We start from the raw sequence: 55631 nt of genomic DNA, 5'->3' as shown, positions 1-55631 counted from the left end.
CGTCACGAGCAGCCCGCCGGTAGTCGTAGCCGACCGGGTCGACCGGCGTCCCGTCCTCCCGCACCCGCCCGTAGGTGTCGCAGGTGAGCGTGACGAACATCGACGGCCGGAACTTGCCCGCGAACTCCCGCCCGAGGGTGGTCTTGGCGACTTTCTGCCGGGGCAGGTTCGGCGCGTCCTGCCGCCGCTTGGTGGACCGCTTCACCGGCTTGTTCTCCGGCAGGTCCGGCGAGGGCAGACGGCCGCGCATGCCGAGTTGCCGAAGTTCGTCGTCGACGGAGCGGATCTCTTCGCGCAGTTCCTCGGCTTCTGCTTCCTCTCCTTCGGCCATGGTCTTGCGGTACTCCTGCACGAGGTCCGCGCGGAGTTCCATGAGTTCGGTCTGTTCCTTGCTCGGCGGGGCCGGGGTGAAGTCCGGTTCCTCGGTGAGGTGCCAGCCTTCGCGGCACTGGGCCATCCGCAGCGCTTTGGCCTTCTTGGCGCAGGGAGCGCAGACGGATTCCACGGTGGACCCGCAGGGCACGGCGACGTACCGGAGTTCCCCGGTGTCCAAGTCGCCGGCTTCCATGGTGAACGGCCGGACGCACACGCCGTGCTTCTCGGCGGTGGCCTTCATGACCTCGGTGGACAGCGGTAGCCGCATCCGTTCGGCACGGGTGCTCATCAAGCGGCCACCTCCTCACCGCGTGCCCACCTGCGCAGCAGCGACACGGCGAGGTCCTGCCGGGTGTTCGTCGGCAGGTCCGGGAAGGTCACCGGGTCGAAGGTCACCGCGTCATAGACCCGGATCGGGACGCCCGCAGGCACGCGGCCGGTCACTTCGAGGTGCACCGAGTCGCCCGCCGGGGTGCGCCACAAGGACGCGGAGACCTCGGTGAGCGTGTCAGCCCAGGCAACGAGCGCTGCACAGCTCTGCGTCAACCCGGTTGCCCAGAGCTGCACGGTCACCGGCCGGGCCCACGCGTCCACCGCGACCATGCACGGAGACGGCAGGTCATGACGCCCGAGGTGGTCTCGGATGACATCGAGGAAAGGCAGCACGCTCACGCCACCGCACCCCCATCCGAGTCGTTCCGGGCCGGGAAGGGCAGCACGTCAGCGCGACGCACGGGCACACCGGTGACGTACTCGACCAATTCGATCAAGTCGTGGTCGGTGATGTGGAAGGCCCGAGCGCGGAACGGTTCGCGCTTGCCGTCCTCCTTGCCCCAGGCGACGCCGGGGGTGTGCTCGGAGATCTCGTGAGCCGCCGCGCCACGTTCGCGCACACCGTCGCCAAGGACCATGTCGACCTGCGCTTTCTCGTCCAGGCGCATCGCGATCCGGGTCGAGAACAGGTGGCGGAAGGCGACGATTTCCTTGCGCGGGTCCTGGACCAGACCGAGCACGCAGACACCGGGCGCGCGGCCCTGACTGGTGATCGTCTGGACTGCCCGGTTCGCGCGTTCCCGCAGGTTCTTGTCCGCCTGGTAGGCGAGCAGGTCCGCCAACTCGTCGATGACCACCAGGAGGAAGGGATCACCGGTGTTCGGGTTCCACGAGCGCAGGAAGCCCCGGTACCGCTCGGCACGTTGCTTGACCTCGGCCGCGATCTCTTCGAGCAGGGTCACGGCTTCTTCGCCGTTGTTGAACACGACCGAGTGGAAGACCTCGGGCGCCTGGCCGAGTTCCATCCCGCCCTTGGGGTCGATGCCGTACATGCGGACCGCACCCGACCGCAGCGCGGGAGCCAACGCCCACGCGACGGCCCAGGCGAGCGAGCCCTTGCCCGCACCGGTGACGCCGACGCCGAGCACGTGAGTCCCCTGGAGCGGCAGGCGCCAGGGCTTGCCGTTCTCCTGCCGTCCGACGGTCACGCGCTTGAGGTCAACCGCGGAATCCTCCGCCGCCAACGGCGGGGCCGGGATGGCACGGGCGAGCGGGTCACGGTGCACGAAGTCCAGTTCGAGCCGACCAGGCTTGCGAACACGCACCCGGCACGAGGTGGCGCGGAAGGAGTGCGCCAGGCCGGACGCGCGAAGCTCCCACTGCTCCGGAGCTTGGCCCTTGACCATGCGAACCCGGACGCGATCCCGCCAGCCCTCGGAGCGGACCAAGCCGAGCTTGGGCCGGTACTCGCGGCCACGGCTGGTCTTCACCAGGTCGGACAGCCGCATGACGGTTCGCCAGTGGCCGGCATAAATGGCGACCCGCCGGTACTCGGTCCGGGCCTGCGGCAGGGCGAAGCGCTGGAAGGAGGGGCGAGCCCGCCACCACCACAGCACCAGCACGGCCGCAGTCCCGGTAAGGACCCAGAGCAGGCCGAGGTGACCGAGTTCGGCGTCCAGCCATCCGGCGAGCAGGGCGACGCCCATGGTCAGCGGATAGCGCCACAGGATGCGGCTGACCTGGTAGGTGGTCCAGCAGACCAGCCACGTGAGGATGACCGGCGACAGCACGACCTTGACCCAGCGAGGCAGCAGGGTCCACCAGGGCAGCCGGGGCCGGGCGACTTCCAGCGGAGCCGGGTCGATCCATCGGGAACCGTTGTGGTTCATCGGGAATCACCGCCCACCACGGCAATTCGGGTGAGATGGGTAATCCCCTCTGGTGCGCGACAGTTGTCGTCGTATAGCGTTGTCATTGTTCACTTCCGTGAGGTTGTGAGCAGCGCAGGACCGGCGAAGGTTGGTAGCCAGAGTTCCGGTTCTGCGCGCTAGGTAAGGGAATTCCGCATCTGGGCGTGCTTGTACGCCACACGACCAGCGCGCGTTACTCGTCCTATTCGGATTTACTCGTCGTCGAAGCTGGGCACTCCCGTCCGGTCGAGGTGATCAGCCAGCTCCGCCGCTCCCTTTTGGATACGGCGTAGGAGCCCGATGAACTCGGGCCACTCCGCCGGATCGCTCGGGGGCATGATCACCAAGCTGTCGGGGTCGAGATAGATCACCAGGGCCGCCAGTTCCCGTGCTGAACCAAGCTGTTCCATGCCCGCGATCGCTCCCGGCCCCGGGAACCACGTCACGTTCAACGCCATGACTGGCTACGCCTTTCTGTGCTGCTCGTTCGCAGTCCACGGCCTGTGCCTCGAACGCCTGCACCGCCGACTCCAGCGCGGCCGAGAGCCACCACGGGAAGCGGTGTTCACCGCGGATGTCCCGCCAGGCCGACGCGACCGACGCCGAGGCGGCGGCCAGGTCCATCAACGCCTGTCCGTTCTGGTTGCCGGTACGGGCCGCGACCCCAGACGCCACCGTGAACTCGTGATACGCCCGTTCCCAGGCGGCAATCCGTTCGTGCGACACCATCCGCCTTGCTTCCTAGTTCTGAGCTGAGTCGGCGCGCAGGTTCTCGACCCGCGCGCGCCGGTCGAATTCCTCAGCGGCAACGGATGCCGCGTGACGAGCCCACAGCGGTGCTGCCAGGTCGGCTGACAGCACACGCCAGGACTCCGCCACCGAGTGGTACGCCAGGGCCAGCCGCCGCACCGCCGCCACGTCGCCCACCTCGGAGCGCATCGCGGCGAACAGTGCGGCGGTCTGCTCGGCATACGCGGTGTTCCACCGAGCGACCGCCTCACGCGACGGCCGCTTGACCATCACGCAGCCGTCTTCTGCTCGTTCGGACCGCCGGTCTTCGCCGTCGAGGACTTCGGCGGCGTGGCCGACTTGGGCTCTCGCATGCCGGTGGCGCGCAGGACCCAGCCCTGGTACTTGAACTTCTCGCCCATGACGCGGGCCTCGACGGTCAGGCCCTCGAACACGACCGGCCGGAAGTCGAAGCCCGCGATCGCCGCCGCAGGCGGAACCGGCTGCACCCGGTCGAGCAGGGTGACCGTCGCGGACTTGTCGCGGTCTTTCTCCGCCGACGGGTCGGTCACCGTGACCTTCCACTGCGGAAGTCCGGTCTGCTCGTCGATCTTCTGCTTGGGCTGCTTGCCCCTGGCCTTGTCCTCGTTGGAGACGTACTCCATGTCCGGAGTCACCGGGCCGACGATCGCCGCGCCGTCGGGAAACACCTGGTCGTGGTCGATTTCGAAACGCGTTCCGCGTGCTACTGCCATCTGGGTTGCTCCTAGGCCGGGCACCTCGTGCGGTGCTGTCTAACGTGGCTGACTCAGCCAGGCTACCTAGCCTGGCTAGACAAGTCAACCAAGGGGCCATCGGCCTAGCTCGCTAGCTGGCCTAGACAGCCTTGAGCGCCGCTGCGACCATGGAAATACGCAGATTGCGCAAGTACAGACGCAAGCTGGACGCAAAAAACGCAAGGAGACAGCAGTCATGGCCTTGGATCCGGACGACCCACGTCCGCCATATGTGCAGGTCGCCAACGCCCTGCGCGCGGCCATCCTCACCCGCAAGTTCACCGCCGGGGACAAGCTGCCGTCGCGCAGCGAGCTGGCCAAGACCTACAACGTCGCCCCGATGACCGTGCAAAACGCCCTGCGCGAGCTGCGAGAAGAAGGACTCATCGTCTCCCGGCAGGGCAGCGGCGTCTTCGTCCGAGAGCGCACCGAACGCCCAGTCGGCCTGCGCCCGCACATCGAACGCGCCTTCGAGGCCCAGCACGTCACCATCGACTTCGCCGGGTTCTCCGGCGAGACCCTGCACGGCGTGATGGCCGAACCCCTGGACAAGATCCGAATCGGCCGGCTGCGGCCCGAGTCGATCCATGTGCGCCTACTGCTGCCCGACCCCGGCCAGCCCTGGAGCCTGCCCGTTACCGTCGAGGACAAGGCCGACAGTCCCGGCTTCCGCCAGCGCGCCGAAGAGATCATGCGCCGCCACACCCTGGCCATCGTCGATTCCGTGACCGAGCTGGCTCAACTCGGCCTGGTCAACGAAGCCACCGCCGAGATCCGGGTCCATCCCGCGGCTCCCTTGTTCAAGCTCTACCTGATCAACGAGGAAGAAGCCTTCTTCGGCTTCTACCCCGTCCGGGAGCACGTCATCACCTTCGGCGGCGAGACCCAGGCCATGTACGACCTCATGGGCAAAGACGCCATCCTGTTCCACCACTCCGCCAACGACGACGACACCTCCACCGGGAGTCAGTACGTAGACCAGGCCAAAACCTGGTTCACCAGCATGTGGACCACCGTGGCCAAGGAGTACACCCGGTGACCACCGGCGACGAGGCCAAGGCACGGGAACTCCTGGCCAACGCCAAGGCCCTGCTCCTGGACTTCGACGGCCCGATCTGCTCGGTTTTCGCGGGCCTGCCCGCCCCCGCCGTCGCCGAACAACTCCGCGTAGTCCTGGCCGATGGCGGTCACACCGAGTTGCCGGAACCCGTCGCCACCACCGGTGACCCGTTCGACGTCTTCCGCTACGCCGCCACCCTCGGCGACGATGAAGCCCGCTACGTCGAAGCCGCCTTCACCGCCCTCGAAGTCGAAGCTATCGCCACCGCCGAACCCGCCCCAGGCGCCCACGACCTCATCCACGCTTGGCATGAGACCGGCCGCCCAATCGCCATCGTCAGCAACAACAGTGCTGCGGCGATCAAGGTCTATCTGACTTTGTATCAGCTTGATAGTCTCGTGCGTTATGTATCCGCGCGAAGCGATTCAGACTTTCGCCTCCTGAAGCCTAGTCCAGCAATGTTGTTGTCTGCGGTAGGTCGTTTGAGGGTCAATCTTTCGGAAGCGGTGCTCATTGGTGACTCGTTCACTGATCAAGCTGCGGCTCGGGCAGCCGAAATCAATTTCGTATTCTATGCAAACAAGCCCGATAAGGTTGATCTATTTCGATGTGGCCACGGTGATGGCATGGTGCTTGATCTTGCAAATCTAATGTTCATTAGATGAATCTTTGAGTCTGGCTTGTGTGCAACCTTTCCATTACACACCTATCGGAATGGTGCGACTATATGAAGTCGATCTCTTGGTCGTTGTCATCCCGTGGCCTCGTTAACATCCTGTGCAACGACTCAACCTTAAGCATTTCCTTTCCGTCTCTACGTCTTAGCGGTATTGAGATGGCGGTTCCAAATACTTTCTCAACACCGTCTATGAGGCCGCCCTTCACGAGAAATGGTTTGTGCCTTGACTTCTGTTTCGGGATGACAATCGCAACCAAGCTGCAGTCATCGAACTCAAAGACGTCAATGATCAGGCCGGTGATCGCGGGATAAACATACTCTCGCAAGATTGAAGAGTACCTGTCGAGAATGCCCGGGCTATCGTTGCACCCGGTGATGCTTATTGCAATATCTCGACCATATGGATCCCTGCGAGTATCTACTCCAATAATCACCACTCCGCCGTATTCGGAGTTTGCAAACGATGCTACGTCTAAAGAGTATTCGTAACGGGCGCGATTGTTCTCGATGCCGTAATGCTTACTCTTAAACTCTAGGGTGTCGGTCTCCGGCTGGCCTAGAAGGAATTTTCTGTGGCCTCGGGTGAGGGTTGAGTAGATTCCTAGCGGTGTGCCGAGGTTGGCGTCATGACTAGAAAGAATTACTTGGATTTCGCTTGATATCTCGACGACGTACTCGAGGAGGAGTGTCTTGGATAAAGAAAAAAGTAGCTCTGCCCAATCTGGATTTTTGCCCATTCGCTCGATCTTCTCGAACTGTAAGCCGCATGATTCGGCCAGTGGGCCGATTGACTTCCGTATCCAATCTTCGTTCAGGTGAAGCGGGTTGTCTATGCACAAATTAAGTATTAGTGAGCCATTCGAGTCAAGTGAAAAACATAAACAACTTAAGTGCTCATTCAGTGACCCTGAGTGGTCGGATCCGAATTCTGAAGTCAAATCACTATCGTGCACTGAAATGTCGAAAGTTATCTTATGATATTCTTCAAATGGCAAAGACTCGGTAATTGCGATTTCCCGTAGTGCCTTTTCGATCATTTCTGTGGACGCTATTGGGATTATGGTAGATCTGCAGTCGTAGTCGTACTTATTTCGAGATGGAAGACAGTAAATGTTGCCATTGGTGTCAATCAGCGCCTTGTCATTTCGCCAAAAAATCTGGCCCGCGTCTGAGTCATCTGCATGTTGCACGACTACATTATCGCTGAGGGGGCAACTGGCTTCCTCAGCGCGCTTGGGTCAGGTAGCAACTCGCTAGTAGGTTAGTTGTCTGCCGAATTTGGCTCTATGGGATCAAGGCGCGCCGCCTGCGGCGGCGCGCGCGGGGCCCGTCACCTTGGCGGCCGGGCCGGATCCATCGCGGCACACGCCGGGCTCCCGCTCCGCTCCGCCCGGCGGGCCGCGCGGCACGGCCCCCGCAGGTGGGGCGCCAGCGCGCCGCCGCAGGCAGCGCGACAGAACCCCACCGCCCCGGACGCCGGATCGTCCAACGGCCGCCGCACCGCGTCAAGGCGGGAAAGCGTGCCTTGACCCGGCACAGCGACCGCTGAGCAGGCTGCGTATCGGGACGATGGGGGAGGGGTGGTCGAGGGCCGCCAGGCCGTGCCCAGGCCGTCAGAGGTCGGGCGGCAGCGAGAACCCGCGAGAAATGTCGAGAGACAATGCGCAGGTCAGAGGCCGTAGGCCGAAGCACGCCGGAGGTCGACGCGACCAGGCCGTCAGAACTGGTAGTACAGGAACGGGCTGAACGTGCCCGTCGCCACCAGGATGGAGGCGTACACCAGGCCCACCGTCATCACCGCGATCCGCAACCCCGTGGCCGGCTTGCTCCGCGAGGACTCCAGCAGCGGCCCGGTGACCGGGTGCGCCGGCAGGAAGACCACCACCAGCGCGACCAGCAGCAGCACCAGCCGCTGGTTGGTCAGCGCCGACGAGACCACGTCCGTGAGGCCCTCGAAGTCGGGCAGGAGCATGTGGCCGATCATGTTCAGCGCCCGCGGCAGGTCCGCCGACTTGAAGAAGACCCAGCCGAACACCACCAGCACGAAGGTCAGCGCCCGGCGCGCGATCGTGGCGACGCGGTCCGCGGGCGCGGAAGCCCAGCCGAAGGCGCGTTCGATGATCAGCAGCGCGCCGTGGAACATGCCCCACACCAGGAAGGTCCAGTCCGCGCCGTGCCAGAAACCGGTCAGCACGAAGACGATGCACAGGTTGCGGTAGGTCTTCCCGGCGCCACCGCGGTTGCCGCCGAGCGGGATGTAGACGTAGTCCCGGAACCACCGCGACAGCGACATGTGCCACCGCCGCCAGAACTCGGTGATGGTGACCGACGAGTACGGCCGCGCGAAGTTCTCCGGCAGCCGGAAGCCGAGCATCCGCCCCAGCCCGATCGCCATGTCCGAGTACCCCGAGAAGTCGAAGAACAGCTGCAGCGTGTACCCCAGCGCCCCCAGCCACGCCACGGCGAAGGTCATGTCACCCGGTGGGGTGGAAAAGCAGGCGTCCACCATCGGGCTGATCGAGTCGGCGATGATCGTCTTCTTGCACAGCCCCAGCGCGAACCGCGGGAAGCCGGCGGCGATGTCGTCGAGCCGGTGCGACCGGTGCTGCGGCAGCTGGTCGGCGATCTCCCGGTACCGCACGATCGGCCCGGCGACCAGCTGCGGGAACATCGAGATGTAGGTGGCGAACGACACCGGGTTCCGCAGCGCCTGCCGCTCACCGCGGTAGATGTCGACCACGTACGAGACGTGGTGGAAGGTGTAGAACGAGATGCCGATCGGCAGCGCCAGCTGCACGATCGGGAAGTCACCGCCGAGCGCCTGGGCGAACCAGGCGATCTGCTCGGTGGCGAACCCGGCGTACTTCCAGACCACCAGCATGCCGACGTTGAAGCCGATCACGCACAGCAGCAGCACCCGCCGCCGCGCGTCCCGGCCGCGGTCCCACCCGTTCGGCTCCAGGTGCGGCCCGGCCAGGAAGTTCAGCACCATGCACGCCAGCAGCAGCAGGGTGAACACCCCGGCGCCGCTGGCGTAGAAGATCAGGCTGCCGACCGCGATGATGCCGTTTCGCCAGCTCCGCGGGCACACCAGCACGGCGACCAGCACCGCCGGCATGAAGTACCACAGGAACAGCGGCGAAACGAACGACATGGCCGAGCGGCTCCCCCTGGCGACGTAGCAGTTCTGTGACCTTAGCCGAGGGGAGCCGGCCGCAGCCGTCAGATCCTACCGGTGACCCGGCGCAATCGCGCGACTTCGGCCAGCAACACGCCGGCCGCCACAGAGGCGTTGAGCGACTCGACGCCCGCCGCCATCGGAATGGACACCGTCGCGTCGCAGGTTTCCCGCACCAGCCGGGACAACCCGCGCCCCTCCGAGCCGAGCACGATCACCAGGGGCTCGGTGGCCAGGTGCAGTTCGTCGATGTCCATCGAGCCGTCGGCGTCCAGGCCGACGATCATCAGGCCCTCCTGGGCCCACGACTTCAGCTGGCGGGTCAGGTTCGTCGCCATCGCCACCGGCAGCTTCGCCGCCGTGCCCGCGCTGGTCCGCCACGCCACCGCGGTCATGCCCGCGCTGCGACGGCCGGGCAGTACCACGCCGTGCGCCCCGAACGCGGCCGCCGAGCGGATCACCGCGCCGAGGTTGCGCGGGTCGGTCACCCCGTCCAGCGCCACGAACAGCGGCGGCTCGCCGGAGTCGCGTGCGGCGGTGAGCAGGTCGTCCGGGTGGGCGTACTCGAACGGCGGCACCTGCAGGCCGAGACCCTGGTGCACGGCGCGGTTGGTCTTGCGGTCGAGTTCCTCGCGCGGGATCTCCAGGATCGAGATGCCCTTGTCACCGGCCAGCCGCACGGCTTCGGTGACGCGGTCGTCGGCGTCGATGTTGAGCGCCACGTACAACGCGGTCGCCGGCACGTTCGCCCGCAGCGCCTCGACCACCGGGTTGCGCCCGGCGATCAGCTCCGGCGCCTCCGCCTTGTCGCGCTGCTTGGCCGCGCGGGCGGCGGCCGCCGCGGCCCGCCGCTGCGCCGGGTGACCCGGCCGCATCTCGGCCTTCGGGGTCGGGCCCTTGCCTTCGAGCCCCTTGCGCCGCTGACCGCCCGATCCGACGACGGCACCCTTCTTGGTGCCCTCCTTGCGAATCGCACCGCGACGACGGGAGTTGCCTGCCATTGCTACGAGTCCTTAAGGGTCCACTGTGGACCGTTGGGGGTGTCCTCCACCGCGACACCCGCGTTGTGCAACCACGCGCGAACGGAGTCCGCGAGGGTGAAGTCCCGCTCCTTGCGGGCCTGTTGCCTGGTCTCGAGCAGCCCCGAGACGAGCTCGGCCAGCGCCTGGTTCGCCGGACTCTCCTGACCGGCCGCCCAGCGCGGGTCGAGCGGGTCGAGCCCGAGCACCGCGGTCATCGCGCGGACCGAGGCGCCGAGTTCGAGCGCCCGCTGGTTATCGCCGGAGTCCAGCGCCGCGTTGCCGTCGCGCACGGTGTTGTGCATCACGGCGAACGCCTGCGGGGTGGACAGGTCGTCGTCGAGCGCCGCGGTGAACCCCGCGGGCAGCTCGCCGGGTTCGACCGCACCGGCTGCGCCCGCCACCCGCCGGAGGAACTGCTCGATCCGGCGGTACCCCTGCGCCGCCTCGGAAAGCGCGGCGTCGGAGTACTCGATGGTGGACCGGTAGTGCGGCTGGACCAGGTAGTAGCGCAGCTCGACGGCCCGGTGGCTCCGCAGCATCTCCGGAATGGCCACCACGTTGCCCAGCGACTTCGACATCTTCTCGCCGGACATGGTCACCCAGGCGTTGTGCAGCCAGAACCGGGCGAACCCGTCGCCCGCCGCGTGGGACTGCGCGCGCTCGTTCTCGTGGTGCGGGAAAACCAGGTCGACCCCACCACCGTGGATGTCGAACTCACCGCCGAGGTACGTGGTGGCCATCGCCGAGCACTCCAGGTGCCAGCCGGGCCGCCCGTCACCCCACGGAGTGGGCCAAGACGGCTCGCCCGGCTTGGCGCGCTTCCACAGCGTGAAGTCGCGGGGGTCGCGCTTGCCCTCGGCGAGCGTCTCGCCCTGCTGGACCTCTTCGAGCTGCTGCCCGGAAAGCGCGCCGTAGTCGTCGAAGGACTTCACCGAGAAGTACACGTCACCGCCGGCCGCGTAGGCGTGCCCGCGGTCGATCAGCCGCTGCATCAGCTCGACCATCTGCGTGACGTGACCGGTGGCCCGCGGCGCGATCGACGGCGGGAGGCAGCCCAGCGCGGTGTAGGCGTCCTCGAAGGCGCGCTCGTGCGTGGCCGCCCACTCCCACCACGGCCTGCCGTTGGCCGCCGCCTTGGTGAGGATCTTGTCGTCGATGTCGGTGACGTTGCGCACGAACAGCACGTCGAGTCCACTGTGGACGAGCCAGCGGCGCAGCACGTCGTAGTTCAGCGCGCCCCGGACGTGCCCGATGTGCGGCACCCCCTGCACGGTGGCACCACACACGTACATCGAAGCCGTTCCGCTGCGGGCGGGGTGGAACTCCCGCACACTCCTGGACGCCGTGTCGTATAGGTGTAGGGCCACGCCGAAATGGTACGGGCTCGCCGTGACGGCGGTCGCACCGATCCGGCTTCAGAGCAGCTGGTGGGCCCGGAGCGCGGTCAGCAGGGCGTCCGGCCGCTCGGTCGTCGGCAGCGGTTCGACCAGGGCGAACGCGCAGCCGAGCGCCCGCGCCCCGCCGTCGGCCTCCTCGGCGTCACCGATCATCAGCGCCTCCGGACCGGTGATGCCCAGCTGGTCGAGCGCGGCCTGGAAGATCTCCGGCTGCGGTTTGATGGCGCCGACCTCGAAGGACAGCACGAAGGTGTCGACGTAGGCGTCCCAGCCGCGGGCGGCGAAGGCCGGGCGGATGTCGAAGGCGATGTTGCTGATCACGGCGACCTTGACGCCGCGCTCGGCCAGCCCCTTCAACGCCGCTTCGGTGTCCGGGTACGGCGTCCACATCGCGGGATCAATGAGCCGCTCGTACAGCGATTCACGCTGGTGGAGCTGCTGCACCCCGGACTGGCGGAGCACGTCGAGGTAGACCTTGCGGTGCAGTTCCACGTCCAGGTCGCGGTTCTCCCAGGCGTGCTGGTGCTCGTCGTCGAACTGCGCCACCTGGCCGACCGGGGCGGTCATCCGCCGCATCAGCTCGGTCTGGGCTTCGAGGTCGAGCGGTGCGCCGCCGTCGTCGGTGAGGTCGGTGAGCCAGGTCTCGTCCTGCTCCAGGCGGAAGACGGTCCCCGAGAAGTCGAACATCGCCGCAGTGATCGTCACGGCGTCAGGCTACCGGGATCAGCAGGGCGGTGGCGATCGCCGCGATGCCTTCCCCGCGCCCGGTCAGGCCGAGGCCGTCGGTGGTGGTGCCCGCCACGCTGACCGGCCCGCCCGCCGCTTCGGAGAGCACCCGCTGCGCCTCGTCGCGGCGCTTGCCGATGCGGGGTGCGTTGCCGATCACCTGCACGGCCGCGTTGCCGACGGTGAACCCGGCGGCCTCCACCCGCCGCCGGGCTTCGGCGAGCAGTTCGGTGCCGTGCGCGCCGGCCCAGCGCGGGTCGCCGGTGCCGAAGACGGCGCCGAGGTCGCCGAGCCCGGCGGCGGAGAGCAGGGCGTCGCAGAGCGCGTGGGCGGCGACGTCACCGTCGGAGTGCCCGGCGCAGCCGTCCACGCCCTCCCAGCGCAGGCCGGCGACCCAGCAGTCGCGGCCGGCCGCCACCGGGTGCACGTCCACCCCTTGGCCGATTCTGGGGATCACGGGGAGCACAGCGGGCCTCCGGCTTCGGCGAACGCCGCTTCGGCGAGCGCGAGTTCGAACTCCGACGCCAGCCGTGCGGCGTCGGGATGGCCGTCGACCAGCCGGACCCGGGCGCCGAGCCGGTCGAGCAGCCGCTCGGGGCCGTGCTCGGCGAGTTCGGCCCGGAGCCCGGCGTCGAAGGCCATTGGGGTCTGCAGGGTGCGCAGGCGGGCGCGGTCACGCGTACCGGTGATCTTCGACTCGCCGTCGACCAGTTTCACGGTGTCGGTCATCGGCAGCACCGGGACGGCTGCGGGCGCGCCTTCGCGCACGGCCGCCACCACCGCCCTGACCAGCGCGGACGGCGCCAGCGCCCGGGTGGCCTCGTGCACCACGAGTACTCCGGAGCGTGTTTGACCGACCACGTGCAGGGCCCGGCGGAGGGACTCGCTACGATCCGCGCAACCGGAAAAAACCCGGTGCCGCTGGGCGGCCCCGGGCACGACTCGGACCGCCGACTCGCTTTCGGCGAGCCGGCGGTCCGAATCCAGAACTATCGTCAGGTCTTCACAGCCGGAATCGATCAGGCCACGAACCGCATGAGTGAGCAGTGCTTCGCCACGGAGAGACGCGAGTGCGCCCTGGCTGGTGTCCGCGAGAAGCAGAGCGACGTGGTTCATCGCCGTGATCGGGCCGGTGGTTCCGCTCAGACCGTCGCGGTTTCCAGTACCTCGTCGAGCAGGACCTCGGCCTTGCCTTCGTCGGTGCCCTCGGCCAGTGCCAGTTCGCTCACCAGAATCTGCCGTGCTTTGGCCAGCATCCGTTTCTCGCCGGCGGACAAGCCACGGTCCTTCTCACGCCGCCAGAGGTCGCGCACCACTTCGGCCACCTTGTTCACATCGCCGGAGGCGAGCTTCTCCAGGTTGGCCTTGTACCGACGAGACCAGTTCGTGGGCTCCTCGGTGTGCGGCGCACGCAACACGTCGAAGACGCGATTCAGACCGTCCTGCCCGACGACGTCCCGCACACCGACGATCTCGGCGTTGTCTGCGGGCACGCGAACGGTGAGGTCCCCTTGCGCGACCTTGAGGACGAGGTATTTCTTCTCCTCGCCCTTGATCACCCGGGTCTCGATCGCTTCGATGAGTGCGGCACCGTGGTGCGGGTAGACGACGGTCTCTCCGACCTTGAAAACCATGTGTCCTCTGCCCCTTTCGCTAGCACCATCCTAGCACGGCTCGACTGGCACCATCTAGCGCCCCGAGTTCCGTCGTCGCAGGTCAGCGGCCGGATCGTGGGCCGGACGGGGGTTGACAAACGTGCATTTCCCATGCTCATGCAGGTGAGCCGCAAATCGCGGCCCGGCCGCCGGGAAATCCACTGTGGACCATTGATCTTCGAATCCGGCGCGCGCAACGGCCACCGGGTTCGGCCGCGCGCGGCAGTCCGGGCTACCCTTCGCGGGGAACAGGACGCGCAGGAGGGACACGAGACCGTGAGGCAGCAGAAACGACGCGTGCTCGGCGTGGCCGCGCTCGGCCTTGGTGCGGCGCTGGCGCTCGCGGGCTGCGGCGCCGGTCAGATCACCCAGACCGACACCCAGCTGTCCGCGGTCACCGGTGGCTTCACCGACCTCGGGAAGCTCGCCGTGCGGGACGCGAAGCTGACCTTCCCCGGCGCGGCCGCGTTCTACCCGGCCGGTGCCGACGCCCCGCTCGAGCTGGTCGTGGCGAACAACGGCCCCACCGACGACGAGCTGGTCGCGGTCAGCTCGGACGCCGCCACGAGCGCGCAGATCGAGGGCTACCGGGTGGTGGTGGCGGGCAGCAAGATCACCGTCAGCCCGATGGCCAGCCTGCCGCACGACCACGGTGCCGCCCACGCGGCGCCCGCCGCCGGGCAGCCGTCCAGCGGCGCGCCGCAGCCGCCCGCCGGGGCGAACCAGCCGAGCCAGGCCGGTCAGCCGAGCGGCGCCAACCAGCCGGGTGGTTCGAACCAGCCGGAGCAGCCGCCCGCGCCGGGTGCGCAGCCCCCGCCGCCCGCCGAGCACCCGGTCGGGCACGCGGTGGTCAACCTGCTCGGCCTGAAGGCGCCGGTGTACCCGGGTCAGACCCTCAAGGTCACGCTCACCTTCCGCAACGCGGGCTCGGTCGTCGTCGACGTGCCGCTCGCCACTTCCACCAACCCGCGGCCCGACCACGGTTCGGGCACCGACGCCGACCACGGCGGCCACGGTGAGCACGAGGATTCGGCCGCCGGTGGCCAGGCCGACCACGGCGCCCCGCCCGCCACGCACTCGGGCCCGGTCGAAGGCGAGCACGAGGGCCACGGGGGTTGAGCCCCGCGCGAGGTCGCGCCGATCGCTGGACTGGGGTGCGCCAGGCCGCCCGCGGCCTGGCGTGCCGAGGGAAGCGATCGGCTTCGAGCGACCTCGCCGCCGTGCCGGAGGCATGGCCGGAGAAACTGTCGGTAGTCCCGGCTAGCGTGGGCGCTCGTGGCTAAGAAGAGCAGTACCTCGTACCGCTGCGGTGAGTGCGGTTACGAGGCGGCCAAGTGGGTCGGCCGGTGTCCGGAGTGCCAGGCTTGGGGCACGATCGAGGAACGCGGTGACGCGCGTCCGGCGATCGCGCGCATCGTCGCCGGGGCGCCCAGCGCGCCCGCGCGCCCGATCGGCCAGGTCGACGTCGAGGCCGCCAGGGCCCGCCGGACCGGCGTGCCCGAGCTGGACCGCGTGCTCGGTGGCGGGCTGGTGCCCGGTGCGGTGATCCTGCTGGCCGGTGAGCCCGGCGTGGGCAAGTCGACCCTGCTGCTCGAAGTCGCCTACCAGTGGGCGGCGGGCGAGACCGGGGAGCACCCGTCCCTGTACGTCACCGGCGAGGAGTCCGCCGGTCAGGTGCGCCTGCGGGCCGAGCGCACCGGGAACGTCCACGAGCAGATGTTCCTCGCCGCGGAGAGCGATCTCGGGGCCATCGTCGGCCACGTCGACGAAGTCAAGCCCGGGGTGCTGATCGTCGACTCGGTCCAGACCATGTCCTCGCCGCACGCGGACGGCGCGCCGGGCGGGGTGACGCAGGTGCGGGCGGTCACCGCGGGCCTGGTCGCGCTGGCCAAGGAACGCGGGCTGCCGATCATCCTGGTGGGGCACGTCACCAAAGAGGGGTCCATCGCCGGGCCGCGGGTGCTGGAGCACCTGGTCGACGTGGTGCTCCAGTTCGAGGGCGACCGCCATTCGACCCTGCGCATGGTCCGCGGGGTGAAGAACCGCTTCGGTGCCGCTGACGAGATCGGCTGCTTCGAACTGGGGGAGAACGGCATCGTCGGGGTGCCCGATCCGTCGGGGCTGTTCATGAACCGCACCACCGAGCCGGTTCCCGGCACCGCGATCACCGTGGCGATGGAGGGCAAGCGCCCGCTGATGAGCGAGGTGCAGTCGCTGGTCGCCGAATCCACCCTGCCGCAACCGCGTCGCGCGGTGAGCGGGCTCGACTCCTCGCGCGTGCAGATGGTGCTCGCGGTGATGGAGCGGCGGGCGGGCATGCAGCTGGCCAAGCGGGATGTGTTCCTGGCCACGGTCGGCGGCATGAAGATCACCGAGCCCGCCGTCGACCTGGCGCTGGTGCTGGCGATCGCGTCGTCGGTGGCCGACGTGGCGTTGTCGCCGCGCCTGGTCGCGGTCGGCGAAGTCGGGCTGGCGGGGGAGATCCGGCGGGTGTCCAACGTCGGCAAGCGCATCGCCGAGGCCGCCCGCCTCGGCTTCACGCACGCGCTCGTGCCGCCGGACTCCGGCAAGTTCCCGCCCGGTATCCGGGTGCTCGAAGTCGGTGACGTCGGGTTGGCGCTGTCGGCCGCGGAGCACGCGCGGGCCTGAGTGTTTCGGCTCTGCCTGAAACCCCTTGTGCACGGTTGCCCGGTTCCTCAGGATGTCCGCTATTCGACGGAAAATAACCGACGAATTAGCTGGGGAAGGAGTAACAAGTGCAGCGTAGAGGTTTCCTCCGGGCGGTCGTCGGGGTCGCCGCGGCGAGCGCACTGGTCCTGCCGGGTGCGGCGTTCGCCGAGAGCGCGCCGGCCGAGGTGGGTGCGGCCGGCGCCAAATCGCTCAACATCCAGTACCAGGTCCAGGAGACCGGTTACTGGTGCGGCCCGGCCGCGGCGCGGGTGGCGATGTCCGCGAGGACCGGCGCCCTGCCGTCGCAGGGGCAGCTGGCCGCCCAGATGGGCACCACGGAGAACGGCACCGACCACATCAGCCAGATCGCCAACGCGCTCAACGCCAACCTCGGCACCACCTGGTACGAGGTCAAGGAGATGCCGAACGACCCGCCGTCGCAGGCGCAGAAGGACCTGCTCTGGCAGGACATCGTCTACGACATCGACAACGGCTACGCGGTGGTCGCCAACATCGTCGCCCCGCCGGACAACCACCCGCCCGGCTACCCGAACGAGACGATCTACCACTACTTCACGGTGATCGGTTACAACAGCGACAACATGACCGTGCACATCGCCGACTCGGCCAACTTCGGCGGCAACCAGATCTACTGGCTGTCGTTCGACCAACTGGCCTCGCTGATCCCGCCGAAGGGCTACGCGGCCTGATCCCCGCTGCCCGGTGCTCCCGGTGGAATGCCCCCTGGAGCACCGGGCATTGACAGCGGTCACAATTTTGCGGACTATTTCCCTCACCTGACGGAAACCAACCGTCAACGCACTGGGGAAGGACCGCCGAAATGTTCAGACGAAGGTTCCTTGCTGTGCTCACGGCTGTGGTGGCGGGAATCAGCACCGCGCCCGCGCTCGCTTATGCCGCCCCCGCGGCCCCGGCCGCCCGCCCGGCCGACACGGCCGAGATCGACATTTCCGAACTGCCCGCCGTCGTCGAACTCAACGTGCGGCACGAATGGCAGCAGACCGGTTACTGGTGCGGTCCGGCGGCGACCAGGATGGCGCTGTCCGCACGCATGGCCAACCCGCCGTCGCAGGGCAGCCTGGCGCAGCAACTCCCCACGCACACCGGGGGAACCGACCACATCGGCCAGGTCACGCGGGTGCTCAACGCCAACCTCGGCTCCACCTGGTACGAAACCAAGGAGATGCCGAACGACCCGCCGACCGCGGCCCAGCGCGACCTGCTCTGGCGCGACGTGGTGCTGGACATCAACAACAATTATCCGATCGTGGCGAACATCGTCGCCCCGGCGAACAACCACCCGCCCGGCTACCCCAACTACACCGTTTACCACTACTTCACGGTGATCGGTTACAACAGCGACAACATGACGGTGAAGATCGCCGACTCGGCCGGTTTCAGCCAGGGTGTCTATTGGCTCACCTTCCACCAGTTGGCCACGCTCATTCCGCCGAAGGGGTATTCCGCGTAATTCCATTTCAGGCCCAGCTGAAACAGCGTGACAGCAACCGGGCGCCGTCGTTAGCATCCCGCGACTCCGGCGCCCGGTTTCTGTCGGTGGTACCGCGTAAGCTCCCGCCGTGATCCGAACCACACAGGGAGGCGTCTGATGGAAGCGCTGCTCGCGATCGGCACCCGCAAGGGGCTCTGGCTGGCCCGGAGTTCGAACTCGCGGGCCGACTGGGCGGTCACCGGGCCGCACCTGCCGATGACCGACGTCTACGCGCTGGCGATCGACACCCGCTCGGGTTCGCCGCGCCTGCTCGCCGGGGTGACCAGCGAGCACTGGGGCCCGGGGGTGGCCACCAGCGACGACCTCGGCGCCACCTGGCAGGAGCCGGAGCAGGCGCCGATCGCCTTCCCGCCGGACACCGGGGCGGCGCTGCAGCGGGTCTGGCAGCTGACGCCGGCCCCGGAGCCGGACGTGGTCTACGCCGGGGTCGAGCCGTCGGCGCTGTTCCGCTCGGCCGACGGCGGCAAGTCCTTCGAGCTGGTCCGCGGCCTCTGGGACCACCCGCACCGCCCGCGGTGGACGCCGGGGTTCGGCGGCATGGCCATCCACACGGTGCTGCCGCACCCGACCGAACCGCAGCGGGTGACCGTGGCGATGTCCACCGGCGGGGTGTACGACACCACCGACGGCGGGGCCACCTGGACGCCCGCCAACCGGGGCATCCACGTGAAGTTCCTGCCGGAGGAGTACCCGGAGTTCGGCCAGTGCGTGCACAAGGTGGCCCGGCACCCCGCGCGGCCGGACACCATGTTCGCGCAGAACCACCACGGCGTGTACCGCAGCGACGACCACGCCGGGAGCTGGCAGTCGATCGCCGACGGGCTGCCGTCGGACTTCGGCTTCGCCATGGTGGTGCACCCGCACCGGCCGGAGGTGGTCTACAACTTCCCGCTGCAGGCCGACGAGCACCGCTTCCCGCCGGGCGGGCGGTGCCGGGTCTACCGCAGCGAGGACGGCGGGGGCAGCTGGACGGAGCTGTCCGGCGGGCTGCCGGACAGCGGCTTCTACTCCGCCGTGCTGCGCGACGCGATGTGCGTGGACGACGCCGACCCGGCGGGCGTGTACTTCGGCTCCCGGTCGGGTGAGGTGTGGGCCAGCGCCGACGAGGGGGACAACTGGCGGCGCGTGGTCGAGCACCTGCCGGACGTGCTCTGCGTGCGGGCCGCGGTGATCTAGGTGGCCAAGGTCCACCTGCCGTCGATGCTGCGGCCGCTGGCCGGGGCGCAGACCGTGCTGGAGGTCCAGGGCGCCACCATCAGCGCGGCCCTGGACGAACTGCGCGAGCGCTACCCGGCACTGGAACGCCGCCTGCGGGACGAGTCGGGCGCGCTGCGGCGCTACGTCAACTTCTACGTCGACGGCGAAGAGTGCCGCCGCCTGTCGGGCCCCGACACCCCGCTCACCCCGGGCACCGACCTGATGATCATCCCCTCGGTAGCGGGCGGCTGACCCCGCCCGCTCCTGCACGCGAACGTGGGGTCTCGTTCGCGTGGCTGAAGCGCTCTGGAGCGGTGGGGGAGTTCGCGTCACCGGGGTGCGAAGTGGGCGCCGGGGCGAGGTGTTGGCTGGGGCGCCGGGTGGAGACGTTGGCTGGGTGTCCGGGCGGGGCGGGGCGGGATCGCTGGGCGGGGCGGGATCGCCGGGCGGGGCAAGGGCTTGGGTGGAGGCGCCGGGGCGAGGCGTTGGCTGGGGCACCCGGGCGGGACGGGAGGTTGGGCAGAGGTGCCGGGTGAGGATTTTGGCTGGGGTACCCGGGCCGGGTGGAGGCGTCGGACGGGACTTTGGCTGGGGCACCCGGGCCGGGTGGAGGCGTTGGGCGGGACGTTGGCTGGGGCACCGGGGCGGGAAGTTGGGGGAGTGCCGGGTGAGGCGTTGGGCGGGACGCCTAGGCCGGGCGGGGAGGTTGGGCGGGGGTGCCGGGTGAGGATTTTGGCTGGGGCACCCGGGCAGGGCGGGGACGTTGGCGGCAGTGCCGGGTGGAGGCGTTGGGCGGGACGTTGGCTGGGGCACCCGGGCGGGGCGGGGAGGTTGGGCGGAGGCGCCGGGTGGAGAACTTGGTTGGGCACCGGGCGAAGCGGGGCGTGAGGGAAGCGCCGAGTGGAGAAGTTGGCTGGGGTGCCCCGGCAAGACGGGAAAGTTGGCCGGGGGAAGAAGCTGGCTGGGGGCGCCGAGCAGGGCGGGGAAGTTGCGCAGCGCACCGGGTGAGGACGGTGGCTGGGGTACCCGGGCAAAAAGACGGAAGGCGGGCGGCCGCCGGGTGAGGACGTTGGCTGGGGCGCCGGGCGGAGCGGAGAACGTTGGGCGGGGGAGACGTGGCTGATGCGCCGAGCAAACGGGAAAGTTGGGCGGCAGCCGGGTGCCGAAGTAGCGCCAAGCAGGGCGGGAACGTGGGGGAGGCGCGCCCCGCCCGGAGCCGGGGGCGTCGAGCGCCCCCGGCCTGAGCCGGATTACCGGGAGAGGAGGTTGGCGCAGCGGATGAGCCCGATGTGCGAGTACGCCTGCGGGTGGTTCCCCAGCGAGCGTTCCGCGATCGGGTCGTACTGCTCCGGGAGCAGGCCGGTGGGGCCGGCGGCGTCCACCAGCTGCTCGAACAGTTCCTCCGCCTCGGTCCGCCGCCCGGTCAGCAGGTACGCCTCGATCAGCCACGCCGCGCAGATGTGGAACCCGCCTTCGCTGCCGGGCAGGCCGTCGTCGCGGTGGTAGCGGTAGACGGTGGAGCCGCTGCGCAGTTCCGCCTCGATCGCGGTGACCGTCGACTGGAAGCGCTGGTCGCTCGGGTCGATCAGGCCGCTCAAGCCGACGAACAGCGAAGCCGCGTCCAGGTCGGTGCCGTCGTAGGCGGTGGTGAACGCCTGCACCTCGTCGTTCCAGCCGTGCTCCAGCACGTCGGCGGCGATGGTGTCGCGCAGGACGGGCCAGGCCGCCGGGATCTCCCGGTCGTACACCTCGCCCAGCTTGATCGCCCGGTCGATGGTCACCCAGCCCATCACCCGCGAGTACACCCGGTGCCGCGGCACGTGGCGTTCCTCCCAGATGCCGTGGTCCGGCTCGTTCCACCGCCGCGTGACCGCCTCGGCCATCGCCCGCACCATCTGCCAGTCCTGGTCGCGCAGCTCCCCGCGCGCCTCGGCCAGGGTGACCACCAGCTCCACCACCGGCCCGAACACGTCCAGCTGCACCTGGTGGTTCGCCAGGTTGCCGACGCGCACCGGCCGCGAACCGGCGTACCCCGGCAGCGACTCGATCACCGCTTCGGCACCGATCACGCTGCCGGACAGCGTGTACAGCGGGTGCAGCCGCTCCGGCCCGGCCAGCGTGGCCAGCACGCCGTGCAGCCAGCGCAGGTACCCGTCGGCCTCGTCCAGCGAACCCAGCGTCACCAGTTCCCGCACGGTCATCGCGGCGTCGCGGATCCAGCAGTACCGGTAGTCCCAGTTGCGGACGCCGCCGATCTCCTCCGGCAGCGAGGTGGTCGCCGCGGCGAGCACGCCGCCGCTGTCGGTGTTGCACAGCCCGCGCAGCGTCAGCGCCGAGCGCGACACCAGTTCCGGCTGCACCCCCGGCACCTTCAGCGTGGCCGCCCAGTCGCTCCAGTACGCCCCCGCCCGCGCTCGGCGGTCCAGTTCGGACAGTTCGTGCCTGCCGAGATCCGTGGTGCCGCAACGCAGTTCGAGCACCACCGGGCGCTCGGGCGCTGGTTCGACCAGTGCGACGGCGGTGTCGTGCATGCCGTCGGAGTTGATCTCCCACCGCACGCCGGGCGACCGCAGCACGATCGGCTCCGAGGTGCCCAGCACCCGCAGGCCGTCCTCCTCGGTCACCAGCTTAACCGGCACCCCGCCGAACTCCGGCCGCGGCGCGAAGACCACCTGTGCCGCGGCTTCGCCGGAGATCACCCGGACGATGTCGGTGCGGTGCGGTGGGCTGTCCGGCTCGAGGTAGTCGGTGACCAGCAGCCGCGACCAGCGCGTCTCCACGGTCATCGTGTTCGGCAGGTAGCGCTGGCCCAGCGGCAGGCCGTTGCGGTGCGGTTTGATGGAGAAGTGCCCGGCACCCGGTCCGCCGAGCAGGTCGGCGAAGATCGCGGGCGCGTCCGGGCCGGGGTGGCACAGCCAGGTCAGCTTGGCGTCCGGGGTGAGCAGCGCGACCGAGCGCTCGCTGGCCAGCATGGAGATCCGCTCGATCGGCGGCGCCTGCTCGCCGTAGAGCCAGTGCCGCCGCTCCTCCAGCAGGAAGGCGAGCACGGTGGCCACGTCGACGGTGTCCGGCACCCGGTAGGCGGCCAGGCTCTCCCCGTCGCCGACCTTGACCCCGAGGTCGGGGCCCGACAGCCGGGCGAAGGCCTTCTCGTCGGTCACGTCGTCGCCGAGGAACACCGCGGCGGTGGCGTTGACCTGGTGGCGCAGGGTGTCCAGGGCGCGGCCCTTGTCGGTCTGCACCACGGCCAGCTCGACCACCTCCTTGCCGTCGGTGGTGGTCACCCCCGGCCAGGTGCACGGTCCATTGTGGACATCGGCGAGCACGCGCCGCCCGGCGTCGTACTCGGCGCGGCGCACGTGCACGGCGATGCTGGCCGGTTTCACCTCCAGGGAAACACCCGGCACATCGAGCACCAGCTGTTCGAGTTCGGCTTCCAGCCGCCGGTGCAGTTCACGCGCTTTCGCGTCGAGCGCGTGCACGAAACCGATGTCGAATTCCGAACCGTGGCTGCCCACCAGGTGGACTTCGGCGGGCAATCGGGAAAGCGTGGCGAGATCGCGCAAAGCACGACCGGAGATCACGGCCGTGGTGGTTTCGTGCAGGCCGGCAAGTGATCGCAGGGCACCGACCGATTCGGGAAGTGGGCGGGCCTCGTCCGGGTTGGACGTGATCGGAGCCAGCGTGCCGTCGTAGTCGCAGGCGACCAGCAAGCGCGGCGTCCGCGCGATCTGCACGATCGCACGCCGCAGCTCGGCGGGCAGGGCCTCGGCGGTCAACACTCCTCCTAGGAGCAGGTACGTGGGGTATGGGAGTTGATTTCTCAGGCGGAGGGCTCGGACCCGAGTGCTTCCAGGAACGAGCGCGCCCAGCGGTCGACGTCGTGGGTGAGGACCTGACGTCGAAGCGCGCGCATTCTCCGTCTTCCCTCGGCCGGGTCGAGCGTAATGGCAGCCGCCAAAGCGCTCTTAACCCCGTCGAGGTCGTGCGGGTTGACCAGGAACGCACTGCTCAACTCGGCTGCCGCGCCGGCGAACTCGGAGAGCACCAGCGCGCCCCCGAGGTCGTGGCGGCAGGCCACGTACTCCTTGCAGACCAGGTTCATGCCGTCGCGCAGGGGGGTCACCACCATCACGTCGGCGGCGGAGAAGAAGGCGGCCAGCTCCGTGCGGTCCACGGACTGGTGCAGGTAGTGCACGACCGGGTGACCGACGCGGGCGAATTCGCCGTTGGTCCGGCCGACCATCTGCTCGATTTCCCCGCGCATGCGCTGGTAGTGCTCGACCCGCTCACGGCTGGGCGTGGCCAGCTGGATGAACGCCACGTCCTCGGGCTTCACCCGGTCTTCCTGCAGCAGCTCGTGGAAGGCTTGCAGGCGCAGGTCGATGCCCTTGGTGTAGTCGAGGCGGTCGACACCGAGCAGCACGGTCTTCGGGTTGCCGAGGTCGCGGCGGATCTGCGCGGCGCGTTCGGCCACCTTCTTCGTGCGCGCCAGGTTGTCCAGACCGGCCGCGTCGATGGAGATCGGGAACGCGCCGACGCGCACCGTCCGGTCGCCGACCTGCACCACACCGGGCCGCGACCGCACGCCGACCGCCCCCCGGCTGGGCTCCAGGCCGATCAGCTGGCGCGCCAGCCACAGGAAGTTCTGCGCGCCACCCGGCCGGTGGAAACCGACCAGGTCGGCGCCGATCAGCCCGCGCACGATCTCCGCCCGCCACGGCAGCTGCATGAACAGCTCGACCGGCGGGAACGGGATGTGCAGGAAGAAGCCGATCCGCAGGTCGGGCCGCAGTTCGCGGAGCATGCTCGGCACCAGCTGGAGCTGGTAGTCCTGCACCCAGACCACCGCGCCCTCACCGGCCACCTTGGCGCTGGCCTCGGCGAAGCGCCGGTTGACCTTGACGTAGCTGTCCCACCAGGCGCGGTCGAACACCGGCCGGGCGACCACGTCGTGGTACAGCGGCCACAGCGTGGCGTTCGAAAAGCCCTCGTAGTAGTCGGTCACCTCTTCGGCGCTGAGCGTGACCGGGTGCAGCACCAAGCCCTCGTCGGAGAACTCGTCGACCTCCACGTCCGGTACGCCGGGCCAGCCGACCCAGGCCCCCTTCCGGGAGCGCAGGAACGGTTCGAGTGCGGAGACGAGCCCACCCGGGCTCGCGGTCCAGCGCTGGGTTCCGTCGGCGGAGCGGTCGAGGTCCACCGGCAACCGGTTGGCCACCACGACGAATTCGGCGGCCGTGCTGACAGGCTCGGTCATGGTTCGCAGACTATCGTGACCGCCCCGCCCGTCACCGGATGAGAACGTGAGACTTGTCCCGCCGCGTCACCCGGCTCGCGGTTCCCTCAGTCCACCCGGCCGGGCTTCGGCCGCAGCGGACCCGCCATCCGGGGGCCTGCCAGCTTCCGCTCCAGCCTGCCGAGGCGGGTGCGCACCGGCTGCGCGAAGTACTCGCCGAGCACCACACCCGCGGCCAGCGCCAGCCCGACGGCCACCGCGGTCATCAGCGTGCCCAGCTCACCACCCGGTTCGACGCCCATCTCGTACAACCCGCGGTAGGTCGACAGCCCCGGCAGCAACGGTGTGATCCCGGAAACCGCGATGACCAGCGGGGTCTCCTTCAACCGCCGCGCCAGCACCCCGCCGGAGAAGCCGACCAGCGTGGCGGCGACCGCGGAGGCGGTGATCTGGTCCGCGCCGAGCAGCCCGAGCGCGCCGTACCCGACGCTGCCGACCGCACCCGCGGCGGCGGCGATCAGCAGCGACCGCAGCCTGGCGTAGCTGGCCAGGGCGAAGCACAGCGCCGCACCCGCCCCGGCGACCACCATGATCGGCAGGTCCAGCGCGGTGTTGCTGTAGACCGCGGGCGGCGGCGTGCGCTGCACGATGGCGAACAGCGGCGCGGTGTTCAGCGCCAGCACCACCCCGGTGATCAGCCCGGCCGACATCATCGCCACCTCGGTGGTGCGCCCGGCGGCGGTGACGTTGTACCCGGTGATCGCGTCCTGCACCGCGGACACCGTGCTCAACCCGGACAGCAGCACGGTGATCGCCGCGGCCACCACGATGGTGGGCCGTTCGATCGGCAGCAGGTTGGTGTTGACCACCAGCACCGCGGCCAGTGTGGCGATGAAGCCGCCGACCACCTGCTGGAAGAAGAACGGCAGCGTGTACCGGTTGAGCACGCGGCCGACCCGGTCGATCACCGAGCTGATCACGAAGGCGATCAACGCGGTGGCCCAGTCGCCGCCGATCAGCAGCGAGATGAACGCCGCCATGCCGCCCCAGGCCAGGGTGGACACCCACCGCCGGTAGGGGTGCGGCCGCGAGGTGATCCGCTCCAGTTCGGTGTAGGCGTCCTCGGCGCTGACCCGGCCGCGGGTGATCCGCTGGACCAGCCCCTCGGTGTCGGTCAGGCGGCTGTAGTCGAGGCCGCGGGCGCGCACCACGCGCAGCGCGGTGACCGGCGAGAGCTCGGAACCGCGGTGGCAGGTGACCGTGATCGAGGTGAAGATGACGTCCACCTCGCAGTGCGGCAGGCCGAGTGCCGAGGTCAGCGCCAGGATGGTGGCGGTGACGTCGGACGCGCCCGCGCCGCTGGCCATCTGCACCTCACCGATGCGCAGGGCGAGGTCCAGCACGAAGTTGACGGTGGCGTCGTCCGGCAGCGCCGGGCCGATCGCGGTCTGCTGCTCGGCGGCCGGCTGCTCGCCCGTGTCCGCTTCGAGGATCTGCCACGCCCGGCTGCGCGGTTCCGAACCACCGTCGCGGCGGCGGCGGGTTCTGCGCGGCCGCTCGTTCACCGGCGCTTCGAGGATCTGCCAGCCGCGCTTGCGCTCGGCTGCCCGGCTGCGCTGGTTGATCTTCATCTACCCGTCCACCTCCCTGGTCATTCCCGGAGACCATCGACGCTCGGCCTCCGACCGTTGCATGATCGGAACAGTGGCGTCCACCACGTTCCGCTTCGTGGTTACCGATCACTCGATCCGGGTATCCCCGCCGCGTCGTCGCGACCAGTGAAGGAGTGGTGCATGGGGCTCCACGGCGAGGAACTGACGTTCGGCGTCGAGGAGGAATTCTTCCTGGTCGACGCGTCCGGGCAACTGGTCTCCCGGGGTCCGGAGGTGGTCGAGGGGACCGAGGAACGCGGTGGTGAACTGCAGCAGGAGCTGATCAGCTCCCAGGTGGAGACGGCGACCGACGTGTGCCGGACCGCCGACGAGGTGCTGGGGCACCTCACCCGGTTGCGCACCGGGCTGGCCGAGAGCGCGAGCAAGCGCGGCCTGCGGCTGCTGCCGAGCGGTACCCCGCTGCTGCCCGAGGCGTCGCACGAGATCACCGAGGAGGAGCGGTACCGGCGCATAAGCGAGTGGTTCGGCGTCATGGCCCGCTCCACCGCCACCTGCGGGTGCCACGTGCACGTCGAGGTGGCCGACCGGGAGACCGCGGTGCGGGTCAGCAACCACACCCGCGCCTGGCTGCCCGCGCTGCTGGCGCTCACCGCGAACTCGCCGTTCGACGGCGGAGCGGTCACCGGCTACCGCAGCTGGCGGCACGTGCTGTGGTCGCGCTGGCCGTCGGCCGGGCCGCCGCCGCTGTTCGTCTCGCTGGACCACTACGAGAACAGCGTGGCCGCGATGCTGCGCAGCGGCGCGATGATGGACCGGGCGATGCTGTACTGGGACGTCCGCCTCTCCGACAAGCAGCCGACGCTGGAGTTCCGGATCTGCGACGTGGCCGCGACCCCGGAGGAGGCCACGCTGGCCGCGGTGCTGATCCGCGGGCTGGTGAACGTGGCGCTGCGGGACGTCGCCGACGACCGCACCCCGGTGGCCGTGCCCGACGAGATCCTGCGCGCGAACCTCTGGCGCGCCGCCCGCGACGGCCTGAGCGGTTCGTGCCTGCACCCCGAGAGCGGGGAACTGGTGCCGGTCTGGTCCATCCTGGACGAAATGCTGGCCGGCCTGCGGGACGCCCTGTCCACCACCGGCGACCTGGAGTTCGCCGAACGCATGCTGGCGCGCCTGCGCACCACCGGCGGTGGCGCCGACCGCCAACTCGCCGCCTACCGCACCCGGGACCGACTCACCGACGTCGTGGACGAGCTGTGCGTGTGACGTCTATATACTCCGGGGCGCAGGCCGACATAGCTCAGTTGGTAGAGCAGCTGTCTTGTAAACAGCAGGTCAGGGGTTCGAGTCCCCTTGTCGGCTCTCTGTTTTCGGCCCCGCCTCCGGCGGGGCGGCGAGGTCGCTTTTGAGCCGGTGACTGGAGCGGGCGCCGCGCCCGGCCCCGGGGGGCCGAACACGGCACCCGCTCCAGTCACCGGCGCGACCTCGCGGGTGGGACCGGGATCAGTGTCCGTGCAGGAAGGTGCGCAGGTCGTCCAGGTCGCCGAAGATGACCGGCTGGGTGCCGGTGCGGACGAGGCCGGCGGGCAGGGTGCTCAGCGTGGTGTCCACCGCGGTGGAGGCGCTGGAGCTGGTGTGTTCCACGTTGTCGTCGAGCACCTCGCCCGAGGTCAGCGCGACCGTGCCGACGGTGCCCGCGCCGTTCACCACACCCTGGCCGAGGCCCTCCCGCATCGGGTCCAGCGGGTGGGTCGGGTCGGCGGCGGCGGGGAGGGCACCGCCGAACGCGGCGCCGGCGAACGCGAGGGGCAGCGCCAGGCGGGCGGCCAGGCGGGACTTCTTCACGGGATCTCCTATGGGTGACGCAGTGTGACTGCACGGGGGACGCGTCCACTGTGGCCGCGCCCCGTCCGCCGAGCCAGTCAAACGCGCCGGTGTCACACCATGGGGGGAGATCCACGCAACAACCCCAGTTCCTCCGGGGCCAGTTCGACGCCCATCGACCGCAGCACCGCGGCCAGGTCGGTGACGGGCTCGCGGGTCAGCTCCCCGCCGGCCCGCTCGACGGTCAGCTGGTCGCCGACGAGGCGCTTGCTGAGCCGCTCACCACGGGTCATCACCACCACCTGCCCGCTGAACGGCGACTTCGGGTGGGTCGCGATGTAGTGGTTGGCCACGTTGTAGTCGATCTGGTGCTGGGGCAGGTCGTCGGTGGCGTGCAGGACCTCCCAGCCGTCGGCGCCGCGACGCGACAGAATCCAAAATGGACCGTCGCGGGTGATGCGGTGCAGCCAGCCGTTCTGGTCCGCTTCGAAACCGTCGACCAGGGGCATCGCCGTGACCAGGCCGGTGCCGAAGCCGACGTCGGCGAGGTGGTCGGTGCCCTCGACCCGCACCAGGACGACCATGTGCGTGCGCGGACCGGCTCCCGCCGGATCGACCCGCGCCATCCGGCGGCGCACGTCGAACCCGAGCAGTTCCAGCGCGGCGGCGAACAGCAGGCCGTGCTCGTAGCAGTAACCCCCGCGCCGCCGGTGCACCATCTTGTCGGCGATCGTCTTCAGCTGGAGGCCGGGGTGCGGGCCGAGCAGCGCGTCGAGGTTCTCGAACGGGATCGACCGCACGTGGGCCTCGTGCAACGACCGCAACGCCGCCGCGGACGGCCGCACCCGCGCGTGGCCGATGCGCTCCAGGTACGCGTCCAGATCGAGGTCCGCCAACTGCCAATCGCTCATTGCGCCACTCCTTCCAGCAACCACCGGGACACGGACACCTCGAACAGCACCCGGCCGCCACCCCGCTCGAACGGGGTGCGCACGTCCCAGCCGTACTTCGCGGCGAAGGCTTCGACGACCGCGTCGGGGAACGGCTGGTGGTGGATCTTCGCGCGGCCCTCGGCGACGACCGGGTCGTAGCCGTGTTCGAGGGCGATCGACACCCGGGGGTCCGCGGCGATGTTCCTGGCCTTCACGGACCGCTCGCTCGCGCAGATCCACCAGGTGTCGCGCTCGAAGGTGAACCACACCGGGGTGAGGTGCGGTGAGCCGTCGGGCCGCAGGGTGCACAGCCAGGCGTTCTCGGTGTCCATGGGGCGATGCTGCAACCTCGACCACGGTCGATGTCTAGAGCCGTGTGGCGGTTCCGCTCACCGAGATGCCACCGCTTTCCGGGATGTCCACCAGCAGGCGGCTCGGGCGGCCCATGTCCTCGCCCTGCCGGATGGTGATCCGGCCGGTCACGCCCCGTTCACGCAGGTACGCGCCGAACGCGGCGGCCGCGGCGCCGGTGGCCGCGTCTTCGCGGACACCGCCGGGCGGGAACGGGTTCCGCGAGTGGTAGCCGTCCGGGCCGGACCAGACCAGCTGCACGGTGGTCCAGTCCTCCTGCGCCATCAGGGCGCCGAGCGCGTCGAAGTCGTAGTCCAGCTCCGCCAGGCGCTCGCGGGTGGCCGCGGCGAGCACGAGGTGGTGGTTCCCGGCGAAGGCGACCCGCGGCGGCAGCCCGGGGTCGAGGTCGGACTCCGGCCAGCGCAACGCGGTCAGCGCCGCGTCCAGCACCGACGGCGCCACCGGCCGCACCGAAGGCGGCACGCTGGTCAGGGTCGCCAGCAGCCGGCCGTCTTCGAAGCCGGTGCGCACGACGACCTCGCCCGCCTGCGTCCGCAGCGTCAGCCGGCCCGGCCCGAAGCGCGAGGCGTGGGCGACCGCCGTCGCGATGGTGGCGTGGCCGCAGAACGAAACTTCGGCCAGCGGGCTGAAGAAGCGGATGCGGTCGCCGTCGAACAGGAACGCGGTTTCCGAGTACCCCAGTTCGGCGGCGATCGCCAGCATCCGGTCGTCGCCCAGGCCGGTGGCGTCCAGCACCACCCCGGCCGGATTGCCCCCGGCGCCGTCGACGTCGAAGGCCGTGTATCGCTCGATCTCTGTCATGCCCCCAGCCTGCCGCCGCGTCCGGCATCATGTCCAACGATGACTTTCGATGTCGACGATCGGGGATTCCGATGGACACCCGGCTGCTGCGCAGCTTCCTCGCCGTGGCCCGCACCGGCAACATCACCGCGGCCGCCGGTGAGCTGAGCTTCGCCCAGTCCACGGTCACCGCCCACGTCCAGGCCCTGGAACGGCTGACCGGCACCCGGCTGCTCGACCGGCACCCCGGCGGGGTGGCGCCCACGCCCGCCGGTGCCAGCCTGGCCGAGCACGCCCGTCAGCTGCTCGACCTCGAGGACCGGATGCTCGCCGAGGTCGCCGGCCGGAACCCCGCCGGGCCGGTGCGGTTGTACGCCCCCGAGTCCGTCTGCGCCTACCGCCTGCCGCCGGTGCTGCGGGAGATCACCCGGCGGCTGCCCGAGGTCCGGCTCACCCTGGTGCCCGCGGCCACCCGGCCCGCCGTGCGGGCGCTCGGGGAGCGGCAGGCGGACCTCGCGCTGGCGCTGGAACCCGCCATCCGCTACGCCACGGTGGAGGCCGTCGACCTCGGGCGGCAGCGGCTGTCGCTGGTCGCCCCGCCGGACACGCCGTTGCCCCGCACCCGCGCGATCACCGCCGCCGAGTTGACCGAAGCGGGGGTGCTCCTGCTCGAACGGGGGTGCGGTTACAACGACGAACTCGCCGAGATGGTCGCCGACACGCCACCGCGCTACGGCGGCGTCGAAGTGGTCAAGCGCTGCGTGGAAGCCGGGCTCGGGCTGGCCCTGCTGCCCACCGTGACGGTGGCCCCGGAACTCGAAGCGGGGCGGCTCGTCGAACTGCGGTCGCCGCCGATCGCGCGTTACCACCTGTGGTTGCTGCGCCGCCGTGACCGGTGGGCGGCCCCGGCGGTGGAGGCGGTGGCCGAGTTGCTCGGCTCACTATGCACTTGATTGCATTGCACCTAGTTGCATAGCCTCCGGGCATGGCGCTGGAGCACGCGATCCTGGTTTCGCTGACCGAACGGGCCGGTTCCGGCTACGAGCTGGCCCGCCGGTTCGACCGGTCCATCGGCTTCTTCTGGGGCGCCACCCACCAGCAGATCTACCGCGTGCTCAAGCGCATGACCGAGGCGGGCTGGCTGTCGAACGAGCTGGTCGCGCAGGACGGCCGCCCGGACAAGAAGGTCTACCGCGTCAGCGAGCCGGGGCGCGCCGAGCTGCGGCGGTGGCTGGCCGAGCCGGGTGAACCGGCGATCCTGCGCGACGAACTCGCGGTGAAGGTCCGGGGTGCGAGCCTCGGCGACGGCGCCGCCGTGCTGGCCGAGGTGCGGCGCCACCGCGACCGGCACGCCGAACGCCTCGCCGTCTACCGCGGGATCGAGCAGCGCGACTTCCCGGACCCGGCCGCGCTCACCGGGCAGGACCTGCACCAGTACCTGGTGCTGCGTGGTGGGGTGCGGGCCGAGCAGTCGTTCGTCGAATGGTGCGACGAGGTCGCCGAAGCACTCGAAGGAGATCGCCGATGACCGGGTACCCGAACCTGTTCACCCCGCTCGACCTCGGCTTCACCACCCTGCGGAACCGCGTGGTGATGGGCTCGATGCACACCGGCCTCGAAGACCGCGCGAAGGACGTCGGCAAGCTCGCCGAGTACTTCGCCGAACGCGCCCGCGGCGGGGTCGGGCTGGTGATCACCGGTGGGTACGCGCCGAACCGCGAGGGCTGGCTGCTGCCGTTCGCCGCCAAGCTGACCACGCACGCCGAAGCGCGGCGGCACCGCCGCGTCACCGGGGCGGTGCACGAGGCGGGCGGCAAGATCGCGCTGCAGATCCTGCACGCCGGCCGGTACGCCTACCACCCGCTGAGCGTGTCGGCGTCGGCGCTCAAGGCGCCGATCAACCCGTTCCGCCCGCGGGCGCTGTCCGACCGCGGGGTGCGGCGCCAGATCGACGCGTTCGCCCGGTGTGCCGCGCTGGCCAGGGAAGCCGGGTACGACGGTGTCGAAATCATGGGGTCCGAGGGGTACTTCATCAACCAGTTCCTCGCGTCGCGCACCAACCAGCGCACCGATCGCTGGGGTGGCTCGGCGGAGAACCGCCGTCGCCTGGCGGTGGAGCTCGTGCGCCGCGTGCGGGCCGCGGTGGGGCCCGACTTCATCATCGTCTACCGCCTGTCCATGGCCGATTTCGTCGAGGACGGGCAGACCTGGGAAGAGGTCGTCGCGCTGGGCAAGGCGGTCGAGGCAGCCGGGGCGACCATCATCAACACCGGCATCGGCTGGCACGAGGCCCGCGTGCCGACCATCGTCACCTCGGTGCCGCGCGCGGCGTTCACCGGCATCACCGCGGAGTTCAGGCCGCACGTGGGCATTCCGGTGGTCGCCTCGAACCGGATCAACCTGCCGCAGGTGGCCGAGGAGGTGCTCGCCCGCGGCGACGCGGACCTGGTGTCGATGGCCCGCCCGCTGCTCGCCGACCCGGACTGGGTGCGCAAGGCCGAAACCGGGCGGAGCGACGAGATCAACGCCTGCATCGCCTGCAACCAGGCGTGCCTGGACCGCGTGTTCGCGCACAAGAAGGTCTCGTGCCTGGTCAACCCGCGAGCCGGGCGGGAGACCGAACTGGTGCTGCTGCCGACGCGGCGGAGCAAGCACGTGGCGGTGGTCGGGGCCGGTCCGGCGGGGTTGTCGGCCGCGGTGACCCTCGGGCAGCGCGGGCACCGGGTGGAGTTGTTCGAGGCCGACGGCGAAATCGGCGGGCAGTTCGGCATCGCCAGGCGCATCCCCGGCAAGGAGGAGTTCGCCGAGACGATCCGTTACTACGCGCGGCAGCTGGAGCTGGCCGGGGTGGAGCTGCACCTGCGCACCCGGGCCACCGCGGCTGACCTGACCGGGTTCGACGAGGTGGTGCTGGCCACCGGCGTGACCCCGCGCGTGCCGGGCATCCCCGGCATCGGCCACCCCAAAGTATTGTCCTATGTGGACGTCGTGCGGCACGGGAAGCCGGTGGGGGACGAGGTGGCGGTGATCGGCGCCGGGGGCATCGGGGTGGACGTGAGCGAGTTCCTCACCCACCCCGCCTCACCCGCGCTGGACCTGGCCGAGTGGCAGGCGGAGTGGGGGGTGGCGGGCGGCGCGCTGGCCGAACCGGCGCCGCGGCCCGCACCGCGCCGGGTGTACCTGCTGCAGCGCAAGGCCGAGCGCATCGGCAAGGGGCTCGGCAAGACCAGCGGCTGGGTGCACCGGGCTTCGCTGGCGCACAAGGGCGTCGAGCAGCTGACCGGGGTCAACTACGAGCGCATCGACGACGAGGGGCTGCACCTCACCTTCGGCCCGGGGCGCGACCGGCCGCGGGTGCTGGAGGTGGACACCGTGGTCGTCTGCGCCGGGCAGGAGCCGGTGCGGGACCTGGCCGACCAGCTCGGCGACACCCCGGTTCACCTGATCGGCGGCGCCGAACTGGCCGCCGAACTGGACGCCGAACGGGCTATCGACCAGGGCACCCGCCTGGCCGCGCGGATCTGACACCGGCGCGTCGGTACCCCTCGAACGGGTGGCGGCCGCATACTCCGACCGTGATGAGGTCGCGGTGGTGGTCGCTGGTGTTGCTGGCTCTCGTGACGGCGTGCGCGCCACCGGTGGAACCGGCGCCAGCCCAGTCCGGTGGTGCTCCCGGGCCGCCGCGGCAGCTGCTCGACCAGCTGGTGGTCGGCGAGCGCGGCAGCATGGACGGGTACGACCGCGAGCAGTACCCGCACTGGTCCGCGCACGAGGGCAACTGCAACACCCGCGAGCTGGTGCTCAAGCGCGACGGCAAGGACGTGCAGGCCGGCCCCGACTGCGCGCCCGACACCGGCACCTGGGTCAGCCCGTACGACGGGGAGACCTGGACCAAAGCGTCCGATGTGGACATAGACCACGTGGTGCCGCTGGGGCACAGCTGGGTCAGCGGGGCCCGGTCGTGGACCGAGGAGCGGCGCGAGGAGTTCGCCAACGACCTGGAGCGGCCGCAGCTGATCACCGTCACCGACAACGTCAACCAGCAGAAGAGCGACAAGGCGCCGGACGAGTGGAAGCCGCCGCTGGTCTCCTACTGGTGCACCTACGCCGGTGACTGGATCGAGGTCAAGCACCACTACGGCCTGACGGTCACCGAGCGGGAGAAGACGGCGCTGACGGAGATGCTGGACCGGTGCTGAACGCCCGGGTGCGGTGGGCGAGCAGCGTGCCGCCCGCCATCGCCGCCGGCAGCACCACGATGCCCGCCAGCGGGATGAGGCAGAGCAGGTAGGCGGGGGTGGCGAAGCCGAGCGTCATCGCGCGCTTGCCACCCAGCGTCCGGCGCCGCACCCCGAGGCTGAGCCCGCGGCGGGTGAACGGGATCGCGGTCAGCTCCAGCGCCAGCAGCCAGGCGCCGACCAGCGCGGCGACCACCGGCACCACCGTCTGCCCGAGCACCGGGATGAACCCGGCCAGGAACAGCGGCAGGCCGAACAGCACCGCCAGCAGCACCAGCAGCAGGGTGTCCCGCAGGCCGATCCAGGCCGACCGGGCCCAGCCGACCTGCTGCGTGCCCGGCACACCGCCGAGTTCGTGGTCCTCGACGTGCTCGGCGATGGCCTCGTAGAACGGGCCGCCGATGATCAGCGTCAGCCCGGAGAACACCAGCAGCGAGATGGCCACCGCGGCGACCACGATGGACACGCCCGCCGCCACCCGCAGCAGGGTCTGCCAGGTCTGCGACCAGTCGTCGGCGAACGGGGTGGCCCAGGTGATCAGGGCGTTCGCGTTCAACGCGAGCGCCAGGACACCGCCGAAGAGCAGCAGGCTGGTCAGCAGGGCCGGGATGGCGCCGAGGAGGAACAGCTTGCCGTTGCCGAAGATCAGGCCGAAGCCCCTGGCCAGCAGTCCGGCCCCGGTTCCGAAGTCACGCAGTGTCTTGCCCACCAGCGCACTCTAGTGGTCGGCGAGCCCCCGCTGCCGGTACCGGCATTTCCTTCGGCTGCTCCAGCACATCGGCACCTGGTTCAGCCGGCGCAGGTGTTCACCATGGACTGCAGCGCCGACTTCTCGGCCGGCTGCGCCTTCAGGCCCCAGTAGTGCTTCGAGCGGATCCACATCTTGGCGTAGGTGCACCGGTAGGAGGAGACCGGCGGCTGCCAGGCCGCCGGGTCCTTGTCGCCCTTCGCCTGGTTGACGTCGTCGGTGACGGCGATCAGCTGCGGCCGGCTCAGGTCGTTGGCGAACTGCTGGCGCTTGCTGGTGGTCCACGAGTTCGCCCCGGAGCGCCACGCCTCGGCCAGCGGCACGATGTGATCGATGTCCACGTCGGAGGCGTTCGTCCAGGTGGCGCCGTCGTACGGGCTGTACCAGCTGCCCGAGACCGCGGCGCAGGCCGAGTCCTGCACCACGTTCTGCCCGTCCCGCTCCAGCACCGCCTCACGGGTGTTGCAGCTGCCGGAGACGGTGGACCAGTGCGGGAACAGGTCGCGCGAGTAGCCGGTCAGGCTGCCCTCGGTGGCGACGGTCAGTGCGTTCAGCTCGGCCTGCGCGGTGGCCTTGCTCGGGATGTTCGGCGGGGTGGCGGCGGCCGGCGTGGCCAGCGTCACGGTCAGCGCGGTGGCGGCCAGCGAGGCGGCGACGGCCGGAACGGTCCAGCGGATCACGGTTCCTCCAGGTGGGGACGGGAACGGGCCCGGTAACCGTGGCGGAGCCGAGTTGCTCCGCGGTCGCCGGTTCGTAACCGGTTGGCGACGCTTGGTGGAAACTTTCCGCGTGGCCGGAGCCGGGCGTACGGAACGATCCGGGCAGGCGGCTCGTTCCCCGCGCATGCGTCGGGCGAAGCTGGAACTGCCGGTACCGGTGCGCGGGCTGGTGGTGGTCGCCGGCATTCCCGGCGCGGGCAAGAGCACGCTGCTGGCCCGCGCGGAGAACGAGGCGGGCGCCGTGCTGCTCGATTCCGACCAGGTCCGCGCCTGGTTCAGCCGGGTGCTGCCGCCGTGGGTGCGCTACCGCTGGTACCGGCCGCTGGTGCACCTGGGGCACCGGTCGCGGATCCTGCTGTTCTCGCTGCGCCGGGGGCGCGGGGTGGTGGCGCACGAACCGGCGACCCGGGCGAGCACGCGCGCGATGCTGATCGTGGTGGCGGTGCTGGCCGGGCGCAGCCGTCACCTGCTGTGGGTGCACACCACCCCGGCCGAGGCCGCCGCGGGTCAGCGGGCGCGGGGGCGGGTGCTGGCCGAGCGGTCGTTCACCCGGCACGTCCGGCGGGCGGCCAGGGTCGAACGCGGGCTGGCGGAGGGCCGTCCCCCACGGGGGTGGAATTCGGTGGGGATCCTGGAACGGCCGCCGCTGGACACACCCGTGGTGTTGTGTTCCCGCTGATCACCGGAGTTGTCCACAGGGGTTGTCCACATGTGGGTGAAGGGTGGATCACCCCGGGTCACCAGCCGCTGGTGGCCGATCGCCGTCCGCCTTCGCCCTGGGCCAGCGCCGCGGTCAGGTCGTCACGGGCCCGGAACACGCGGGAGCGGATGGTGCCGACCGCGCATTCGCAGATCTCCGCGGCCTCGGCGTAGGACAGGCCGGTGATCTGGGTGAGCACGAACGCCTCGCGCCGGTCCTCGTCCAGTTCGCCGATCAGCTGCTGGAGCACGACGAGCCTGCCGTGGTCGGGGGTCTTGACCTGCTCGGCCTCGGCCACCCAGTCGTCGACGGCGGTGGTGCGGGGGCGGCGGCGGTTGCCGCGGAGGTGGTCGGCGGCGACCCGCTTCGCGATGGCCAGCAACCACATCCGGGCCGGGGAGCGCCCGGCGAACCGGGGCAGCGCGGCGAAGGCCCGCAGGTAGGTCTCCTGGACCAGGTCCTCGGCCACCCCGGGGTCGGCGAGGTAGCTCAGCAGGCGGTGGAGCTGGTGCCGGGTGGCGCCGACGAACTGCTCGGCGGCGCGCCGGTCGCCACCGGCCGCGCGGAATGCCTGGCGGGTGATTTCGTCGTCATCCACAAGGGATCACCCTAAGCGGTGGTGTGACCGATGCGCTATCACGTGTCAGCAGGAGGGAACTTTTGTCGTGCCGCCGACGACTGAACACCCATGGAGTGTGCGACCGTTCGCGAGGGGATTTCGGCGGCACTGGACGGTGAGGATCCGGGGGTGCCGGTGGCCGAGCTGGAGGCGCACGTCGACGACTGCGCCGACTGCGCGGCCTGGCAGGAGGCGGCGGCGGGCATCACCCGCCTGGCCAGGCTGGCGCCGGTGGGGGAGCCGCCGGTGGTGCCGGACCGGGTGTACGCCAGGGTCGCCGTGAAACCGGCGGTCGACCGGCTGCGGTGGGCGCTGGTGCTGCTCGCGGTGTGCCAGTTCTCGGTGGTGGTCTCGCAGCTGCTGATGCCGATGCCGGGGGTCGACGGGAACGCGCACGGCGGGCACCTGCAGCACGAGACGGCGGCGTTCAACTTCGCCATCGCGGTGGGGCTGCTCTTCGTCGCCGCGCGGCCGCACCGGGCGCGGACGCAGTGGCCGCTGCTGCTCAGCTTCGCCGGGGTGCTGCTCTTCTTGTCCATCGTGGACGTCCTCGGCGGGCAGGTCGGGTGGTACCGGCTGAGCGGGCACCTGCCGCTGCTGCTCGGGGTGCTGTGCACCATCCTGCTCGGCTTCGGCCGGTGGCGGGCGCCGGAACCCGGCAGCCACGTGCGGGAGGACGCCGAGGTCGTGGTGTCCGCGGCGGACGGCCGGTCGGCACCCCCGCGCCGCCGCGCCCGGTCCGACCGCCACCAGCCGCCGGCGGCGAAGCGGGTCGCCTAGTCCTTGCGGGCGCCGGAGAGCGCGCGGACCACGGCCATGCACTGGTCCTCGACGTAGTCCAGCCCGGCTTCCTCGGCGATGCGCCGGGCTTCCGGCGAGACGATGCCCTGCTGCAACCACAGCGCCTTGGCCCCGGCGGCCACCGCCTGACGGGCGATCTCCGGGGCCTCGGCGGCGGGCCGGAACACGTTGACGATGTCGATCGGCTCGGGGATGTCGGCGAGGGTGCGGTGGGCGGGTTCGCCGAGGAGCCGGTCGGCGCTGGGGTGCACGCCGAGCACGCGGAACCCGGCGGCCCGCATGGCCGCGGGCACCGAGTGGGCCGCCTTCATCGGGTTGGTGCTGAGCCCGACCACGGCGATCGTGCGGTGCTCGTCGAGCAGGCGTTCGGCCAATTCGATCATGCCGGGCAGAACGCTTTCCGGGGGTGGGCAATTCCCGGCGGGAATCGACGCGCGCATTCGGCGGAGCCGGGCGTAAAATCGGGCGCCTGGCGTAAGGAGGCGTCATGCGGACGGTTATCCGGGAGCGGTCGTGACGGGCGGGGCCCGGCGGTTCGGCCGCCGGTGCCGGCACGACTTCGAGGTCGCGGAGGCGCGGCAGGTCCCCCAGCAGCAACAGCGGGCGACGGTGCGGCAGGTGACCGAGCAGCCGAAGCGGGTTGACGGGGAGCGGCCGGAGCCTCGGCGGTAGGGCCCGCCACCCCGGTTTCAATTGTGACCAAGCGATCCCCGCCGTGTTTTTGGTCTGGCCGGGTCGCGGCTTGAGCGGGGGAGTCAGGCCGGGCGAGTCCGGCGGATCCAGAGGAGGCCGAGGACCGGCAGGACCAGGGGGATGAACAGGTAACCCTTGCCGTAGGCGGACCAGACGGTGGCGTGCGGGAAGGCCGCCGGGTCCAGCAGGCTGAAGGTGCCGATGGTCAGCACGCCCGCCAGCTCGAACAGGCACGAAGCGGTGGCCACCCGCCGTCCGCCGCGGTTGCCCCTGGCCAGGCCGAAGGTGGCCAGGACGTAGACCACGGCGGCCACCGCGGACAGGGTGTAGGCCAGCGGGGCCTCGTCGAAGCGGGTGGCGATCTGCACGACCGAGCGCGAGGTCGCGGCGATGGCGAAGATGGCGTAAACGGCCACGAGCACCCGGCCCGGGCCGTTGCGAGTGGACACCTCAGGCACCGCGCAACTCCCAGATCTGTTGCATCCGCACGATCATCACCGGCAGCGCCAGGCACGCCACCAGCAGCACACCGGTGCCCCACCGCGTCCGCTCGGTCATCGACCACAGCACCGCGATCGGCAGGACCACCAGGATGCCGACCAGGTAGGCGAGGAACTCCGGGCCGTTGACCGGCCGGTCGGTGCCGGCGAAGTTGACCACGCCCGCCACCGACTGCACCAGCAGCCCCAGCTCCAGCACCGCGATCCCGGCGTAGAGCAGCCGGTTCGGCGGACGGTTGCGCAGCACGTGCACCAGTACCCACACCGCACCCACCAGGGTGGCGGTGATCAGGGCGGTCGCGAGTCCATCGATCATGATTTCACCGAGCCCAGCCTAAGCTAGCCCAGGTTCGCGTCGACGAAGCACCAGCGCCAGTGTTCGCCGGGCTCGAAGCTGCGCATCACCGGGTGGCGCGTGTCGTGGAAGTGGGCGGTCGCGTGCCTGCCCGGTGACGAGTCGCAGCAGCCGACGTGCCCGCACGCCAGGCAGACGCGCAGGTGCACCCAGGACGCGCCCTCGCGCAGGCATTCCTCGCAGCCGTCCGGGGTGCGCGGGTCGACGTCGGACGGGGCCTTGGCCAGGTGCTTGCAGTTGCCCGCGGTGGCGGCGGGCGTGCTCAGCTCACGCTGGTCGTCGAGGTCGATCTCCTCCGGTTCGGCGAGCATGGACTCCTCGATGTCGAGCGCTTCCAGCACCCGCCGCAGCACCTCGTCGTCGATCCGGCCGGTCTTGCGCGCGTCGAGCAGGACCCCGCGTTCGGCTTCCAGCATCTCGCGGCGCAGCCGGGCGTAGACGTCGCTCGGGGTCTCGTGCAACCGGCTCTGGCGGCCCAGCTGCTCCCACGCCGAATCCGACCGGTGGTGCAGCCGGTCGCGCAGCCGGTCGACCACCTCGTCCGGGTCCTCCGGACGGCGCACCTTCTCCAGCTCGTCCAGCGCGGCCCGGGTCATGTCGTGCAGCAGCGCCGCCTCCTGCAACGCGTCCTCGGCGGGATCGGGCGGCGGCAGGCCGAGCCACCGGACCAGCTTCGGCAGCGTCAGGCCCTGCAGCAGCAGCGTGCCCGCCACCACCACGAACGCCGCGAGCACCAGCACCGGGCGGTGCGGGGTGTCGGCGGGCAGCACGAACGCCGCCGCCAGGGTGACCACCCCGCGCATCCCGGCCCAGGAGATCACCGCCGAGTAGGACCACGGCCAGGCCCTGCTCCGCAGCAGCCGCCGGATGGTGCCGATGGCGAACATCCACAGGATCCGGGTGACGACGGTGGCCGCCAGCACCGCCGAGCAGACGACGACGAGCATGCCGATGCCCAGCTCGGACTCGCCCGCCTCCTCCAGGATCCGGCGCAGTTGCAGGCCGATCAGCAGGAAGACCAGGTTCTCCAGGAGGAACTGGATGGTGCGCCAGTTCAGCCTGCTGGCCAGCCGGGACGAACCGGAGAGCATGCCCGGCTCCTTGTTGCCCAGCAGCAGCCCGGCGATCACCACGGCCAGCACGCCGGAGCCGTGGATCTCCTCGGCGATCAGGTAGGCGGCGAACGGGATCACCAGCGAGGTCGCGGTGTCCAGCACCGGATCCTCCATCCGGGCGCGCAGCAGGTAGGCGAGCTTCCCGGCGAGCAGGCCGACCACCACCCCACCGCCGGCCGCGAGCAGGAAGTCGCCGCCGACCTCCAGCAGGGTCACCGAACCGGCGATGGCCGCGATCGCGGTGCGCAGGGCGACCAGTGCCGACGCGTCGTTGAGCAGGCTCTCGCCTTCGAGGATGCGCACGATCCGGCGCGGCATGCCGACCCGGCGGGCGACGGCGGTGGCCGCGACCGCGTCCGGCGGCGCCACCACCGCACCGAGCGCGAGCCCGGCGGCCAGCGGCAGGCCGGGCACGACCAGCCAGGCGACCAGTCCGACGCCGAGCGTGGTGAACGCCACCAGACCGACCGAAAGCAACCCGATCGGGCCGCGGTTGCGGCTGATGTCGACCAGCGACGTGCGGATCGCGGTGGCGTAGAGCAACGGCGGCAGCAGGCCGAGCAGGACCACTTCCGGGTGCAGTTCGTAGTCGGGGACACCGGGCACGAATGAGGCGCCGACCCCGGCCACCACCAGGCACAACGGTTCCGACAGGTCGAACCGGCGCGCGATCGCGGTGACCACCAGCACGGCCACCACCAGTCCGACGAGCTGGGCGGCTATCTCCACCCGGACATCATCCCCGCCGCAGGCCGGTGAACGCGATCTTGCAGATGGCGTCCGCGAGTTCCTCCCCGGAGGCACCACCACGCGGCCGGTACCACTCGATCAGCGAGTTGACCATGCCGAACAGCAGGCGGCTGGTGACCGCCGGATCCACGTCCGGGCGGACGTCGCCCTCCGCCGCGGCGGCCTTCACCAGGTCGGTGACGATCCGGTCGAACTCCCGCCGCCGCGCCAGCGCGGCCCGCTCCACCTTGGTGTTGCCCCGCACGCGCAGCAGCAGCGTGACGAACGGCAGCCGGTCGACCAGCACCGCGACACTGCCCCGCACCAGCCGCTCCAGCCGGTCGATCGCCGGGCCGTCGGCGGCGGTCACCTGGTCGGCCACGGCGAACAACCCGTCGAGCGCGCGGTCCACGGCGAGCCGGAGCATCTCCTCCTTGCTGGGCACGTGGTGGTAGATCGCCGACTTGGTGATGCCCAGCTTCTTGGACAGGTCCTCCATGCTGGTGCCGTCGTAACCGCGTTCGTTGAACAGCTTCACCGCGACGGTCAGCAGCGACTCCAGGTCGTAACCCGGCCTGCCCCGGCGGCCCGCCGGTTTCGCCGCGGTCATGCCCGCTCTCGCCGGTCGAGCACCCGCCGCATCTTGCCCATCGAGCGTTCCAGCGTGTCCGGGTCCACCACGGACACCTCCACGGACACGCCGACCCGGTCCTTCACCTCGCGCACCAGCTCCGAGGCCACCGCGGCGCGCTGCTCGGCGCTCGTGCCCTCGCGTGCCTCGACCTGCACGGTCAGGTGGTCCATCCGGTCCGGCCGGGTGAGCACCAGCTGGAAGTGCGGGGCCAGCGCGTCGGTGCGCAGCACGATCTCCTCGATCTGGGTGGGGAACACGTTCACCCCGCGCAGGATGATCATGTCGTCGGTGCGCCCGGTGATCTTCTCCATCCGCCGGAACTCCGGTCGCGCGGTGCCCGGCAGCAGCCGGGTCAGGTCCCGCGTGCGGTACCGGATGATCGGCAGCGCCTCCTTGGTCAGCGAGGTGAACAGCAGCTCGCCGGACTCGCCCTCGTCCAGCACGGTCTCGTCGATCGGGTCGATCACCTCGGGGTAGAAGTGGTCCTCCCAGACGTGCAGCCCGTCCTTGGTCTCCACGCACTCCTGCGCCACCCCGGGCCCCATCACCTCGGACAACCCGTAGATGTCCACGGCGTGGATGCCCATGCGCGTCTCGATCTCCGCGCGCATCTGCTCGGTCCACGGCTCGGCGCCGAAGATGCCCACCTCCAGCGAGGTGGACCGCGGGTCGATGCCCTGGCGCTCGAACTCGTCGAGCAGGGTGAGCAGGTAGGTCGGGGTGACCATGATGATCTCCGGCCGGAAGTCGGTGATCAGCTGCACCTGGCGCGCGGTCATGCCGCCGGACGCCGGGATCACCGTGCAGCCCAGCTTCTCCGCGCCGTAGTGCGCGCCGAGCCCGCCGGTGAACAGGCCGTAGCCGTAGGCCACGTGCACCTTGTGCCCCGGCCGGCCGCCCGCCGCCTCGATCGAGCGGGCCATCACCGTGGCCCAGGTGTCGAGGTCGCGTTCGGTGTAACCGACCACGGTCGGCTTGCCGGTGGTGCCGCTGGAAGCGTGGATGCGGCGGATCTTCTCCTGCGGCACGGCGAACATGCCGAACGGGTAGTTGTCCCGCAGGTCGGCCTTGGTGGTGAAGGGGAACTTCGCCAGGTCGGCCAGCGAGCGGCAGTCCGACGGCTTCACCCCGGCCTCGTCGAACTTCCTGGTGTAGAGCGGCACGTTGCGGTACGCGTGCTCGAGCGTCCACTGCAGGCGCTCCAGCTGGAGCGCCTGGAGTTCGGTGCTGTTCACGAGCTTTCCCTGTTCCCGATGGTGCGGCTGCGGCCGCGGAACTCCGCGATCACCGCGCCGTCCGCCCGGCGCACGGTCACGTCGCAGATCCCGTTGCGCCCGTAGCGCGTGCGCTCGGCGGCGGTCGCGGTGAGTTCGTCACCGAGCCGGGCCGGGGTCACGAAGTCGATCTCCGCGCCGGCCGCCACGGTCACCGGGCCGTGGCTGTTGCAGGCGCAGGCGAAGGTGGTGTCGGCGAGCAGGAAGAGGTAACCGCCGTGGGCGAGGTCGTGCCCGTTGACCATCGCCGCGGTCACCTCCATCCGCGCGACGGCCCGGCCGTCGGCGGCTTCGACCAGCTCGATGCCCAGTGCCCTGGACGCCTCGTCGGCCTCGAACATGCGATGGGCGGCGTTGTCCAACCGGCTCTCCACTCTTGCTAACTGACCGAATGGACGGTTAATAATGTGGCTGGCCGACAGTGGTGTCAAGGGCAGGAGCGGGCGTGGACTTGGTCGGAGTGATCGGCGGTGGCCGGATGGGCGCCGGAATCGCGCAGGTGTTCGCCGCGACGGGCGCACGGGTCACCGTCGTGGAGGGGAACGCCGAGGCCGCCGAAGCCGCGCGCGAGCGCGTGCTGACCGGACTGCGGCGCGCGGCGGAACGCGGGAAGCTCGACGGCACCCCGGAGGAGGTCGCCGAACGGGTCACCGTGGTCACCGGCGTGACCGAGTTGCCGCCCGACGCCGCGCTGGTCGTCGAGGCCGTGCCGGAGACGGCCGAGCTGAAGGTCGACGTGCTGACCGCCGCCGAACGGGTGATCGGTGAGTCGGCCGTGCTGGCCACCAACACCAGTTCCCTGTCGATCACCGAACTGGCCGCCGCGCTGGAGCGGCCGGAACGCTTCCTCGGCATGCACTTCTTCAACCCGGTCCCGGCGTCGAAGCTGGTCGAAGTGGTGCTCGGCCCGGAAACCGCCGCCGCGGTGCGCGACCAGGTGCTGAACTGGGTGGGCGTGCTCGGCAAGAACGAGGTCGTGGTGCGGGATTCGCCGGGCTTCGCCACCAGCAGGCTCGGGGTGGTGCTCGGCCTCGAAGCCATCCGCATGCTGGAGGAGGGCGTGGCCGACGCCGAATCGATCGACCGGGCGATGGAACTGGGGTACCGCCACCCGATGGGGCCGCTGCGCTCCACCGACCTGGTCGGCCTCGACGTGCGGCTGGCCATCGCCGAGTACCTGGCGAGCACCCTCGGCGACCGCTTCGCGCCCCCGAAGCTTCTGCGGGAAAAAGTCGCCAGGGGCGAACTGGGCCGCAAGACGGGCAAGGGATTCCACGACTGGAGCTGAGCCATGCCGGACGTCTTCAGCCCGACGGTGTTCGCCGGTGGCCTGCCGCACGAGGCCTTCCGCGAGCTGCGGGACACCGCCCCGGTCGCCTGGCAGGACGAACCCGAGGTGCTCGGCTGGCCCGCCGGTCCGGGTTACTGGGCGGTGACCCGGCACGCCGACGTCAAGCACGTGCTCCGCACCCCGGCGGACTTCTCCTCCTGGCTCGGCGCCACGCAGATCCGTGACCCCGAACCGGACGACCTGGCGTTCATCCGCCGGATGATGCTCAACCTGGACGCGCCGGAGCACAACCGGCTGCGCAAGGTCGTCGCCGCGGTGTTCACCAGGAAGCGGCTGGCGGGTTCGGCCGCGCGGATCGCCGACCGGGCGCGGCGGCTGATCGGCGCGGTGGCCGGCCGGGGCGCGTGCGACCTGCCGGTGGACGTCACCGACGACTTCCCGCTGCTCAACCTGGCCGATCTGCTCGGCGTGCCCGCCGAGGACCGCGAACTGCTGCTGCACTGGACCAACCGGGTCATCGGTTACCAGGACCCGGAGCACGCCGAGGTGGTCCTCGGTGACGACGGCAGACCGCTGAACCCGCGGTCCCCGGCGCTGCTCGCGGACATGTTCGCCTACGCCAGGCAGCTCGCCGACCGCAAGCGCGCCGAGCCGGGCGACGACCTGATGACCGCGCTGGTCCGCGCCGGGCTCGACGGCGCCGAGCTGGACATGTTCTTCTTCCTGGTGGTGGTCGCGGGCAACGACACCGTGCGCAGCGCGCTGCCCGGCGGCGTGCTCGCCCTGGTCGAGCACCCCGAGCAGTACGCACGGCTGCGTGCGCACCCCGGACTGCTGCCCAGCGCGATCGAGGAGATGCTGCGCTGGCACCCGCCCGTGCTCAGCTTCCGGCGCACCGCCACCCGTGACCTGGAACTGGCCGGGCAGCGCATCCGCGCCGGGGACAAGGTCGTCGTCTACCACGCGTCCGCGCACTACGACGAACGCGCGTTCACCGAGCCGTTCCGCTTCGACCCCGCCCGCGAGCCGAACGACCACCTGGCCTTCGGGCAGGGCCCGCACCTGTGCCTCGGCGCCCACTTCGGGCGGTTGCAGCTGCGGATCTTCTTCACCGAGTTCCTGCGGGCGCTGCCGCAGGTCCGGCTGGCGGGCGAGGTCGGGCACCTGACGTCCAACTTCATCAACGGCGTGCTCCACCTGCCCCTGGAATGGGGCTGAGACCTGGTGTTCTTCGCGGTGCCCGGTTACAGTACTTACTGAACGTACGGTTGGTAATTCCGGGAGGTCGGACTCGATGGCACTGCTGCGCAGCTACGTCTCGGGTGGGTGGCGCACACCGGACGCGGAAGGCGTCCCGCTGCACGACGCGGTCACCGGGGACGAGGTCGCCCGGATCTCCTCGGCCGGCGTGGACATGGGCGCCGCGCTGGAGTACGGCCGCCGCGTCGGCGGTCCGGCCCTGCGTGAGCTGACCTTCCACCAGCGCGCGGGCATCCTCAAGGAACTCGGCCTGCACCTGCGCGAGCACCGCGACGAGCTGTACGCGCTGTCCGCCCGCACCGGTGCCACGCTCGGCGATTCGAAGTTCGACGTCGACGGCGGCATGGGCGTGCTGCTCAGCTACGCCAGCAAGGCCAAGCGCGAACTGCCGAACGACACCGTCTACGTCGACGGCGCGGTCGAGCCGCTGAGCAGGGGCGGCACCTTCGCCGGTCAGCACATCTGCACCCCGATGCGCGGGGTCGCGGTGCAGATCAACGCGTTCAACTTCCCGGTGTGGGGGCCGCTGGAGAAGTTCGCGCCCGCCTTCATCGCCGGGGTGCCGAGCCTGGTCAAGCCCGCCAGCCAGACCGCGTACCTGACCGCGCGCCTGGTCGAGCTGATCGTCGAGGCCGAACTCCTGCCCGAAGGCGCGCTGCAGTTCGTCGCGGGCAGCGCCGGTGACCTGCTCGACCACGTCACCGGGCAGGACTTGGTCTCGTTCACCGGTTCCGCGTCCACCGCCCAGCACCTGCGCGCGCACCCGGCCGTGGTGCGGCACTCGGTCCGGTTCACCGCCGAAGCCGATTCGCTGAACCTGTCCGTGCTCGGCCCCGACGCCAAGCCCGGCACCACCGAATTCGACCTCTACGTCAAGCAGCTGGTCACCGAGATGACGGTCAAGGCGGGGCAGAAGTGCACCGCGATCCGGCGCGCGTTCGTACCGGCCGAGCTGATGGACGACGTGGCGCAGGCGGCGAGCGAGCGGCTGGCGAAGGTGACCGTCGGCAACCCCGCCAGCGAAGGCGTGCGGATGGGCGCGCTGGCCAGCCTGGAGCAGCGCGAAGAGGTCCGGCGGTCGCTGAAGTCGCTGCTCGACGCCGGGCACGTGGTCTTCGGTGACCCCGAGCGCGTCGACGTGGTGGACGCCGATGCCGAGCGGGGCGCGTTCATCTCGCCGGTGCTGCTGCGGGCCGACGACCCCGAGCGCGCCGAGCCGCACGAGGTGGAGGCGTTCGGGCCGGTGTCCACGCTGATCCCGTTCACCTCGGTGGACCAGCTGGTCGACCTCGCGGCCCGCGGTCAGGGCAGCCTGGCCGGTTCGGTGGTCACCGGGGACGCGGCGTTCGCCCGCGAGGTGGTCATCGGGGTGGCGCCGTGGCACGGCCGCCTGCTGGTGCTCGACGCCGACGACGCGAAGGAGTCCACCGGGCACGGTTCGCCGATGCCGCAGCTGGTGCACGGCGGTCCCGGCCGCGCGGGTGGCGGCGAGGAGATGGGCGGGATGCGCGGGGTGCTGCACCACATGCAGCGCACCGCCGTGCAGGGCAGCCCGAAGGTGCTGGCCGCGGTGACGAACCGGTGGGTGGAGGGCGCCGACCGGAGCGCCGCCGAGGTGCACCCGTTCCGGAAGTCGTTGGCGGAGTTGAAGGTCGGCGACTCGGTGACGGCGGGCCCGCGCACGGTGACGCTGGCGGACATCGAGCACTTCGCCGAGTTCACCGGCGACACCTTCTACGCGCACATGGACGAAGAAGCCGCGAAGGCGAACCCGTTCTTCGGCGGCCGGGTCGCGCACGGCTACCTGATCGTGTCGTTTGCCGCCGGATTGTTCGTCTCCCCCGAGCCGGGTCCGGTGCTGGCCAACTACGGTCTGGAGAACCTGCGGTTCCTCACCCCGGTCTTCCCCGGTGACGAGCTGACCGTGACGCTGACCGCCAAGCAGATCACCCCGCGGGAGAACGCCGAATACGGGGAAGTGCGGTGGGACGCGGACGTGACCAAGCAGGACGGCACGTCGGTGGCGAAGTACGACGTGCTGACCCTGGTGGAGAAGGAGGCGAAGTGACGGCCGCCGCCGCACTGCCCGAAGAGGACTTGCAGGAGCACTTCGAGCAGACCATCGCGCGCGACCAGCGCATCGAGCCGCGCGACTGGATGCCCGACGGCTACCGGAAGACGATGATCCGCCAGATCGCCCAGCACGCGCACTCCGAGATCATCGGCATGCAGCCGGAGGGCAACTGGATCACCCGCGCGCCGTCGCTGCGCCGCAAGGCGATCCTGCTGGCCAAGGTGCAGGACGAGGCCGGGCACGGGCTGTACCTGTACTCGGCCTCGACCACGCTCGGCGCCGATCGCGCGGAGCTGACCGACAAGCTGATCAACGGCAAGCAGAAGTACAGCTCGATCTTCAACTACCCGTCGCTGACCTTCGCCGACGTCGGCGTGATCGGCTGGCTGGTGGACGGTGCGGCCATCTGCAACCAGGTCCCGCTGTGCCGCAGTTCCTACGGCCCGTACGCGCGGGCGATGATCCGGATCTGCAAGGAGGAGTCGTTCCACCAGCGGCAGGGGTACGAGCTGCTGATGACGATGATGCGGGGCACCGGGGCGCAGCGCGAGATGGTGCAGGACGCGGTGAACCGCTGGTGGTGGCCGTCGCTGATGATGTTCGGCCCGCCGGACGCCGAATCGCCGAACACCGCGCAGTCGATGGCCTGGAAGATCAAGCGCCACACCAACGACGAGCTGCGCCAGCGGTTCGTCGACATGTCGGTGCCGCAGGCCGAAGCGCTCGGCGTCACCTTCCCCGACCCGGACCTGAAGTGGAACGCCGAACGCGGGCACTACGACTTCGGTGAGATCGACTGGTCCGAGCTCAAGCGCGTGATCTCCGGCGACGGGCCGTGCAACGCCGAGCGGATCGAACGGCGGCGCCGGGCGCAGGAGGACGGCGCGTGGGTGCGGGAGGCGGCGGCCGCGCACGCGGCGAAGAAGAGGGGGACGGCATGAAGCACGACTGGCCGCTGTACGAGGTCTTCGTCCGGGGCAAGCGCGGGCTGAACCACGTGCACGTGGGTTCGCTGCACGCCGCGGACGACGAGATGGCCCTGCACCACGCCCGTGACCTCTACACCCGGCGCAACGAGGGCGTGAGCATCTGGGTGGTCAAGGCCGCCGACATCACCGCGTCCAGCCCGGACGAGAAGGACCCGTTCTTCGCGCCCAGCGGCGACAAGGTGTACCGGCACCCGACCTTCTACGACATCCCCGACAACGTTCCCCACATGTGAGTGCCCGATGTCCTTTGACAACGCCTACGAAGCGCTCACCGAAGGCACCGACGACTCCCGCTGGGCCTTCGGCACCGGCTTCGACGACCCGCTCGCCGGGGTGGACACCACCGTTCCGGCCGAGGTGGACGCCGGGGAACTGGCGGCGCTCTGCCTCGGGCTCGGCGACGACGCGCTGATCATGTCGCACCGGTTGCAGGAGTGGTGCACGAACGCACCCGAACTGGAGGACGAGGTCGCGCTGGCCAACATCGGCCTCGACCTGCTCGGCCAGGCCCGATTGCTGCTGGCCAGGGCGGGCAAGGCCGACGGCACCGGCCGCGGTGAGGACGAACTGGCGTTCCTGCGGGACGCCGGGGAGTTCCGCAACGTCCGGCTGGTCGAACCGGCCAACGGCGACTTCGCCTTCTCCATCGCGCGGCTGCTGGTGTTCAGCACCTGGCGGCTGGCGGTGTTCCAGCGGCTCACCTCGTCGGCGGACCAGGTGCTCGCGGCGATCGCGGCCAAGGGGGTCAAGGAGCTGGTCTACCACCGCGACTACGCGGCGCAGTGGGCGGTCCGGCTCGGTGACGGGACCGAGTTGTCGCACGAGAAGATGCAGACCGGGCTGGACGCGGTGTGGCCGTACACCGCGGAACTGCTCGACGACCCCGGGGTGCGTGCGGAGTTCGGCGACGTGCTCGCGCAGGTGCTCTCCGCGGCCACCCTGCGACTCCCGGCCGGTACGCCGGTCGCCGAAGGTGGTGGCCGGACGGGCTCGCACAGCGCCGAACTGGTGTCGCTGCTCGCCGAAATGCAGAGCGTGGCGCGGGCCCACCCGGGAGCGACGTGGTGACCGCGCTCGCCGTGGCCGAAACCGTCACCGACCCGGAACTGCCGATGGTGACGCTGGCCGAACTCGGCGTGCTGCGTGAAGTGTCCGAAGAGGACGGCCGGGTCACCGTGGCGATCACGCCGACCTACACCGGCTGCCCGGCGATGGACACCATGCGCGACGACCTGGAGCACGCGTTGCGGCGGGCCGGGTACCGCGAGGTCGAGGTGCGCACGGTGCTGCACCCGGCGTGGACCACCGACTGGATCACCGACTCCGGCCGCCGCAAGCTCGCCGAAGCGGGCATCGCGCCGCCGGGGAGCGCGCCGAAGCGGCCGTCCGGCCCGATCCCGCTGACGCTGAGCGCACCGCGGCCGCGGGTGGCCTGCCCGCACTGCGGTTCCGCGGACACCGAACGGCTCTCGGAGTTCAGCGGCACGGCCTGCAAGGCGCTGAACCGGTGCCGTGCCTGCGCCGAGCCCTTCGAGCACTTCAAGGAGATCTGAGTGACGACGACGAACACCCGCCGACGCTCGGAGTTCCACCCGCTGCGGGTGGCCGGTGTCGAGCGCCTGTGCGCCGACGCCGTGGCCGTCACCTTCGACGTGCCCGCCGAACTGGCCGCCGAGTACGCCTTCCGGCCGGGGCAGTCGCTGACCCTGCGGCGGGTGCTCGGGGACCGCGACGAACGGCGGTCCTACTCGATCTGCGCGCCGGCCGGGGCGAAGCCGCGGATCGGCGTGCGCGAGGTGCCCGGCGGCGCCTTCTCCAGCTGGCTGGTGCACGAGGTGGCGGCGGGCGACACGATCGAAGTGCTGCCGCCGGCCGGGAACTTCACCCCGGACCTCGACCAGTCCGCGCACCACGTGCTGATCGCGGCCGGTTCGGGCATCACGCCGGTGTTGTCCATCGTGTCCTCCGTGCTGGCCGACCCGGAGTCGTCGGCCACGCTGCTCTACGGCAACCGCCGCACCGACACGGTGATGTTCGCCGACGAACTGGCGGACCTGAAGGACCGCTACCGGGAACGCCTGGAGCTGGTGCACGTGCTCTCCCGCGAGCCGCGGGAAGCCGAGTTGTTCAGCGGGCGCCTGGACGGCGAGAAGCTGAGCGCGTTGGTCGACCGGCTGATGGACGCCGAGCGGGTGGACCACTGGTGGCTGTGCGGGCCGTACGGCATGGTCACCGACGCGCAGGACGTGCTGGAACGCCGTGGCGTGCCGCGTGAGCGCGTGCACCAGGAGCTGTTCTACGTCGACGACCTGCCGCCCGCCCCGGTCCGGCACCCGGACGCCGCCATCGAAGGGCCCAGCAGCGAGGTGACCATCGTGCTGGACGGCCGGGCCACCACCGTGCCGCTGTCCCGCGAGGAGACCATCCTGGACGGGGCCCAGCGGCTGCGGCCCGACCTGCCGTTCGCCTGCAAGGGCGGGGTGTGCGGGACCTGCCGGGCCAAGGTGACCGACGGGAAGGCCGACATGCGGCGGAACTTCGCCCTCGAAGCGTCCGAAGTGGACGCGGGCTTCGTGCTCACCTGCCAGACCTTCCCGGCGGCCGACGCGTTAACCGTGGACTTCGACTCGTGACAGGCTGACCTGGCGCAGCAGCGTGGCGACCAGCACGGCCGCGGCCAGCAGCGTTCCGGCCCCGATCAGCATGGTCACGCCCATGCCGTCGGTGAACGCTTCGTGCGCGTCGCGCAGGAACCCGGCGCCGAGCTCGGGCGGCAGCTGGCCGGCGACCGCGACCGCACCGCCGAGCGTGTCGCGCGCGGCTTCGGCGGCCTCCGGCGGCAGGCCGCCGGGCACGTCGACCGACGACCGGTAGACCGCGGCACCGATCGTGCCCAGCACGGCCATGCCCAGCGCGCCCCCGAATTCGGTGCTGGTCTCGGACAGCGCCGACGCCGCGCCCGCGCGTTCCGGCGGAGCCGTGGCCAGCACCACCTCGGTGGCCAGCACGGTGACCACGCCCATGCCCAGGGTCATCAGGGTGGCGCCGGCGAGCAGCGGCGGCAGCCCGGTGTCCGGGGTGGCGAAGCTGAACACCAGGTAGCCGGAAGCGCCGGTGGCCAGCCCGCCGCCCATCAGGTAGGCCGGGCGGATCCGGGTGGCGAGCGTGCCGCCGAGCGCCAGGCCGGCGAACATGCCGACCATCGTCGGCAGCGTCCACAACGCCGCCTCCAGCGGCCGGTAACCGAGCACCGATTGCAGGTACTGGCTGCTGAAGTAGGCCAGGCCCATCATCGCGAACTGGGTGACCGTGGTGGTGGCGATGGCGGTGCTGAACCGGCGTCCGGTGAACAGCTCGAGATCGATCATCGGCTCGGCCCGCCCGGCACCCGCCGCCTCCCGCAACGGAGCGCTTCGCGCCGTCCTTGCCAGCGACCGCTGCCGGTGCACGAAGACCACCCCGAGCAGCAGCCCCGCGGCCAGCGCCGCCACCGCCTCCCAGCCGGCGGTGCCCCCGGCGGCGAGTTCCTTGATGCCGTAGATGACCGGCAGCACCGCCCCCAGCGACAGGACCGCGCTGAGCAGGTCGAACCGGCCCGGCCGCGGATCGGTGAACTCGGGCAGCAGGAGCGGGGCGAGCACCAGCATCAGCACCATCACCGGCACGTTGATCAGGAACACCGAGCCCCACCAGAAGTGGTTGAGCAGCACCCCGCCGACGATCGGGCCGATCATCACGCCCCCGGCGAAGCCGCCGGTCCAGATGCCGATCGCGGCCCGGCGCTGGCCTTCGTCGGCGAACATGTTCCTGATCAGCGCCAAGGTGGACGGCGCCAGCGTGGCCCCGGCGACGCCGAGCAGCGCGCGGCTGGCGATCAGCAGTTCGGGGCTGCTCGAGAAGGCGGCGGCGATCGAGGCCAGGCCGAACAGGGCCGCGCCGAACAGCAGCAGCCGCCGCCTGCCGATCCGGTCGCCGAGCGAGCCCATGGTGATCAGCAGCCCGGCCAGCAGGAAGCCGTAGACGTCGATGATCCACAGCAGCTGGGTGCTGCTGGGGGTGAGGTCCTCGCTGATGAACGGGATCGCGTAGAGCAGCACGCTCATGTCCATCGACACGAGCAGGCAGGCCAGCACGAGCACGGCGAGGCCGAGCCACTCGCGGCGGCCGGCTTTGGTGGTCATTTCGGGTGTCCCCTTGAATACGGTGTACGCGGACTTGGTGCGTACAAGATACGCATGCCGGAAACGGGGAGGCAAGTGGCATTTGTGCAGGTAGAAACGTCACGGCGCTGTTTTCATCACGATCTCGTGCTATTATTTCGTCACGAGTACGGGAGCGTGTGGAAATGAGTTGTGCGGAATGCGGGACGCGGCTGGAGGTGCCCGCGCGGGGGCGCCGGCCGCGGTACTGCTCGCGGTCCTGCCAGGCCAAGGCGTACCGGGCGCGGGTGGCGGCCGGGGCCACCGTGAAGCGGTCCGCGCCCGCCGATCCGGAGCGGGTGCTGACCCTGGCGTCGATCGTGCAGGCGGCGATCGACGTGGCCGACGCCGAGGGCGCCGGGGCGTTGTCCATGCGCCGGATCGCCGCCGAACTCGGCGCGGGCACCATGTCGCTCTACCGGCACGTGCCCGGCAAGGACGAACTGCTGGCGCTGATGGTCGAAGAGGTGATCGCCCGGCAGACCCCGCGCTCGCTGGAGGTGACCGGCTGGCGCGAACGGATGGCCGCGATGGCGCGCAACGACTGGGCGCTCTACCAGCGCTACCCGTGGGTGCTGCCGTACCTGGCCACCCCGCGCACGGCGTTGCGGCCCAACATGTCCGAGGACGTGGAGTGGGCGCTCGCCTCGTTCAACGGGTACGACCTGACCGCCACCGAGAAGTTCCAGCTGTTGCTGACCGTGACGAACTACACCAGCGGCATCGGCCTGATGATGGCCAACGACTGGGAGGCCACCCGCGCCTCGGGGGTGGACATCGAGCAGTGGTGGGAGACCACCGGCCGGGAGATCGCGCGGGACGTGGGGTCGGAGACCCACCCCCGGCTCGCCGAACTGATGGACGTGCAGCGGGAGGCGACCCACTTCGACGACACCTTCGAGTTCGGCCTCGCCCGGGTGCTCGACGGCATCGCGCTGCTGCTCGACGGCCGGTGACCGCCGGGATCGGGCAGGCGGCAGAATCAGCCCATGGATGCTGCGGTGGTGGCACTGGACATCGGCGGGACGGCGATCAAGGCCGCGTTGCTCGACCGCGAGCTGACCGAGCTGAAGGTGCTGCGGCAGCCGACGGCACGGGCGCTCGGCGGGCACACCACCGCGGCGGCGGTGGCCGAGCAGGTGGTGGCGCTCAGCGGGGAACTGACCGGCGGGCGGCCACCGGCCGGGGTCGGCGTGGTCGTGCCGGGCATCGTCGACGACGGGGTGGCGCACTACTCGTCGAACCTCGGCTGGCGCGAGGTGCCGTTCCGGGAGATCCTCGCCGAACGGCTGGGGGTGCCGGTGGCCTTCGACCACGACGTGCGTGCGGGCGGGCTCGCCGAAGCGACCGCGGGTGCGGCGCGCGGGGTGGCCGACTGCGCGTTCCTGCCGGTGGGCACCGGGATCGCGGTGGCGATCATGATCGACGGCAAGCCGTACGCGGCGGGCGGCTACGCGGGGGAGATCGGGCACGCCGACGTCGGCCACGGCCTGCCGTGCCCGTGCGGTGCGGTCGGCTGCCTGGAGGCGGTGGCCTCGGCGTCGGCCATCGGGCGGCGGTACGCCGAGCGGACCGGGCGCCCCGACGAAGGCGCACGGGTGGTCGTCGACGCGGCGCGAGCCGGTGACCCGGACGCGAAGGCGGTCTTCGACGAGGCCGTCGACGCGCTGGCCCGCGGCCTGCGGCTGCTCACCACGGTGGTCGCGCCCGAGGTGGTGGTGCTCGGCGGCGGCCTGTTCAGTGCGGGGGAGTTCCTGCTGGAGCCGGTCCGCCGGGCGCTGACCGGGTACCTGACCTTCCAGCGGGTGCCCGAACTGCGGAGGGCCGAACTCGGGGACCGCGCCGGTTGCCTCGGTGCCGGACTGCTCGCCTGGCAGGTGACGGATGCCGCTGGTATCGGCGCGTGAGATCCTGCGGCCCGGCCGGGTCGCCTTCGACGTCATCCAACTCGAACAGCTGACCGCGGTGATCGACGGCGCGCAGGCGGTGCGGTCACCGGTGCTGCTGCAGATCAGCCGGGCCGCGGTGCGCTACCACGGCGCGCTGGCCCCGATCGCGGCCGCCGCGCTGGCCGCGGCCAAGTCGGCGACGGTGCCGGTGGCGCTGCACTTCGACCACGTGGACTCGTTGTCGCGGATGACCGAGGTGGTCGAGCTGGGCTTCGGCTCGGTGCTGTTCCGGATGTCCACTTCGGACCTGGCGATGGCGCGCGAGGTGGTGGAGTACTGCCACCGCAACGGGGTCTGGGTGGAAGCCGGGCTGGGCGGGCGGGTCGACCCGGGGAACGCGGGCGAATTCGCCGCGGCCACCGGGGTGGACACCCTCGCCGTGGGCGCCAGGGACGGCTTGCCGGACCTGGAGCTAATTTCCCGGTTGCGCCGGAGGACGGGGGCGCCGCTGGCCCTGGCCGACTGCCCGGTCGCCACGGACGACGAGCTGGCGGCCGCCGTGCGTGCCGGGGTGACCCGGTTGACCTGTGCGGATCTGGTGCGCCGGGTGTTCGCGGACGGGGTGATGGAGTACCGGCACCGGAAACCGGCCGTGCACGATCCTTGTGCGTATTTGGCGGCGGGGCGGGATCGGTTGGCTGCTGAGGTCAGTCGGATCCTGGAGTTGTACTCCTGAAATTTCGCCCCCCCGGTTTTTCATTGTGACGACGGCGGGGGGGGGGGGGGGGGGGGGGGGGGGGGGGGGGGGTGGACAGAGAAAACAACGGATAGGGTGTTTTTGGGGAGGGGAGGGGGGGGGGGGA

At 70.5% G+C, this 55631-nt stretch carries 59 protein-coding genes and 1 tRNA gene (1 of these 60 running past the window's edge); 28 read left to right on the top strand and 32 right to left on the bottom strand.

Going from position 1 to position 55631, the window contains the following annotated elements; all coding sequences use genetic code 11:
• From AC07EG_RS04675 to AC07EG_RS04650, 6 genes are all read right to left on the bottom strand, one after another.
• Window positions 1-664 carry the 5' portion of a replication initiator gene (locus tag AC07EG_RS04675; RefSeq protein WP_478251630.1) on the bottom strand. The gene continues 944 nt to the left of window position 1, outside the view, so only the first 664 of its 1608 coding nucleotides appear in the window; it begins with the start codon at window positions 662-664; its stop codon lies beyond the left edge, outside the window.
• Window positions 664-1047 carry a hypothetical protein gene (locus tag AC07EG_RS04670; protein ID WP_478251629.1) on the bottom strand — a complete coding sequence of 128 codons (384 nt, stop codon included), beginning with the start codon at window positions 1045-1047 and terminating at the stop codon, window positions 664-666. Before AC07EG_RS04670 ends, AC07EG_RS04675 begins: the two co-directional genes overlap by 1 nt.
• Window positions 1044-2537 (bottom strand): FtsK/SpoIIIE domain-containing protein, encoded by a 1494-nt coding sequence (locus tag AC07EG_RS04665; protein WP_478251628.1) that lies wholly within the window; start codon window positions 2535-2537, stop codon window positions 1044-1046. Before AC07EG_RS04665 ends, AC07EG_RS04670 begins: the two co-directional genes overlap by 4 nt.
• A gap of 233 nt (window positions 2538-2770) precedes the next feature.
• Entirely contained in the window at window positions 2771-3016 is a 246-nt protein-coding gene (locus AC07EG_RS04660) for a hypothetical protein (RefSeq protein WP_478251627.1), read from the bottom strand.
• Between the two features lie 283 nt (window positions 3017-3299).
• Window positions 3300-3578, bottom strand: a complete 279-nt coding sequence (locus AC07EG_RS04655; protein ID WP_478251764.1) for a hypothetical protein — start codon at window positions 3576-3578, stop codon at window positions 3300-3302.
• Window positions 3578-4042, bottom strand: a complete 465-nt coding sequence (locus tag AC07EG_RS04650; RefSeq protein WP_478251626.1) for a hypothetical protein — start codon at window positions 4040-4042, stop codon at window positions 3578-3580. Before AC07EG_RS04650 ends, AC07EG_RS04655 begins: the two co-directional genes overlap by 1 nt.
• A gap of 217 nt (window positions 4043-4259) precedes the next feature.
• Here AC07EG_RS04650 and AC07EG_RS04645 point away from each other — a divergent pair, with 217 nt between their 5' ends.
• Complete coding sequence (locus tag AC07EG_RS04645) at window positions 4260-5102, top strand: GntR family transcriptional regulator (protein ID WP_423577778.1); 843 nt, start codon at window positions 4260-4262, stop codon at window positions 5100-5102.
• Entirely contained in the window at window positions 5099-5788 is a 690-nt protein-coding gene (locus tag AC07EG_RS04640) for an HAD family hydrolase (RefSeq protein WP_478251625.1), read from the top strand. The genes AC07EG_RS04645 and AC07EG_RS04640 overlap by 4 nt, the downstream gene beginning before the upstream one ends.
• Before the next feature lie 58 nt (window positions 5789-5846).
• Here AC07EG_RS04640 and AC07EG_RS04635 read toward each other — a convergent pair whose 3' ends face one another.
• The 8 genes from AC07EG_RS04635 to AC07EG_RS04600 form a co-directional block, all read right to left on the bottom strand.
• Window positions 5847-6839 (bottom strand): AlbA family DNA-binding domain-containing protein, encoded by a 993-nt coding sequence (locus AC07EG_RS04635; protein WP_478251624.1) that lies wholly within the window; start codon window positions 6837-6839, stop codon window positions 5847-5849.
• Between the two features lie 680 nt (window positions 6840-7519).
• A complete protein-coding gene (locus tag AC07EG_RS04630; protein WP_478251623.1) occupies window positions 7520-8956 on the bottom strand; it encodes an MBOAT family O-acyltransferase in 1437 nt (478 codons plus the stop codon).
• Between the two features lie 68 nt (window positions 8957-9024).
• Entirely contained in the window at window positions 9025-9981 is a 957-nt protein-coding gene (gene rlmB / locus AC07EG_RS04625; RefSeq protein ID WP_478251622.1) for a 23S rRNA (guanosine(2251)-2'-O)-methyltransferase RlmB, read from the bottom strand.
• A gap of 2 nt (window positions 9982-9983) precedes the next feature.
• Window positions 9984-11369 carry a cysteine--tRNA ligase gene (cysS, locus tag AC07EG_RS04620; RefSeq protein WP_478251621.1) on the bottom strand — a complete coding sequence of 462 codons (1386 nt, stop codon included), beginning with the start codon at window positions 11367-11369 and terminating at the stop codon, window positions 9984-9986.
• Window positions 11370-11417: 48 nt separating this feature from the next.
• Window positions 11418-12104 (bottom strand): HAD family hydrolase, encoded by a 687-nt coding sequence (locus AC07EG_RS04615; RefSeq protein WP_478251620.1) that lies wholly within the window; start codon window positions 12102-12104, stop codon window positions 11418-11420.
• Between the two features lie 4 nt (window positions 12105-12108).
• Window positions 12109-12582 carry a 2-C-methyl-D-erythritol 2,4-cyclodiphosphate synthase gene (ispF, locus tag AC07EG_RS04610; protein ID WP_478251619.1) on the bottom strand — a complete coding sequence of 158 codons (474 nt, stop codon included), beginning with the start codon at window positions 12580-12582 and terminating at the stop codon, window positions 12109-12111.
• The gene (locus AC07EG_RS04605) at window positions 12579-13241 is read right to left on the bottom strand and encodes an IspD/TarI family cytidylyltransferase (protein ID WP_478251618.1); all 663 of its coding nucleotides are present in this window, start codon (window positions 13239-13241) and stop codon (window positions 12579-12581) included. Before AC07EG_RS04605 ends, ispF begins: the two co-directional genes overlap by 4 nt.
• Before the next feature lie 26 nt (window positions 13242-13267).
• Window positions 13268-13759 (bottom strand): CarD family transcriptional regulator, encoded by a 492-nt coding sequence (locus AC07EG_RS04600; RefSeq protein ID WP_478251617.1) that lies wholly within the window; start codon window positions 13757-13759, stop codon window positions 13268-13270.
• A gap of 297 nt (window positions 13760-14056) precedes the next feature.
• Between AC07EG_RS04600 and AC07EG_RS04595 the strand changes: the two genes are divergently transcribed.
• The 6 genes from AC07EG_RS04595 to AC07EG_RS04570 all read left to right on the top strand — a co-directional run bounded on the left by AC07EG_RS04595 (window position 14057) and on the right by AC07EG_RS04570 (window position 19433).
• Window positions 14057-14899 (top strand): copper chaperone PCu(A)C domain-containing protein, encoded by an 843-nt coding sequence (locus AC07EG_RS04595; RefSeq protein ID WP_478251616.1) that lies wholly within the window; start codon window positions 14057-14059, stop codon window positions 14897-14899.
• A 156-nt stretch (window positions 14900-15055) separates the two neighbouring features.
• Window positions 15056-16429, top strand: a complete 1374-nt coding sequence (gene radA, locus AC07EG_RS04590) for a DNA repair protein RadA (RefSeq protein ID WP_478251615.1) — start codon at window positions 15056-15058, stop codon at window positions 16427-16429.
• A 107-nt stretch (window positions 16430-16536) separates the two neighbouring features.
• Window positions 16537-17160, top strand: a complete 624-nt coding sequence (locus AC07EG_RS04585; RefSeq protein ID WP_478251614.1) for a C39 family peptidase — start codon at window positions 16537-16539, stop codon at window positions 17158-17160.
• A gap of 131 nt (window positions 17161-17291) precedes the next feature.
• Window positions 17292-17942, top strand: coding sequence for a C39 family peptidase (locus tag AC07EG_RS04580; protein ID WP_478251613.1), 651 nt, complete (start codon window positions 17292-17294; stop codon window positions 17940-17942).
• Between the two features lie 138 nt (window positions 17943-18080).
• Window positions 18081-19160, top strand: a complete 1080-nt coding sequence (locus tag AC07EG_RS04575) for a WD40/YVTN/BNR-like repeat-containing protein (protein ID WP_478251612.1) — start codon at window positions 18081-18083, stop codon at window positions 19158-19160.
• Window positions 19161-19433 carry a MoaD/ThiS family protein gene (locus AC07EG_RS04570; protein WP_478251611.1) on the top strand — a complete coding sequence of 91 codons (273 nt, stop codon included), beginning with the start codon at window positions 19161-19163 and terminating at the stop codon, window positions 19431-19433.
• Between the two features lie 998 nt (window positions 19434-20431).
• Here AC07EG_RS04570 and otsB read toward each other — a convergent pair.
• The 3 genes from otsB to AC07EG_RS04555 all read right to left on the bottom strand — a co-directional run bounded on the left by otsB (window position 20432) and on the right by AC07EG_RS04555 (window position 26051).
• Window positions 20432-22960 carry a trehalose-phosphatase gene (gene otsB, locus AC07EG_RS04565; protein ID WP_478251610.1) on the bottom strand — a complete coding sequence of 843 codons (2529 nt, stop codon included), beginning with the start codon at window positions 22958-22960 and terminating at the stop codon, window positions 20432-20434.
• Window positions 22961-23004: 44 nt separating this feature from the next.
• Complete coding sequence (locus AC07EG_RS04560) at window positions 23005-24441, bottom strand: alpha,alpha-trehalose-phosphate synthase (UDP-forming) (RefSeq protein ID WP_478251608.1); 1437 nt, start codon at window positions 24439-24441, stop codon at window positions 23005-23007.
• A gap of 86 nt (window positions 24442-24527) precedes the next feature.
• Window positions 24528-26051, bottom strand: coding sequence for a threonine/serine exporter family protein (locus AC07EG_RS04555; RefSeq protein ID WP_478251607.1), 1524 nt, complete (start codon window positions 26049-26051; stop codon window positions 24528-24530).
• Window positions 26052-26213: 162 nt separating this feature from the next.
• Between AC07EG_RS04555 and AC07EG_RS04550 the strand changes: the two genes are divergently transcribed.
• Entirely contained in the window at window positions 26214-27299 is a 1086-nt protein-coding gene (locus AC07EG_RS04550; protein ID WP_478251606.1) for a carboxylate-amine ligase, read from the top strand.
• 23 nt (window positions 27300-27322) lie between these two features.
• A tRNA-Thr gene (locus AC07EG_RS04545) sits at window positions 27323-27395 on the top strand.
• Between the two features lie 141 nt (window positions 27396-27536).
• Here the strand turns inward: AC07EG_RS04545 and AC07EG_RS04540 are convergent.
• The 4 genes from AC07EG_RS04540 to AC07EG_RS04525 form a co-directional block, all read right to left on the bottom strand.
• Entirely contained in the window at window positions 27537-27878 is a 342-nt protein-coding gene (locus tag AC07EG_RS04540; protein ID WP_478251605.1) for a hypothetical protein, read from the bottom strand.
• Between the two features lie 92 nt (window positions 27879-27970).
• Entirely contained in the window at window positions 27971-28768 is a 798-nt protein-coding gene (locus tag AC07EG_RS04535) for an arylamine N-acetyltransferase family protein (RefSeq protein WP_478251604.1), read from the bottom strand.
• Entirely contained in the window at window positions 28765-29121 is a 357-nt protein-coding gene (locus tag AC07EG_RS04530) for a pyridoxamine 5'-phosphate oxidase family protein (RefSeq protein WP_478251603.1), read from the bottom strand. Before AC07EG_RS04530 ends, AC07EG_RS04535 begins: the two co-directional genes overlap by 4 nt.
• Before the next feature lie 34 nt (window positions 29122-29155).
• On the bottom strand, window positions 29156-29962 hold the full coding sequence (locus AC07EG_RS04525) for a PhzF family phenazine biosynthesis protein (RefSeq protein WP_478251602.1): 807 nt from the start codon (window positions 29960-29962) through the stop codon (window positions 29156-29158).
• 71 nt (window positions 29963-30033) lie between these two features.
• On the opposite strand from AC07EG_RS04525, the gene AC07EG_RS04520 reads away from it, so the two are divergent.
• Genes AC07EG_RS04520 through AC07EG_RS04505 form a run of 4 tightly spaced genes read left to right on the top strand, consistent with a single transcriptional unit; the run spans window position 30034 to window position 34140 of the window.
• A complete protein-coding gene (locus tag AC07EG_RS04520) occupies window positions 30034-30894 on the top strand; it encodes a LysR family transcriptional regulator (RefSeq protein ID WP_478251601.1) in 861 nt (286 codons plus the stop codon).
• Between the two features lie 32 nt (window positions 30895-30926).
• Window positions 30927-31469: a PadR family transcriptional regulator gene (locus tag AC07EG_RS04515; RefSeq protein ID WP_478251600.1), complete on the top strand. Its 543-nt coding sequence runs from the start codon at window positions 30927-30929 to the stop codon at window positions 31467-31469.
• Window positions 31466-33466 (top strand): oxidoreductase, encoded by a 2001-nt coding sequence (locus tag AC07EG_RS04510; RefSeq protein WP_478251599.1) that lies wholly within the window; start codon window positions 31466-31468, stop codon window positions 33464-33466. The genes AC07EG_RS04515 and AC07EG_RS04510 overlap by 4 nt, the downstream gene beginning before the upstream one ends.
• A 53-nt stretch (window positions 33467-33519) precedes the next feature.
• Window positions 33520-34140 (top strand): HNH endonuclease family protein, encoded by a 621-nt coding sequence (locus AC07EG_RS04505; RefSeq protein WP_478251763.1) that lies wholly within the window; start codon window positions 33520-33522, stop codon window positions 34138-34140.
• Here the strand turns inward: AC07EG_RS04505 and AC07EG_RS04500 are convergent.
• Window positions 34091-34888, bottom strand: a complete 798-nt coding sequence (locus AC07EG_RS04500) for an EI24 domain-containing protein (protein ID WP_478251597.1) — start codon at window positions 34886-34888, stop codon at window positions 34091-34093. The genes AC07EG_RS04505 and AC07EG_RS04500 overlap by 50 nt on opposite strands.
• An 80-nt stretch (window positions 34889-34968) precedes the next feature.
• A complete protein-coding gene (locus AC07EG_RS04495) occupies window positions 34969-35604 on the bottom strand; it encodes an HNH endonuclease family protein (RefSeq protein ID WP_478251762.1) in 636 nt (211 codons plus the stop codon).
• Between the two features lie 166 nt (window positions 35605-35770).
• On the opposite strand from AC07EG_RS04495, the gene AC07EG_RS04490 reads away from it, so the two are divergent.
• The gene (locus tag AC07EG_RS04490) at window positions 35771-36325 is read left to right on the top strand and encodes a P-loop nucleotide/nucleoside kinase family protein (protein WP_478251596.1); all 555 of its coding nucleotides are present in this window, start codon (window positions 35771-35773) and stop codon (window positions 36323-36325) included.
• 58 nt (window positions 36326-36383) lie between these two features.
• Here the strand turns inward: AC07EG_RS04490 and AC07EG_RS04485 are convergent, their stop codons facing one another.
• Window positions 36384-36944: a sigma-70 family RNA polymerase sigma factor gene (locus AC07EG_RS04485; protein WP_478251595.1), complete on the bottom strand. Its 561-nt coding sequence runs from the start codon at window positions 36942-36944 to the stop codon at window positions 36384-36386.
• Window positions 36945-37034: 90 nt separating this feature from the next.
• On the opposite strand from AC07EG_RS04485, the gene AC07EG_RS04480 reads away from it, so the two are divergent.
• Complete coding sequence (locus tag AC07EG_RS04480; protein ID WP_478251594.1) at window positions 37035-37745, top strand: zf-HC2 domain-containing protein; 711 nt, start codon at window positions 37035-37037, stop codon at window positions 37743-37745.
• Here the strand turns inward: AC07EG_RS04480 and AC07EG_RS04475 are convergent.
• Complete coding sequence (locus tag AC07EG_RS04475; RefSeq protein ID WP_478251592.1) at window positions 37742-38149, bottom strand: CoA-binding protein; 408 nt, start codon at window positions 38147-38149, stop codon at window positions 37742-37744. The two genes, AC07EG_RS04480 and AC07EG_RS04475, sit on opposite strands and share 4 nt — an antisense overlap.
• A gap of 130 nt (window positions 38150-38279) precedes the next feature.
• Here AC07EG_RS04475 and AC07EG_RS04470 point away from each other — a divergent pair, with 130 nt between their 5' ends.
• A complete protein-coding gene (locus tag AC07EG_RS04470; protein WP_478251590.1) occupies window positions 38280-38438 on the top strand; it encodes a hypothetical protein in 159 nt (52 codons plus the stop codon).
• 83 nt (window positions 38439-38521) lie between these two features.
• Here the strand turns inward: AC07EG_RS04470 and AC07EG_RS04465 are convergent, their stop codons facing one another.
• Genes AC07EG_RS04465 through paaI form a run of 6 tightly spaced genes read right to left on the bottom strand, consistent with a single transcriptional unit; the run spans window position 38522 to window position 43407 of the window.
• On the bottom strand, window positions 38522-38908 hold the full coding sequence (locus tag AC07EG_RS04465; protein ID WP_478251589.1) for a hypothetical protein: 387 nt from the start codon (window positions 38906-38908) through the stop codon (window positions 38522-38524).
• A gap of 1 nt (window position 38909) precedes the next feature.
• Entirely contained in the window at window positions 38910-39275 is a 366-nt protein-coding gene (locus AC07EG_RS04460) for a hypothetical protein (RefSeq protein ID WP_478251588.1), read from the bottom strand.
• A gap of 23 nt (window positions 39276-39298) precedes the next feature.
• Window positions 39299-41158, bottom strand: a complete 1860-nt coding sequence (locus AC07EG_RS04455) for a Na+/H+ antiporter (RefSeq protein ID WP_478251586.1) — start codon at window positions 41156-41158, stop codon at window positions 39299-39301.
• Window positions 41159-41165: 7 nt separating this feature from the next.
• Window positions 41166-41768 (bottom strand): TetR/AcrR family transcriptional regulator, encoded by a 603-nt coding sequence (locus AC07EG_RS04450; protein WP_478251585.1) that lies wholly within the window; start codon window positions 41766-41768, stop codon window positions 41166-41168.
• Window positions 41765-43027, bottom strand: coding sequence for a phenylacetate--CoA ligase PaaK (gene paaK / locus AC07EG_RS04445; RefSeq protein WP_478251584.1), 1263 nt, complete (start codon window positions 43025-43027; stop codon window positions 41765-41767). The genes AC07EG_RS04450 and paaK overlap by 4 nt, the downstream gene beginning before the upstream one ends.
• Window positions 43024-43407 (bottom strand): hydroxyphenylacetyl-CoA thioesterase PaaI, encoded by a 384-nt coding sequence (paaI, locus tag AC07EG_RS04440; RefSeq protein WP_478251761.1) that lies wholly within the window; start codon window positions 43405-43407, stop codon window positions 43024-43026. The genes paaK and paaI overlap by 4 nt, the downstream gene beginning before the upstream one ends.
• Window positions 43408-43511: 104 nt before the next feature.
• On the opposite strand from paaI, the gene AC07EG_RS04435 reads away from it, so the two are divergent.
• From AC07EG_RS04435 to paaE, 8 genes are all read left to right on the top strand, one after another.
• Window positions 43512-44354, top strand: a complete 843-nt coding sequence (locus tag AC07EG_RS04435; protein ID WP_478251583.1) for a 3-hydroxyacyl-CoA dehydrogenase family protein — start codon at window positions 43512-43514, stop codon at window positions 44352-44354.
• A gap of 3 nt (window positions 44355-44357) precedes the next feature.
• Window positions 44358-45575 (top strand): cytochrome P450, encoded by a 1218-nt coding sequence (locus AC07EG_RS04430; RefSeq protein WP_478251582.1) that lies wholly within the window; start codon window positions 44358-44360, stop codon window positions 45573-45575.
• Window positions 45576-45651: 76 nt separating this feature from the next.
• A complete protein-coding gene (gene paaZ / locus AC07EG_RS04425; RefSeq protein ID WP_478251581.1) occupies window positions 45652-47685 on the top strand; it encodes a phenylacetic acid degradation bifunctional protein PaaZ in 2034 nt (677 codons plus the stop codon).
• A complete protein-coding gene (paaA, locus tag AC07EG_RS04420) occupies window positions 47682-48632 on the top strand; it encodes a 1,2-phenylacetyl-CoA epoxidase subunit PaaA (RefSeq protein ID WP_478251580.1) in 951 nt (316 codons plus the stop codon). Before paaZ ends, paaA begins: the two co-directional genes overlap by 4 nt.
• The gene (gene paaB / locus AC07EG_RS04415; protein ID WP_478251579.1) at window positions 48629-48913 is read left to right on the top strand and encodes a 1,2-phenylacetyl-CoA epoxidase subunit PaaB; all 285 of its coding nucleotides are present in this window, start codon (window positions 48629-48631) and stop codon (window positions 48911-48913) included. The genes paaA and paaB overlap by 4 nt, the downstream gene beginning before the upstream one ends.
• A 7-nt stretch (window positions 48914-48920) precedes the next feature.
• Complete coding sequence (paaC, locus tag AC07EG_RS04410) at window positions 48921-49748, top strand: 1,2-phenylacetyl-CoA epoxidase subunit PaaC (RefSeq protein ID WP_478251578.1); 828 nt, start codon at window positions 48921-48923, stop codon at window positions 49746-49748.
• Window positions 49742-50233 (top strand): 1,2-phenylacetyl-CoA epoxidase subunit PaaD, encoded by a 492-nt coding sequence (gene paaD / locus AC07EG_RS04405; protein ID WP_478251577.1) that lies wholly within the window; start codon window positions 49742-49744, stop codon window positions 50231-50233. Before paaC ends, paaD begins: the two co-directional genes overlap by 7 nt.
• Window positions 50234-51313, top strand: a complete 1080-nt coding sequence (paaE, locus tag AC07EG_RS04400; protein WP_478251576.1) for a 1,2-phenylacetyl-CoA epoxidase subunit PaaE — start codon at window positions 50234-50236, stop codon at window positions 51311-51313.
• Here paaE and AC07EG_RS04395 read toward each other — a convergent pair.
• Window positions 51290-52861: an MFS transporter gene (locus tag AC07EG_RS04395; RefSeq protein WP_478251575.1), complete on the bottom strand. Its 1572-nt coding sequence runs from the start codon at window positions 52859-52861 to the stop codon at window positions 51290-51292. The genes paaE and AC07EG_RS04395 overlap by 24 nt on opposite strands.
• A 164-nt stretch (window positions 52862-53025) precedes the next feature.
• Here AC07EG_RS04395 and AC07EG_RS04390 point away from each other — a divergent pair, with 164 nt between their 5' ends.
• From AC07EG_RS04390 to AC07EG_RS04380, 3 genes are read left to right on the top strand one after another with little or no spacing between them, the layout of a single operon-like run.
• A complete protein-coding gene (locus AC07EG_RS04390; protein WP_478251574.1) occupies window positions 53026-53835 on the top strand; it encodes a TetR/AcrR family transcriptional regulator in 810 nt (269 codons plus the stop codon).
• Window positions 53836-53868: 33 nt separating this feature from the next.
• Window positions 53869-54786 carry an ROK family protein gene (locus tag AC07EG_RS04385; RefSeq protein ID WP_478251573.1) on the top strand — a complete coding sequence of 306 codons (918 nt, stop codon included), beginning with the start codon at window positions 53869-53871 and terminating at the stop codon, window positions 54784-54786.
• A complete protein-coding gene (locus AC07EG_RS04380; RefSeq protein ID WP_478251572.1) occupies window positions 54764-55504 on the top strand; it encodes a class II fructose-bisphosphate aldolase in 741 nt (246 codons plus the stop codon). The genes AC07EG_RS04385 and AC07EG_RS04380 overlap by 23 nt, the downstream gene beginning before the upstream one ends.
• The last annotated feature ends 127 nt before the right edge of the window (window positions 55505-55631 follow it).

The organism is Amycolatopsis sp. NPDC045836, from assembly GCF_056431745.1.
This window is presented reverse-complemented; position numbering and strand designations above follow the sequence as displayed.

Excerpts from the sequence above, each read along its gene's own strand:
- AC07EG_RS04665 (WP_478251628.1), bottom strand. The coding sequence starts at position 2,537 with ATGAACCACAACGGTTCCCGATGGATCGACCCGGCTCCGCTGGAAGTC.
- AC07EG_RS04660 (WP_478251627.1), bottom strand. The coding sequence starts at position 3,016 with ATGGCGTTGAACGTGACGTGGTTCCCGGGGCCGGGAGCGATCGCGGGC.
- AC07EG_RS04655 (WP_478251764.1), bottom strand. The coding sequence starts at position 3,578 with ATGGTCAAGCGGCCGTCGCGTGAGGCGGTCGCTCGGTGGAACACCGCG.
- AC07EG_RS04650 (WP_478251626.1), bottom strand. The coding sequence starts at position 4,042 with ATGGCAGTAGCACGCGGAACGCGTTTCGAAATCGACCACGACCAGGTG.
- AC07EG_RS04645 (WP_423577778.1), top strand. The coding sequence starts at position 4,260 with ATGGCCTTGGATCCGGACGACCCACGTCCGCCATATGTGCAGGTCGCC.
- AC07EG_RS04635 (WP_478251624.1), bottom strand. The coding sequence starts at position 6,839 with ATGATCGAAAAGGCACTACGGGAAATCGCAATTACCGAGTCTTTGCCA.
- AC07EG_RS04630 (WP_478251623.1), bottom strand. The coding sequence starts at position 8,956 with ATGTCGTTCGTTTCGCCGCTGTTCCTGTGGTACTTCATGCCGGCGGTG.
- rlmB (WP_478251622.1), bottom strand. The coding sequence starts at position 9,981 with ATGGCAGGCAACTCCCGTCGTCGCGGTGCGATTCGCAAGGAGGGCACC.
- AC07EG_RS04605 (WP_478251618.1), bottom strand. The coding sequence starts at position 13,241 with ATGAACCACGTCGCTCTGCTTCTCGCGGACACCAGCCAGGGCGCACTC.
- AC07EG_RS04600 (WP_478251617.1), bottom strand. The coding sequence starts at position 13,759 with ATGGTTTTCAAGGTCGGAGAGACCGTCGTCTACCCGCACCACGGTGCC.
- AC07EG_RS04580 (WP_478251613.1), top strand. The coding sequence starts at position 17,292 with ATGTTCAGACGAAGGTTCCTTGCTGTGCTCACGGCTGTGGTGGCGGGA.
- AC07EG_RS04575 (WP_478251612.1), top strand. The coding sequence starts at position 18,081 with ATGGAAGCGCTGCTCGCGATCGGCACCCGCAAGGGGCTCTGGCTGGCC.
- AC07EG_RS04560 (WP_478251608.1), bottom strand. The coding sequence starts at position 24,441 with ATGACCGAGCCTGTCAGCACGGCCGCCGAATTCGTCGTGGTGGCCAAC.
- AC07EG_RS04555 (WP_478251607.1), bottom strand. The coding sequence starts at position 26,051 with ATGAAGATCAACCAGCGCAGCCGGGCAGCCGAGCGCAAGCGCGGCTGG.
- AC07EG_RS04550 (WP_478251606.1), top strand. The coding sequence starts at position 26,214 with ATGGGGCTCCACGGCGAGGAACTGACGTTCGGCGTCGAGGAGGAATTC.
- AC07EG_RS04535 (WP_478251604.1), bottom strand. The coding sequence starts at position 28,768 with ATGAGCGATTGGCAGTTGGCGGACCTCGATCTGGACGCGTACCTGGAG.
- AC07EG_RS04530 (WP_478251603.1), bottom strand. The coding sequence starts at position 29,121 with ATGGACACCGAGAACGCCTGGCTGTGCACCCTGCGGCCCGACGGCTCA.
- AC07EG_RS04525 (WP_478251602.1), bottom strand. The coding sequence starts at position 29,962 with ATGACAGAGATCGAGCGATACACGGCCTTCGACGTCGACGGCGCCGGG.
- AC07EG_RS04520 (WP_478251601.1), top strand. The coding sequence starts at position 30,034 with ATGGACACCCGGCTGCTGCGCAGCTTCCTCGCCGTGGCCCGCACCGGC.
- AC07EG_RS04515 (WP_478251600.1), top strand. The coding sequence starts at position 30,927 with ATGGCGCTGGAGCACGCGATCCTGGTTTCGCTGACCGAACGGGCCGGT.
- AC07EG_RS04510 (WP_478251599.1), top strand. The coding sequence starts at position 31,466 with ATGACCGGGTACCCGAACCTGTTCACCCCGCTCGACCTCGGCTTCACC.
- AC07EG_RS04505 (WP_478251763.1), top strand. The coding sequence starts at position 33,520 with ATGAGGTCGCGGTGGTGGTCGCTGGTGTTGCTGGCTCTCGTGACGGCG.
- AC07EG_RS04490 (WP_478251596.1), top strand. The coding sequence starts at position 35,771 with ATGCGTCGGGCGAAGCTGGAACTGCCGGTACCGGTGCGCGGGCTGGTG.
- AC07EG_RS04480 (WP_478251594.1), top strand. The coding sequence starts at position 37,035 with ATGGAGTGTGCGACCGTTCGCGAGGGGATTTCGGCGGCACTGGACGGT.
- AC07EG_RS04475 (WP_478251592.1), bottom strand. The coding sequence starts at position 38,149 with ATGATCGAATTGGCCGAACGCCTGCTCGACGAGCACCGCACGATCGCC.
- AC07EG_RS04460 (WP_478251588.1), bottom strand. The coding sequence starts at position 39,275 with ATGATCGATGGACTCGCGACCGCCCTGATCACCGCCACCCTGGTGGGT.
- AC07EG_RS04450 (WP_478251585.1), bottom strand. The coding sequence starts at position 41,768 with ATGACCGCGGCGAAACCGGCGGGCCGCCGGGGCAGGCCGGGTTACGAC.
- paaI (WP_478251761.1), bottom strand. The coding sequence starts at position 43,407 with ATGTTCGAGGCCGACGAGGCGTCCAGGGCACTGGGCATCGAGCTGGTC.
- AC07EG_RS04430 (WP_478251582.1), top strand. The coding sequence starts at position 44,358 with ATGCCGGACGTCTTCAGCCCGACGGTGTTCGCCGGTGGCCTGCCGCAC.
- paaZ (WP_478251581.1), top strand. The coding sequence starts at position 45,652 with ATGGCACTGCTGCGCAGCTACGTCTCGGGTGGGTGGCGCACACCGGAC.
- paaB (WP_478251579.1), top strand. The coding sequence starts at position 48,629 with ATGAAGCACGACTGGCCGCTGTACGAGGTCTTCGTCCGGGGCAAGCGC.
- paaC (WP_478251578.1), top strand. The coding sequence starts at position 48,921 with ATGTCCTTTGACAACGCCTACGAAGCGCTCACCGAAGGCACCGACGAC.
- AC07EG_RS04395 (WP_478251575.1), bottom strand. The coding sequence starts at position 52,861 with ATGACCACCAAAGCCGGCCGCCGCGAGTGGCTCGGCCTCGCCGTGCTC.
- AC07EG_RS04390 (WP_478251574.1), top strand. The coding sequence starts at position 53,026 with ATGAGTTGTGCGGAATGCGGGACGCGGCTGGAGGTGCCCGCGCGGGGG.
- AC07EG_RS04385 (WP_478251573.1), top strand. The coding sequence starts at position 53,869 with ATGGATGCTGCGGTGGTGGCACTGGACATCGGCGGGACGGCGATCAAG.
- AC07EG_RS04380 (WP_478251572.1), top strand. The coding sequence starts at position 54,764 with ATGCCGCTGGTATCGGCGCGTGAGATCCTGCGGCCCGGCCGGGTCGCC.